General features: G+C 46.7%; 36 protein-coding genes and 7 tRNA genes. 1 reads left to right on the forward strand and 42 read right to left on the reverse strand.

The features are described 5' to 3' along the window. Positions 1-274: 274 nt before the first annotated feature. The 7 genes from DXC51_RS27575 to DXC51_RS27605 all read right to left on the reverse strand — a co-directional run bounded on the left by DXC51_RS27575 (position 275) and on the right by DXC51_RS27605 (position 14,883). Positions 275-718, reverse strand: a complete 444-nt coding sequence (locus tag DXC51_RS27575) for a hypothetical protein (RefSeq protein WP_117545861.1) — start codon at positions 716-718, stop codon at positions 275-277. Between the two features lie 69 nt (positions 719-787). Continuing rightward, entirely contained in the window at positions 788-1,213 is a 426-nt protein-coding gene (locus tag DXC51_RS27580) for a prepilin-type N-terminal cleavage/methylation domain-containing protein (protein WP_181970220.1), read from the reverse strand. 293 nt (positions 1,214-1,506) lie between these two features. Next, complete coding sequence (locus tag DXC51_RS27585; RefSeq protein WP_117545863.1) at positions 1,507-2,211, reverse strand: prepilin-type N-terminal cleavage/methylation domain-containing protein; 705 nt, start codon at positions 2,209-2,211, stop codon at positions 1,507-1,509. A 50-nt stretch (positions 2,212-2,261) separates the two neighbouring features. Next, entirely contained in the window at positions 2,262-2,648 is a 387-nt protein-coding gene (locus DXC51_RS27590) for a type IV pilus modification PilV family protein (RefSeq protein WP_117545864.1), read from the reverse strand. A 12-nt stretch (positions 2,649-2,660) separates the two neighbouring features. Continuing rightward, positions 2,661-3,254 carry a hypothetical protein gene (locus DXC51_RS27595; RefSeq protein ID WP_117545865.1) on the reverse strand — a complete coding sequence of 198 codons (594 nt, stop codon included), beginning with the start codon at positions 3,252-3,254 and terminating at the stop codon, positions 2,661-2,663. 66 nt (positions 3,255-3,320) lie between these two features. Next, positions 3,321-13,973, reverse strand: a complete 10,653-nt coding sequence (locus DXC51_RS27600) for a type II secretion system protein (RefSeq protein WP_117545866.1) — start codon at positions 13,971-13,973, stop codon at positions 3,321-3,323. A gap of 28 nt (positions 13,974-14,001) precedes the next feature. Continuing rightward, positions 14,002-14,883 carry a prepilin-type N-terminal cleavage/methylation domain-containing protein gene (locus tag DXC51_RS27605; RefSeq protein WP_117545879.1) on the reverse strand — a complete coding sequence of 294 codons (882 nt, stop codon included), beginning with the start codon at positions 14,881-14,883 and terminating at the stop codon, positions 14,002-14,004. 211 nt (positions 14,884-15,094) lie between these two features. Between DXC51_RS27605 and DXC51_RS27610 the strand changes: the two genes are divergently transcribed. Further along, positions 15,095-16,468: a sodium-dependent transporter gene (locus tag DXC51_RS27610; protein WP_102287078.1), complete on the forward strand. Its 1,374-nt coding sequence runs from the start codon at positions 15,095-15,097 to the stop codon at positions 16,466-16,468. Positions 16,469-16,557: 89 nt separating this feature from the next. Here DXC51_RS27610 and DXC51_RS27615 read toward each other — a convergent pair whose 3' ends face one another. The 35 genes from DXC51_RS27615 to DXC51_RS27785 form a co-directional block, all read right to left on the reverse strand. After that, positions 16,558-17,082 (reverse strand): spore maturation protein, encoded by a 525-nt coding sequence (locus tag DXC51_RS27615; RefSeq protein ID WP_408608877.1) that lies wholly within the window; start codon positions 17,080-17,082, stop codon positions 16,558-16,560. A gap of 488 nt (positions 17,083-17,570) precedes the next feature. Then, complete coding sequence (locus DXC51_RS27620; RefSeq protein WP_021639276.1) at positions 17,571-18,182, reverse strand: spore maturation protein A; 612 nt, start codon at positions 18,180-18,182, stop codon at positions 17,571-17,573. A 248-nt stretch (positions 18,183-18,430) separates the two neighbouring features. Continuing rightward, on the reverse strand, positions 18,431-19,174 hold the full coding sequence (locus DXC51_RS27625) for an amino acid ABC transporter ATP-binding protein (protein ID WP_021639278.1): 744 nt from the start codon (positions 19,172-19,174) through the stop codon (positions 18,431-18,433). After that, a complete protein-coding gene (locus tag DXC51_RS27630) occupies positions 19,164-19,916 on the reverse strand; it encodes an amino acid ABC transporter permease (RefSeq protein WP_021639279.1) in 753 nt (250 codons plus the stop codon). The genes DXC51_RS27625 and DXC51_RS27630 overlap by 11 nt, the downstream gene beginning before the upstream one ends. A 235-nt stretch (positions 19,917-20,151) precedes the next feature. Further along, positions 20,152-21,057, reverse strand: a complete 906-nt coding sequence (locus DXC51_RS27635) for a transporter substrate-binding domain-containing protein (RefSeq protein WP_021639280.1) — start codon at positions 21,055-21,057, stop codon at positions 20,152-20,154. Positions 21,058-21,304: 247 nt separating this feature from the next. After that, entirely contained in the window at positions 21,305-22,267 is a 963-nt protein-coding gene (locus tag DXC51_RS27640; protein WP_117545881.1) for a beta-ketoacyl-ACP synthase III, read from the reverse strand. A 97-nt stretch (positions 22,268-22,364) separates the two neighbouring features. Beyond that, on the reverse strand, positions 22,365-23,450 hold the full coding sequence (locus tag DXC51_RS27645) for an NAD(P)H-dependent flavin oxidoreductase (RefSeq protein ID WP_117545882.1): 1,086 nt from the start codon (positions 23,448-23,450) through the stop codon (positions 22,365-22,367). A gap of 19 nt (positions 23,451-23,469) precedes the next feature. Beyond that, the gene (gene fabZ, locus DXC51_RS27650) at positions 23,470-23,910 is read right to left on the reverse strand and encodes a 3-hydroxyacyl-ACP dehydratase FabZ (RefSeq protein ID WP_117545867.1); all 441 of its coding nucleotides are present in this window, start codon (positions 23,908-23,910) and stop codon (positions 23,470-23,472) included. 12 nt (positions 23,911-23,922) lie between these two features. Beyond that, on the reverse strand, positions 23,923-25,158 hold the full coding sequence (fabF, locus tag DXC51_RS27655) for a beta-ketoacyl-ACP synthase II (protein WP_117545883.1): 1,236 nt from the start codon (positions 25,156-25,158) through the stop codon (positions 23,923-23,925). 41 nt (positions 25,159-25,199) lie between these two features. Further along, positions 25,200-25,940: a 3-oxoacyl-[acyl-carrier-protein] reductase gene (gene fabG / locus DXC51_RS27660; protein ID WP_102287082.1), complete on the reverse strand. Its 741-nt coding sequence runs from the start codon at positions 25,938-25,940 to the stop codon at positions 25,200-25,202. 66 nt (positions 25,941-26,006) lie between these two features. Beyond that, complete coding sequence (gene fabD, locus DXC51_RS27665) at positions 26,007-26,912, reverse strand: ACP S-malonyltransferase (protein ID WP_117545868.1); 906 nt, start codon at positions 26,910-26,912, stop codon at positions 26,007-26,009. Positions 26,913-27,514: 602 nt separating this feature from the next. Continuing rightward, complete coding sequence (gene fabK, locus DXC51_RS27670; protein WP_117545869.1) at positions 27,515-28,438, reverse strand: enoyl-[acyl-carrier-protein] reductase FabK; 924 nt, start codon at positions 28,436-28,438, stop codon at positions 27,515-27,517. Next, positions 28,438-28,671, reverse strand: a complete 234-nt coding sequence (gene acpP / locus DXC51_RS27675) for an acyl carrier protein (RefSeq protein ID WP_025487834.1) — start codon at positions 28,669-28,671, stop codon at positions 28,438-28,440. Before acpP ends, fabK begins: the two co-directional genes overlap by 1 nt. A gap of 71 nt (positions 28,672-28,742) precedes the next feature. Next, positions 28,743-29,603 (reverse strand): 16S rRNA (cytidine(1402)-2'-O)-methyltransferase, encoded by an 861-nt coding sequence (gene rsmI, locus DXC51_RS27680; RefSeq protein ID WP_117545870.1) that lies wholly within the window; start codon positions 29,601-29,603, stop codon positions 28,743-28,745. A gap of 82 nt (positions 29,604-29,685) precedes the next feature. Next, the gene (locus DXC51_RS30195; protein ID WP_117545871.1) at positions 29,686-31,299 is read right to left on the reverse strand and encodes a putative glycoside hydrolase; all 1,614 of its coding nucleotides are present in this window, start codon (positions 31,297-31,299) and stop codon (positions 29,686-29,688) included. A 320-nt stretch (positions 31,300-31,619) separates the two neighbouring features. Then, the gene (locus DXC51_RS27690) at positions 31,620-32,375 is read right to left on the reverse strand and encodes a tRNA1(Val) (adenine(37)-N6)-methyltransferase (protein ID WP_117545872.1); all 756 of its coding nucleotides are present in this window, start codon (positions 32,373-32,375) and stop codon (positions 31,620-31,622) included. After that, entirely contained in the window at positions 32,353-33,258 is a 906-nt protein-coding gene (locus tag DXC51_RS27695; protein WP_021637622.1) for a PSP1 domain-containing protein, read from the reverse strand. The genes DXC51_RS27690 and DXC51_RS27695 overlap by 23 nt, the downstream gene beginning before the upstream one ends. A 118-nt stretch (positions 33,259-33,376) precedes the next feature. Next, a complete protein-coding gene (locus DXC51_RS27700; RefSeq protein ID WP_021637620.1) occupies positions 33,377-34,366 on the reverse strand; it encodes a DNA polymerase III subunit in 990 nt (329 codons plus the stop codon). Positions 34,367-34,399: 33 nt separating this feature from the next. Then, positions 34,400-35,014, reverse strand: a complete 615-nt coding sequence (locus DXC51_RS27705) for a nucleoside/nucleotide kinase family protein (RefSeq protein ID WP_117545873.1) — start codon at positions 35,012-35,014, stop codon at positions 34,400-34,402. Positions 35,015-35,037: 23 nt separating this feature from the next. Then, entirely contained in the window at positions 35,038-36,537 is a 1,500-nt protein-coding gene (glpK, locus tag DXC51_RS27710) for a glycerol kinase GlpK (RefSeq protein ID WP_102287088.1), read from the reverse strand. Between the two features lie 172 nt (positions 36,538-36,709). Continuing rightward, a complete protein-coding gene (gene pyk / locus DXC51_RS27715) occupies positions 36,710-38,122 on the reverse strand; it encodes a pyruvate kinase (protein WP_117545874.1) in 1,413 nt (470 codons plus the stop codon). A 30-nt stretch (positions 38,123-38,152) separates the two neighbouring features. Further along, a complete protein-coding gene (locus tag DXC51_RS27720; RefSeq protein WP_117545875.1) occupies positions 38,153-39,589 on the reverse strand; it encodes an aminotransferase class I/II-fold pyridoxal phosphate-dependent enzyme in 1,437 nt (478 codons plus the stop codon). 23 nt (positions 39,590-39,612) lie between these two features. After that, positions 39,613-40,266, reverse strand: a complete 654-nt coding sequence (locus DXC51_RS27725) for an HD domain-containing protein (RefSeq protein ID WP_021637614.1) — start codon at positions 40,264-40,266, stop codon at positions 39,613-39,615. A 110-nt stretch (positions 40,267-40,376) separates the two neighbouring features. Next, positions 40,377-41,801: a L,D-transpeptidase family protein gene (locus tag DXC51_RS27730; protein WP_117545876.1), complete on the reverse strand. Its 1,425-nt coding sequence runs from the start codon at positions 41,799-41,801 to the stop codon at positions 40,377-40,379. 168 nt (positions 41,802-41,969) lie between these two features. Beyond that, entirely contained in the window at positions 41,970-43,733 is a 1,764-nt protein-coding gene (locus DXC51_RS27735; RefSeq protein WP_117545877.1) for an ABC transporter ATP-binding protein, read from the reverse strand. Further along, positions 43,669-45,618: an ABC transporter ATP-binding protein gene (locus DXC51_RS27740; RefSeq protein ID WP_243003284.1), complete on the reverse strand. Its 1,950-nt coding sequence runs from the start codon at positions 45,616-45,618 to the stop codon at positions 43,669-43,671. Before DXC51_RS27740 ends, DXC51_RS27735 begins: the two co-directional genes overlap by 65 nt. Beyond that, positions 45,615-46,064: an NUDIX hydrolase gene (locus tag DXC51_RS27745; RefSeq protein ID WP_117545878.1), complete on the reverse strand. Its 450-nt coding sequence runs from the start codon at positions 46,062-46,064 to the stop codon at positions 45,615-45,617. The genes DXC51_RS27740 and DXC51_RS27745 overlap by 4 nt, the downstream gene beginning before the upstream one ends. 65 nt (positions 46,065-46,129) lie before the next feature. Then, a complete protein-coding gene (locus tag DXC51_RS27750; protein ID WP_025487846.1) occupies positions 46,130-46,618 on the reverse strand; it encodes a deoxycytidylate deaminase in 489 nt (162 codons plus the stop codon). Between the two features lie 125 nt (positions 46,619-46,743). Further along, positions 46,744-46,816 (reverse strand) — tRNA-Lys (locus DXC51_RS27755). 32 nt (positions 46,817-46,848) lie between these two features. Continuing rightward, positions 46,849-46,921 (reverse strand) — tRNA-Phe (locus tag DXC51_RS27760). Between the two features lie 7 nt (positions 46,922-46,928). Next, a tRNA-Met gene (locus tag DXC51_RS27765) sits at positions 46,929-47,002 on the reverse strand. A 60-nt stretch (positions 47,003-47,062) separates the two neighbouring features. After that, positions 47,063-47,144, reverse strand: a tRNA-Tyr gene (locus DXC51_RS27770). A gap of 16 nt (positions 47,145-47,160) precedes the next feature. Then, positions 47,161-47,233, reverse strand: a tRNA-Thr gene (locus tag DXC51_RS27775). Positions 47,234-47,275: 42 nt separating this feature from the next. Further along, positions 47,276-47,348, reverse strand: a tRNA-Val gene (locus DXC51_RS27780). 31 nt (positions 47,349-47,379) lie between these two features. Next, positions 47,380-47,453, reverse strand: a tRNA-Asp gene (locus DXC51_RS27785). Between the last annotated feature and the right edge of the window lie 177 nt (positions 47,454-47,630).

Raw genomic sequence — 47,630 nt, forward strand, 5'->3', positions numbered from 1 at the left:
AAACCGGGTACATACCAATTTACTACAATACACAGTTATATAGACAGTCTCAGTATACCCAAAATAAAGCCTCTCTCCAATAATAAACTACCTTATTTTAAATGTATTGTGCTAATATTTTCAACTGTATTTATCAATTATGTGACCTATTATTTGAATTAGTCTAACAAGATAAAATATAAAAATGATTATCTTTTATTAGTTACAATTGATATTTTATATAAATTCTGCCCGGCCTACGCCGGGCAGAATACCATATATATTTATTTAATATTTAATGAAATCCTCTTTCTATCACTGGGTGTATTCTACATACCTTCCATTCTAATTCATCATTATTACTGTTATACTCATAAAATACTAAATAAGAATCTGTTTCATATATAAACTTTGCAGGAACTGATTTCTGATAATTCCATGATATCAGTGTAATCTCCCCATCTGCATCAGAAAGCGACTTTATCTCTTTAAGTGTGTCCTCTTCCATACCAAATTCATTATTAGGAGCATATAAATTACGATTTTCACCATAATATTGAATAGAAAGAAGACGCATTGATAATTGAATATTTTTGGCAGTTCTGAACATATGTTCCGCATCTAAGGAATTTTTATAAGACAATAATCCTATTATCCACATGAACAAAAAAAACAGAATTATCATAAATCTTATCAATAATTTTTTTACGACATTTTTCACCACTTCACCATTAATCATAACTTCTTATGTAAATTCTATTTGTAAATATCAATCCGAACTATCTTAAAAATGCAAACTGATTAATTATTATGAGTGGCTAATAGAGTCTTCTGTAAAAACACCATCAGTAGAAACGGACCAAACCTCATTGTCAATATCCAAAGTAGCTACCTTCCCACTTTCACAATATTTAAAACTAGTAATCTTGCCATTGCTATCCTTAAAAACCATTCCAATCTTACCATCAACCTCACTTTGATCTCTAATAGCATCACCTGTTACTGCACTATAGGCTGGAGTTTTTTTACTATATTCATCTGCAATCAATATTTGTGCTGTTATATATGCATTTCTTGCATTTACTTCTATTTGTTTATTCTTTGCTCGTTCAATATATTTAAACATACCTGGTACAAGAATCGCAAGCAAAATACCAATAATTACTATAACAACAATCATCTCAATCAAGGTAAACCCTTTTTTATCTTTTTTCAAATTTTGTAATAATTTCATTTCAAGATCCTTTCTAAACATAATACTATGAAACCATCTCAATAGTATAATTAACAGTTACAACTCCCTACTCCCGCTCCGCTCCTTTACCTGAATTTTTAATTCCTGCTCTTCTCAATTCCCAATACAGAAGAGACATTCCTGCATTTCACAAATATAAAATTAAATATTATATAATCTGCCGAACATAAATTACATAATATAACTTTATATATCTGTTATTACAAGAATATTACCTTTTTACTAAATATAGTCTTTTCATAACTCTTTGTCAACAAATTCCGCTGTTTTTATTACTTTTCGACAATATCACCATTTCGCAGATTATAGCATTCTACCATTTTGAATGTTGTAAATCGGTATCCTGTCTTTTTATTATATAAAGTAACAGTTACCTTTATCGCATTGTCTCCCACCAAATCAAATTGAAGCTGGGAAATTTTCATTCCCATGTAGGTAGGGCTTCCATAATACCAGTCCACAATATCTTCTTCGTCAACAGCGTTATAATGGAAAACTAACATTTCATTATCCAGATTCCCGGCTGCTGCCTTTTCTTTTGTTTTGTCCGAGGCCACATCCTCTATCAGTCCGCATTGAACCACAATTCCATCTTTATTTATATATTTTATGCGGTCCTTTCTTCCTTCATCTCCGTTTTCCGGGCCATGTTCAATTAAAACACTATAATTGATATTCTCTGTTTCAGTATCAGGCAGGTATTCCCTCTGCGCCTGTGAAATCTCCCCATTTATCTTTTCCAGAATTGTATCCGCCACCGTCTGTCCCTTTGAAGCGCTAGTCACTTTCAAATGCACTCTCATAAAAGCACTTGTAACCGCAGTGGCCGACAGCATAAAAATTCCTATTAAAACAAAGGTTACGATTAATTCAATTAATGTATATCCTTTTTCATTCTTCACTTTTATATTCCACTCCTGCATATCACAGCTTGTCTGCGGTACTGCATCAATCAGCAATTTGAAAGTCTCTACCAAACTCGCTCCCAGGCCACTGTCTCGATCTGTCACAAATAGCCTTTATTCTGCTACGGCTTGTATTCCGCAAAATAATAAAAGGAGTATTTATTTTCCCTGAGCTTGCTATAAGTAAAATCAAACTGATATCCCACCGGTCCTTTTATCTCAAACTGCTTTCCATCAATCCCTGAAACAATATCGCCGTCCTGATCCACGCTTTTCTGCGGAACAAGAGTAAAATGCTGCATAATTGGTTTAGAACCATCCGCCGGGTTACTATAGTATGCTTCAAGCGCTGATTCTGTGACTGTCCGGTTTTCAATTGCCTGTTCCGATACTTTCAGAGCCGCCGTTACAGAAGTTGAAACCATCAGTATACCCAGCATCAAAATCATAAAAGAAACCATTACGGATATGATCGAGGATCCCCTGTTTTCATGCAATATCTTCTTCATGCCAAACACCCCTTATTGAAATAACCATTCATTATCAGCATTCACTATAATCTGATACTGCTGTTTCACTTTCCAGCTTTCTTTTCCTCTACTGCAAGTAACCTCCGTATAAAGAAACAGGTCACTGAATTTATCACTGTCTGTTTCTCCATTCATAATCGCGGTCTGGATATCTTCCAGTTTCTTATTCATATTTCCCCAGTAAAATCTGACTTCTATATCATAACCGTTGAGTACCTCACCTACCGGCTTTCCAGAGGTCATTGGAGTATATACCCAGGATACTCTTTTTTCCTGCACATCGGCACAATACTGAAACGTGCCCGCATTTTCACAATCCTCTTTTATCATGCCTGCCATCATATAGGCTAAGCTGTCTTCAGTCCACTTTTCTTTTCTTATTTCTTCTCCCAATATCTGGCTAAAGGTCGATGCTGCCATCCTGCATCTGGTACTTATGGCATTTTGTCTTGTGGAGCCCATCATAGCAGATGCCGAAAGCAGTATGGTAAGAGAAAGAGCCATGAATAAAAACATAATTCCGATTACGAGTATCATCGTCTGTCCCTGTCTCTTTTCTAGTATATAGCTTATCTTTTTTCTCATGGCTCCCTCCTTCCTTTATTACAAATACATGTGTTAATATGTACACGGGAGAAGTCTCCCTGTGTTTTATGGTGTTTCATAAGGTTCAGCCGACGTATGCATTGAAACAGTTTCCTCCAACTTGTGGCTTTGAGTTTCACTGCCAGTTGTGCTTTCATTCTTTTCTTCTGTTTCTATATCTGTTTTCGTGCTGTTATCCTCTGTCCCTGTTTCATCCGGGCTCCCAGTTGTTTCACTTTCCGTCTCTCCGGTACCGCTCTCGGTTGTTTCACTCTCCGGCTCACCAGTACCGCTCTCGTCTTTCTTCCCATCTTCAGAAGGCTTTTCCGTTTTACTCTCCTCTGCAGCTTCTTTTTCATCAATTGTATTTCCGGATATGCTGTTACCGGATACAGAATTTCCTGAAACAGAGTTTACCGCAGACTTCGTGGAGTCACCGGACTTTCCGATAATCCATGGGATATTTTCTGTTTTGATAATCTGGTATCCGGGTCTGCGTGCAGATACAAGTTCACTCAGGCTTAAATTATCAGGATTATCAAATATATCCATATCTATCGTTGTTTCATCATCATCCTTTATAATTCTTCCCCATATTCTGTCAAATGACGATGTAAACTGTTTCTCCGAGGATGCTGCTTTCGCACGAATTACAATATCTGCAGTATATAAATATCGGCTATTCTCTGTCTTATACTGAAGAGCACTGATATCCGGCAGCACTAAATTATATGTATAAGTGTAAGCTGCACCATCATTCACCGGCTTTGCAACAATTTCCAATTCAGGCTCCATATTCCGTTTTACCGCTGAATCCCAGGGCGCATAAAATACATATTTGTACTTATTATCCGACCAGTCAGACAGTTTACAGGTATAGACAATATTTCCATCGTTCTCTGTACCGGATACTGTAACTTTCTTCTCCTTTTCCTTATTTTTCATAATAACCTGAACTGCAGGCGGCTGCTCAGGCTCTGTGGTTACTTCAACATCAAGATATACCCCATCCTCTTCCGGAGATATCAAGTCTCTTAAAAAGATATCGAATCCCGATATGTGCGTATCCTCACTGCAGTTCCATTTCAGTACCTGACGCTCCAGTGAATAGACCCCGATCGTTTCTTCCTTTGTTACCACCTCAATTTGAGGCATTTCAAGACGTAACTGAGGAAGTTTTTGTACATAGTACTCTGACCATACGGAACTTATACTGCTGCTCTCAACTCCCCTGAAACGGATAATCAGGTACTTTCCGGATAAATCACCCGGTTTTTCCTCCATCCAGTTTTTCATTCTTACAGAGTCAAGCCGCAGGGACGAAGAATTCATTGTACCATTGGGCGTATCTACTAATATATTTTCAGGACAAATCGGAGCAGCAGTAATGCTTCCGTTCTCAAGGAACTCTTCATTAACTGTATATTTTCCATCCTTCTTGATAATCAGTTCTTTCTGCCCGGCATCTGTCTCCACTGTTCCATCATATACAGCAGCTTCAAATTTATAGGAACCTCTTAGGTTTTCCACCTCACTTTTTACGATACCTGTTAAATTCAATTTGCTGAATTCAGCTACGGTTAAGATATCCTGTTCCCCAAGCTTTGCCTCCGTTCCTTCATAGAACAGCTCAAATGAAATATCTTCTGGAAGAACCATACGCTCAGGTACCTGGAAAGACCGATGTACCCCTTCATCCGAATCTGTATAAACTGCATCATCCGAGGCAAGTGCGATAGCTTTAACGTGAATCTCTATCTTCAGCCCATGCAGTTCCTCAAGATTACAGCCTGATAAAACTGTATCACCATCTTCTTTTAATTTTCTGCCGAGCAGTATTCTGATTCCTCTTTTTGATCCATCTTCTTCGGTCAGCTCTGTCAGATTTTCCTCTCCAAACACTTTAAGGGACTCCTGAAGTTCTGTTTTATTTTCCTCCGTCAATCCAGGGTTACTTTCCCATAAAACATCCGCATATATCAGATATTCCTTCAAATCCTTTTGCTGCCCGCTGTCAGTTATGCCTTTCCAGGATATATCATAGTTCAGATTATCCCTGTTATTCTCTGAAAGCGACGGCGTATCAGGCTGTGTTATTTGAGGCAGCTTTAATAACATTTTATAATCTTTCTCACTGTAACTGCAAAGCTTATCCGCTATCTGCATACCATTCCCTGGATTCTTTGTCGTTCCAATCCGCGTTACCTGAAGCTTAAGGTTTTTATAATTCCAGTTGCTGCAATCCAATTCAATTTTATTATCTTGAATAACGGAGGCTTTACCTGCCGGATAAATTTCCTTCAGAGTTCCATCAGGACTTGTCCCTGTCAGGATTACCTTATATTGTGCTTTGGTGTAGTTTTCACCCTTGTCCCAAGTAAAGATACATGTATTGTTATCTATTTCATACGTCTCTTCCAACTTTGGAGAAGGCTGCCACTTATCTTTATCCTTCAATTCTTTTACTGTAATAATCTTTTCGCCATATTGTGCTCCGTATTTCGGCAATGAATTAAGATGATCCTCCAATATGGTACTGTAACGAATATTATAAAGCGAGTCTTCGCCATCGGAATTTACCAGTTCGATGAAGTAACCATTTTTCAGTTTTCCCTGAGCATCAAATACCGTTGGGAAAGAAGCATCGTTAAGTTCCTCTTTGAGTATTGGCTCATTATTTAATGCTTTTGCAGAACCATAGCGAACGCAATAGCCCTGTGTAGCCCAGAGGTAGCTTCTAACAGTTAACTTTGTATTATCATCCATACTATGCAAGAATTTTTCCGATAGTCCCAACGGAAAATCTGTTAATGAAACTACAGTATCCACCGATACACGATTTTCTCCCGACGCTACTACAACGTCCATTCCAACATTCTCATCAAACAAAAGAACTTCTGAACGCCAATAAGTTTCACTTTCATTCTTTTTCAGTATAAGCTTTACGCTATATCCAAAATCATCCTCCTTTGTACCCGTAATATACTGGGATTTTCCAGAAGCATCTTTTTCGTACTCAAAATAAGGTTCTGCCAATGTAGTTGTGTTTATGTAAGCCGCAGTAAATAAAGAAGTCTGTATTGTCATAACATCAGAGTCCAAGAAAGCCGTCTTATCTGCAGTCAATGCCTGAAACCAGACAGTATCAGCTGTTTTAGTGTTACTAATCGCTATCTTTGTCTTAGCTTTTCCGGTATCCCTGTCAAAGTCTGACAAATTCAATATAGTCCCTTCCTGGCCAATGCCCATTTGGGAACTTACTTTTATTTGAGCAGGATAGAACTTTCCATCTTGATCAATATATTCATCAATATTATCCAGACAAAGCGCATAAAATCCTATTCCGTCCGTATCCAGCATAAATTCCAGATGGGCTTCTGGCGTTGGCAAAGGCGCCATTACAAAAACTTTATTACTATAGCCTGGAGAAGAATCATATCCCATTTCCGATGGATAATAACTGATTGCTTTTACAAATACCTGCATATATTTTCCACCCCAATCACTTGAAATTGGGATCTGTACTTTTGGCGATTCTGAGGCAGGAACACTGACCGTATACCCTATATCAGGAATTGCAGTTTCAGATGTTGCCGATTCGAACAATTGTACCTCTACATCGTATCTGCTTGCATTAACTACTTTATCCCAAGCTATCGGGCACGGATTTATAACATTATTTATTTCATGTACATTCGGCTTAGTTAATTTACCAGTTGGAATTCCTCCCTGCTTCAGCTGAGGGTCAATTTTTGTATATAATTCAAACCCAGTACCAGGCCATAAACACGGGTTTTCATTCAGTTTTTCAATATATGTATCATTTCCACGATAGGCATTATATTTTCCATTTTCTTCTTTTACCTGCAAAGCGGTGCCGCTTCCGCCCCTCTGTTTTTGCCGTGTAATACCTTCCACATAAATATCCCATATAGAAAAATAATTACTCCCTCCTGTTAGTTCAATTTTAATTTCTGCTATTTCCCGAGTTGAATTAAAGTTCTCTGCATCTCTAAATTCCACCTTCTCAACCTTATTAAGTTCATTATCATCCAGAAGATTTGGTCCGTTTAGATCTGAAAAATCCTTGAAGGACCCACTCCAGGTATAAGGTAAGATTTTTCCATCCTCTTCTTTTCCCAGCTTTATAAATTCATTCTCTCCCTCATACTTTAAGGATACCTCAAAAGAATATGTCCTTTTACTGGGAATATACCAAGCTATTTGCATATACTTCGTATTTAATGCTACATATTGATTATCCTTCTTAAATTTCAGTGTGATTTCGTTACCTGATTTGCTGTTAAAATCCGTCTTTACTAAGAACCTTGTTCCATTATTAAAGTCCGTTAGGAAAAAAGGCATTAATTCATTATTATCGACTGATTTATTTATTGAAGCCTCCATCATAATCGGCGAAGTTTCTACTAATTCTCCATTATCAGTAAAAAAATAATTATCATAAGAGTTGTTACTGATAGGACTTATCGTGATAGGAATCGGTAGCATTGCTACCCCATAACAGTTTTGCAATATCGCCTTCTCTGCTTTTTCACTTGCTGCAAGAATGCCACTTACCTGAGCTCCATTTTTAGCAGAACCATAATTTCGGCAACCGTTAAGTTCAAAGGTACATTTGGTTTGTCTTGCACAAATACCACCCAGAGTACCGCTTCCACCGATAATACCCGTATTAACACATTGAATAAGGCTAACCTTCACAGGTACCGTATCTCCTCCAATACCAGATAAGATTCCTCCACATACCGAACCACCAATTATGTTTCCATAATTATTGCTATTCATAATCTGAACCGTTTCGCCGCTGTTAATCAGGTAAAGATAGCCTACAATTCCTGCCCCAAGCTGACTCTGAATATTTACTTCTCCATAGTTCACACATTCTTTCAGGGTTCCCCCCTTATATTTCCAGTTACCAATAATCCCCGCAACTCTCTCTTTTCCTGTAATTTTTCCATAATTTGTGCAGCTTGAAATAACCCTTGTGGAAGAGTTCCGATTTTCCAGACGTCCTATAATACCACCGACTGCATTACTATTATTCACTACCTTCGTAACGGCAGCATAATTTGTAAGACCGGAAGCATCATAATCACTTGCACTTAACCCTATGATTCCGCCTGCTGCGTCATCCGTCTGAGAACTGTTTGCTGTGACAGACCAGCCGGAACCATTTTCTACATTACTGACTCTTCCTGAAGCAGTATGATAACCTATGATACCACCAATATGGCCTTTTCCTGTCTGGATCTCCACTTTGTCGGTAGCATCCTTACATTTTATATCGCTGACAGTGCCATCATTTTTACCTGCAATACCTCCAACATACCCACAGGATTCTTTCCCCTTTAGAGCACTGACTACCGTTGTATCCTCACCTGTATTTAAACCGCTCTCCTTACGAGCCCACTCGGGTATCTTTCGGTTTTTTACCCCAACAAGACATTCTTTAATCATTCCTTCCGATGTATTTTTGCCCGCGATCCCCCCGACGCTTACAAAATCATTGGAAGCGCCCTGGGCTCTTATAATACCGTTAAAGGTACATTCCGAGATTTCTGACTCATTCTGCCCCGCAATTCCTCCGAAGCCTCCTGAAGAACCATTATAGCCTTCTATATAACCGACACACTGAACACCTTTCAAAATACTTGCGGATATATTGATTCCGACAGCTCCGCCGAACCATCCGGTTACACTGTCACTTCCACAATGTGTCCGAATATATATAATTCTGTCTGTTTTCTGATCGTTACTCTTTCCATATCCATATATTTTTCCACTGTTTTCCCCTGCAATTCCGCCTACACGGCAGTTGGAAGTATATGCATACAAATCAACCGGGGAGGAATTATCTCCTACCCAGCAGCCATATTGATCCGTATCGCCAATAATTCCCGTTTTTCCATTCTTCCCTGTAATGCCGCCCAAATAAGCCTCCCCGGACACGGAAGAAAGGTTTTGAATCCTTATTGCCGGCTTTACAATGCATGATGATATTCTGCCATTATTTTCACCTGCAATTCCGCCTGCGCTTTCGGTTCCTGTTACTATAGTTGTTTTGTCGTTCTCATGTTCTGTCACACATCCATATATGCCCGCTTTTTCGCCATTTACAGCTGTAATGCCTCCGCTGATCCCTCTGTTGCTTTCCACAGTTCCGGACATATTGCACATTTGGATAACAGAATCATTATAAGCCGTTATTCCGCCTGCATTTCCAAGTATAGCCGTAACTTTGTTTGTAACCTTACAGTACTGTATTTCTATCCCCTTATCATCTTCCCGATTGTCAATATATCCAATCAAACCTCCCGCATTACCTACATAATCATTTCTTGTTTGTTCTCCTGTTACAGTTACCTCTGCAAGTCCCAGAAGCGGTTCATTCTCTGTTCCCCCGAACACCACCGGGTTGGAAGTGAGGTTTCTCATATAGCCTATGTACCCGCCTGCATAACTTTTACCGGATACAGAGATTCCCTTTCCTTCCATTCCCACATTTCTAACCGTCCCATAATTAATTCCCGTAATACCTCCGATATAGGACGCTGTACCTGTAACAGATTCCGTCAGAAGAAATCCATCGATTATCCCCGTATTAAAGCCGGCCACACCACCTGCACAGATCTCCTCGGCATTTATGCGGGCCGCAATTTTATGCTTCCCACCATTATTATTCTCATCTGTAAGCCCTATTCTCCCATAATTTTCCGCAGCAATTCCTCCAACTGCCGCTTTACCTGAAATTATTCCAGCAGTTGAACAATTATATATTTTCCCTGTTTCTGCATTGCGTCCTGTAATTCCTCCAATATATACAGACGAATTATCCCCAAAGCTCTGCGCTTCACAGTTGAGAATCGTCCCTTCGTTAATTTCCGCCAGGGCACCTTTATAAGTAGCATCCCCAAGAAGGTTGATATCTCCTGAATTATAACAGCTATCCAGAACAACACCCTCATTTACAAGGCCGATAATTCCTCCTGTATAGGAATACCTGACCGTTTCTCCCTTTATTATATAATTTTTATCTTTGTCCAAATTTATTGAAGCAGGGATATACTTATTTTCCCCAACGGACAGACAAGTCCTGTCCTCACTCCCAATACTGTTATTTGAACTTATTCTGGCCATATTAACTGCATATCTAATCGTTAATTTTGTCTGGGAATCGTTCCCTCCGACAATACCGCCAACCATAACGCCGCCAGTTACTTCAGACAGATTATTAATCCGGGAACCTTTTCCCTGATTTATACCAGATTTACTATAAGCGCTGTTTGTACTGTCAACGATATATAAAGCCGGATCGTCTTTATATATCCCTGCCGATGCTATATCCGACTTCTCAAATTCTTCAAAATATTTTTTAAGTCTTTCCTCATCTCCAGGCCCTTGATTGGCCTCTTCGCTTTCCGGAGGCGGCGAATCAGGGGTCATCTGATTATTTGCCCCTAACATATAAACAGTTTCAACCGCCAGTTCGCATAATCTGTCGGCTTCCGTTATTATCTGGCTGGAATACTCTTTTTTAACCAGCCTGTTATATCCCACAAATCCACCAGCATAACCACAATTATTATTAAGTCCACAGGAAGCACTTACCGTTCCGAAAATATTATCCACATTACATTGCAGATAAATATTTCCTGAAGGCGCAACGATATTACCTCCAATTGCACCGCCCACATACCACATTCCCTGAACCTTATTGGGAGATAAATTGAATGTCATTGCCTCAGCTTCCGTACTTCCAAAAATACTTTCAGATGCATTACACCCAATTGCACCACCTACAAACGCATCTCCTTCTATATATCCTCCCTGAAGTGAGTAGTGATCAATATCTAACTCAGCCCCCACATCATTATAGCCAACCAACCCCCCTACATAATAGCAACCTGCTAATAATGCGTAAACTTCTTCCATCTGTTCCGCACTGATGTTTCCGCAGTTATATCCTGCCAGGCCTCCGGTAAACTTATATTTGCTGCGGTTTGTATCATAAATTTGAAATTCTTTCATTTTCTCCAGTATCTGTTCACCATTCACTGAAGATATGTCAAGAAAAACGCTGCAATTTATCAAACTGCCTGCATTTGCTCCTGTAATTCCACCGCCATAGCCAGTTGTTGCCAGAACAATTCCTTTATTCTGCCAATTCTTTATAATAAGACCGTCTGACTTTTTATGTACCACCTCATTATTTTCAATTACTCCGTTACTGCCGGCGATGCCTCCCACATATTTGCTTCCTATTACGATTGCCCCATTACTACAGTTTTTCGAAAACAATCCACCGGAATTACCATCCAAAATGTTTTCAGGTTTTTCAGCTGATATCTCCTGCGCACCTACTATTCCACCAACAAAATTCTTTCCTGTAATAATTCCGCTTAACGTATTGCAGTTAATGATTTTGCTTCCTCCGGTACAATATCCAACAATGCCCCCTGCATAGTCACCAATATATTCCGTCTCTGCAAAGTCATTTTGCAATTCCAGAAAATCGGCAATGGTTTCCGTACCCATAGAAGAATTGCATTCCTGTATAACCCCACCTTCTTTGTATCCTACAATACCTCCAATGTAACAGCTGTCCTCGATCTTAACTCCCTGTATTTTACGTGCATAAACCTTACCATTGTTCGTGCATTTCTTAATTCCGTATTTAACACTTTCACTGTCCTCAGTATCTGTATTACTTGCTCCTACAATCCCTCCAAGATATACAGCGCCTGATACATCAGCCTCATTATCCAGACTCTGATAGTCTGTTTTAAGTGCCCGCAGTTCAGCAGTTGTACCATCATCTTTATCCCGTATGAGCATATCACTTCCCGCAATGCCGCCTACACACTTTACCCCCTGCACATAGTTTCTTGAGGAAACATCTGTCGAGGTATATACATCCGCTTCAACAGAAATGTCAGATAACATTCCTCTGTTCAGACCGCATACAGCCCCGACAAAGTTTTTTCCATCAGCCCTTATATCCGTAAAAATCATATCACAAATAGTCCCTTCATTTATCTTGAAGAGACCTAATGCATAGTTTTCTATCTGCGTTATATCATTTAATGCGGCTGCCTTAGTTTCCCTCAGTGTGAGCATTTTGACATGATAGCTCCCGCCAAGCATAGCTTTCGCCGAAAGGGTACTATTATCACCAAGCTTGGGGATTGCCGGAAAATGGGCATATTCTGTATTCGGTCCAGGGGATTGGGAAGTTGTGCCTGCACCTGGTATATAATAGGGAGCATCCGGTTCAAGAACTGCTGATGTCTTACTGCCGCTTATTACTGAATCAGTATCAAAAAGGAAGCCATCGGCTACCAAACCATCATTTCCGCCCCATATAACATTCTGCTTCTGGGTATATTTAACCGCTGATGCCGGTTGCGCGGAATCATAATTCAGCGCCTCCATAAAACGAATATTATATAGATGCCTTGCATTCCTGATAACATATTCAGGCGACGAGGATGTCCCTTTCACTTCATCCATAAAAGGATTTTCTTTATTGGATGCCGTTTGTCTTCCTACGTAGCTTTTAGTAGATGCCGAAACCTTCGCATACACCTTTTTAGTATCAACAGGAATTCCTCCTTCGGTATCTTTTTCTGTAGTAAAGCGCATGAAACTATAGGTATTCTTATACTGCTTTCCATCGACGGTATTCCCGCCTTCCAGCATCAGTATTGAGTCAAATGCCTCAACTGCCCCATAATCCACGCCATCCAGAACGATATTGAATTCCCCTGCACTGTTCATCATCAGCTCAATTGGACAATCAGGTATTTTCTCACCGGTCTTATCCGCAGTATTTTTATATTTATAAATGTCAACGTGACTCTGATGCATAATTCCAGCACTTAAATCACTGTCTGCAAAATCATCGGCTTTTAAAGTAAATGCAATCCTTCTTTGATCATTATCATCATATAATTCTATTAAATAGGTATATTTGCTCCAAAATGGCTGATTCTGTGCTGCCAGGGAAAATTTTAATATCAATGCTTCTTCGTTCAAAAGTTCAGCTTTTCGAATTGTAGGCTTTCCATAGGTTCCCGGAGGCGCCTCCTCTGATAGTTCTGTATCATAATAGCCTAAAAACTGTTTTTTTCTTCTTCCCTCATCACTACGAACGTCCTTGTTGATTCCCATCGTCCTTCCATCGGAACCATCCGCCTGTGAATATTCAAACTTGTTAACACGGTCCGTATAGCTGACGGCATAAACAGTTCCGTCTGATGGTGCAAATTCCAGACGAATAGCCGCATTGTATATTTCCTTATCATATATGTAATTCTTGATTAGCTGATATAGTTCATTTTGTTTTAATAACTCTTCATCAGAAGCTTCATCCATTGTAATATCAAGATAATAAAGATCCCTCGGATAGGAAATACTGTAATCCTGAGCCTGGCCGCTGCCGTCCCTTCCGCCCTTTACATACTTTTCCAGTTCCTCCAGATTGCCTCCTGCCTCCCTGTGGGAAAGTGCTGACTGGGCGGCATTAAATATTATCTGGGCATACTCATTGTTTTTCTTATACATGGCGCGGTGCTGCCAGGTTATGAGGCCGGTTATGGTCGTTCCCAATAATATGCCGAGAATGACAATGGTGACTATTACCTCTGTTAGGGTGAAGCCATGGGTATTTAATCTTCTCTTATCTTTTGTAAATATCATAGATATATTCCTTCTTTAATTTTACAAATTATTCGCTACATAAAGACAATGGACGCCAGTTATTTGTGTTTTGTAAATTTTTAGCAGTATTGGGTTCCTGTTTATTAATATTTTGTATTGCTATGTAATAGTTATTATTATCAATTACTACTTGCCCTTTATGTATTGTCTCATATAAAGTGTTATGTTCTTTATCAAAATTATTGGCTAATATCATTAGATTATCACAATTTACTTTGGTCATTCCTCCAAATACAGTTGTATATTTACCATTATTATGATAATTTATATAACCATCATTATTTGCCTGAAAATAAAAAGTTTTTCCATCTTCAGTAACAACAGTATTATTTTCGAAATGATAATTATTTTTACCTTGATTTTTTTCTGCTAAAGAACTTACCAGTAAACTTGAGAACCAAACATCACCAACTTTAAAACACAACTCTCCTTCTTTTCCAGTCTCTTTCGTATCATCATCCCCTGATTCTTCGGATTCCTCCACAGAATCCGTCGATGGTATTTCCGGAACTATAACCTCAACATCCCCCATAGCATGCTCACTCTCATCAGTTAACACCCCATTCTCTCCATGCTCCGGAATAGTACACCTGACAGTATTATTATCCACCGCCTCATATTTTCCACCGGACGGGCACGTAATTTCGCCGCTTGCTTCATTTTCATTCACAATATCATACATCGTCTTTCCGGGATCCTGTGCTCTTGCACCTTCCAGCTGCAAAACCAACGCCTTCCGGTTTACTTCACATTCATCCGCCTTACTGCGATCTATATAATGTAATAAAGACGGAACCATAATAGCCGCTAAAATTCCAATAATAATCATCACGACTATCATCTCAATAAGAGTAAAACCATATGAATCTTTTATTATTTTATCTTTCATGTTATCGCCTGCGATATTCCTTATTACTTTAACGTATTGTGACATATCATATTCTGTAATCATAGCATATGCCGTCATTTTCCACAAGATAATTGGCTGTTTATTCCCATTTCTTTATGTTTAATTTTACTTCCGTTTTCCCTATTGACTTCCCCCACCTTCTCTTATATGCTGTTTAAAGTACACACAATTTTCTAGGGGGAATTAACTTATGGAAAAAAGAGAAAAGTTCTCATCCCGGCTGGGCTTTATCCTCATTTCAGCCGGTTGTGCCGTTGGTCTGGGAAACGTATGGCGTTTTCCCTACATTACCGGAAAATACGGCGGAGCCGCCTTCGTGCTCATCTATCTTGTCTTTCTTGTAATACTCGGCCTTCCCATCATGGTAATGGAATTTTCGGTGGGCCGTGCCAGCCAGAAATCCGCTGCCCGCAGCTTCCACGTATTGGAGCCAAAGGGAAGCAAATGGCATTTCATGGCCATTCTTGCCATTGCAGGCAATTATCTCCTCATGATGTTCTATACCACCGTAGGCGGCTGGATGCTCGCTTATGTCATTAAAATGATACGCGGGGAGTTCACCGGCCTCACACCGGATGAAGTGGGCGGCGTTTTTAACGGTATGCTCGGACAGCCCGGTTCCATGACCTTCTGGATGATCGTCACGGTAATCATCGGCTTCCTCGTATGCAGCCTCGGCCTGCAGAAGGGTGTGGAACGCGTAACCAAATTCATGATGGCCTCCCTGTTTGTTATCCTGATCATCCTTTGTATCAGAAGCGTTACCCTGCCCGGTGCAGCCGAAGGTGTGCGCTTTTACCTGATACCTGACTTTCATAAAATAACTGAATATGGCCTGTTTGAGGTTGTCTTCGCTGCCATGGGACAGGCATTTTTTACCCTGAGCTTAGGCATCGGCGCCATGGCTATTTTCGGAAGCTATATTGCCAAGGAGCACACCCTTACCGGCGAGTCCATCCGTATCTGTACGCTGGACACCATCGTGGCCCTGCTGGCCGGGCTGATCATTTTCCCCGCCTGCTTCGCTTTCCAGGTAAATCCCGGAGAAGGCCCCGGACTGGTGTTCGTAACCCTGCCCAATATTTTTAACCAGATGGCCGGCGGACGCATTTTCGGCACCCTGTTCTTTATCTTCATGAGCTTCGCTGCCCTGTCCACCATCATAGCCGTATTTGAAAATATTTTAAGCTTCTCCATCGATTTGTTCGGATGGACCAGGAAAAAAGCTGTTGCGGTCAACTTCGTTGCGATCCTGCTGCTCTCCCTGCCCTGTGTTTTCGGCTTCAATATCTGGAGCGCAATTGCTCCGCTGGGCGCAGGCTCCACGATTCAGGATCTGGAGGATTTCATCGTCTCCAATAACCTGCTTCCCCTGGGAAGCCTGGGATACCTGCTGTTCTGTACCAGCCGCTATGGCTGGGGCTGGAAGAGCTTCATTAAGGAAGCCGATTCCGGCAAGGGTGTGAAGTTCCCTCAGTGGTCGCGTATTTATGTAAGCTTCATCCTGCCCGCCATCGTATTGTTCATTTTTATCATGGGCTATGTACAGAAGTTTGTTAAATAGCATTTGCTTAAAACATCATTTTGTTTATTATATTTGAGATCACAAAAGGAACAGGGCAGCCTGTTCCTTTTGTAATGAAAAACTTATTTTTAAATTATCCCTGCCAATACAATACTGGCAATGATTCCCGCCGCCGTAGCCGTCAGCGCACCAGCCAGCGTATATCTGGTCTTCGTAACCTTTGCTGCCATAAAATACACACTCATAGTGTAAAAACAGGTTTCCGTGCAGCTCATCAGAATAGATGTCATCATACCTATGTAAGAATCCGTACCATAATTTTTAAAAATATCCAGCACCAGTCCCGTTGCAGCCGAAGAGGAAAATAGTTTGATAAAAATCAGCGGCACAACAGGAGCAGGCAGCCCCATCGGCTCCGTAAGCTTCCCGAGCAGCCCGCCGAAAAATTCCAGGAACCCGGATGCCCGCAGGATCCCCACCGCCATCATCAGCCCGATAAGTGTGGGCATGATCTGGATTACCGTCTTAAAGCCATCCTCCGCTCCTTTGATGAAATCTTCATATACATTTGTATGGTGAATCACTCCATACGCCACAATATAAAATATCAACGCCGGAATAATAATATTTGACAGATTCGCCAGTGCATTCATCATAGACGGCATACCTCAGCAGTCATTCTCTAAACAATATATGCAACCTCCGGCCTGTTCATGATTCGATGTTTTATGCCTGCTGCCCCTATAACAGTTTTCAGTCTGCTCTTTCCAGCCAGTCCTTGGTTATATGTCAGAAACCCCTGCTTATATCGTAAATAAACATCATATTATTATAGACTAATGAAAGACCTGTCATCTGCATTTACCGTAATATTTCTTTTGAAGAATTCTCAGTATATTTTAAAATATTATAAATTATATTCAGAATTTACTTTATAATTTTATTAATTTCTAAAATAATCTGTATATTTATAAGCTTTCAGCATGAATTTCTAAAGATTCCGGATTATACTCTCCGGCATATCACTCCACACTGAACTAAGCTATCTGAACCGGATTCCCGCCGGAAATATCAGTTTCCCCCGGAAGAGCAGGACAGAATTCTAAAGGTTCTGAAATCCCTGAAAAATATTTGAGCAGAATCACCCGCTCCCCTTCCTCCCCCGGTCCATCACCTTAATAAAAATCACCCCCACTATCGTAGAAAATAAAGTGGCAATCAGTCCCGGCATGATCACCGCCGTAGGGTTCACGCTCCCGTACTGGCTCCTGTATGCTATAATCGACACCGGAATCAGCTGCAGGGATGAAATATTCAGAATAAGAAAGGAACACATTTCATTGCTCGCCGTATGCGGCGACTTCCCTGTTTTCCTGCACTCCTCCTCATTCAGCTTCTGCAGCTCCTCCATGGCCTTCAGGCCCGCAGGCGTGCAGGCCCAGCCCAGTCCCAGGATATTGGCAATAATGTTGGTGGAAATATACTCCCTTGCCGCATGGTTCTTAGGGAGCCTGGGAAACAAAAAACTGACAAACGGCTGAATCCCCCTTGTCATGGAAGCAATCAGCCCTGAATTCTTGGCAATCTCCATTAGCCCCACCCAAAGCGCCATAATGCCCACCATGGTAATACACAGCTGCACCGCCTCACCCGCGGACTCCAGCGCCCCGTTTGCCACCGCCTCAATATTGCCCGTCAGGGCCCCGTAAATAACCCCTATGGCAATCATAACCGCCCAAATATAATTCAGCATATAAACCCTTTTTTCGCAGCTGTCCGCCGTCCGGGCAGCCGCCTTTTTTCTACCATTATATTTCCCCGAAGCATAAAAAATGCCTGCATAAGGCCCCGGCCTCCCGCCGGCATTTCCTTATACAGGCATCCCTATTTTCAAAAACAGACATTTTTATAATCAGACATTTTTTTAACCAGATATTTTCATAACCAGGCTTTTTCCATAACCAGACAGCTTCCTGTCCCGCCAAAGAGCCCTGCTGCCGCCTACAACACCTTGGAAAGGAACTCCCGCAGCCTTGGATTCTTCGGATTGTCAAAAAACTCCTTCGGCGCGCTCTCTTCCTTAATAATACCGTCATCCATAAACAGGACGCGGCTTCCCACTTCCTTGGCAAAGCCCATTTCATGCGTCACGATGACCATGGTCATACCGTCCCTTGCCAGATCCGACATAACTCCCAGAACCTCTCCGACCATTTCCGGATCAAGCGCGCTGGTAGGCTCGTCAAACAGCATCACATCCGGATGCATGCACAGGGAACGCACGATGGCGATACGCTGCTTCTGCCCGCCGGACAACTGCGAAGGATATGCATTGGCCTTTTCCGTCAGACCGACCCGATCCAGAAGCTGCATGGCCTCCTGCTCGGCTTCCTTTTTCGGACGTTTCAGCAGCTGGATGGGCGCAAGCGTCATGTTCTGCAGAATCGTCTTGTGGGGAAACAGGTTAAAATGCTGGAATACCATACCGATATGCTGCCGGTACAGGTTAATATTGGCCTTGGGATCGGTGATATCCTTTCCCTCAAAAAGAATCTGCCCTGCCGTAGGCTCCTCCAGCAGGTTCAGGGAGCGAAGAAAGGTGGATTTGCCGGAACCGGAGGGTCCCACAATCACCACTACCTCGCCCTGGGATATGGTGGTGCTGATATTTTTAAGGACCGAGATATCCCCGAAGGATTTGCAAAGGTCCCGGATCTCAAATAAAATCTGTCCGTCAGCGTTCATTTGTACGCAGCCTCCTTTCCAGTTTGGAAACACCTGCCGCCAGCAGGGATACGATTGCCAGGTAAATCACTGCAACGGCAATCAGGGGCATGAATGCGGAATAGGTCTGGCTCCGGATAACATTGCCGCCGTGGGTCAGATCCGTCAGGGCGATGTAACCACTGATGGAGGTTTCCTTCAGGAGCACGATAATTTCATTTCCCAGCGCGGGAAGCACATTTTTCAGCGCCTGGGGAAGAATGATATGCCACATGGTTGCCGGATAGCCAAAGCCCAGGCTTCTGCCGGCTTCAAACTGCCCGATATCAATGGCCATAATGCCGGAACGCACGATTTCTGCCACATATGCGCCGGAGTTGATGCCGAAGGCCAGAATCGCCACCACCCTTTTATCTATGGTAACGCTTCCGAAAATTACATAATACATAATCAACAGCTGAATCATCGTAGGTGTACCGCGGATTACCGTCAGGTAAAGCTGGCAGATAAAATCCACAAGCTTAAACAGATAATAGCCCAGCAGCTTCCTAAAATAAACACCCTTCTCCTTGATTTTCGCAGGCTTCTTTATCCCGCTCTTCACTGCGCTGGAACGGACAATCGCCACCAGAAAGCCCAGAACCAGACCCAGAATCACTGCAAAAAAAGTAATCAGCAGCGTAGTCTTCAGTCCGTCCGTCAGATACTTCCAACGGTCGTCCTTAATGAAATTCAGATAAAACTGATCCAAAAAATTTTGCATCTAAATACCCTCCGCCATTTCTCCTTAGTATATTTTTACTACCCATCAAAAAACTGCACTAACTTGTACACCAGCCACGCGTTGTCAGACACGCTGATAAGGTCTGGCTGATGCGCAACAAACGGGCCCATGGTATTTCATGGGTCCGCCTGTATCATACACACTCTGCCCGGGAGAAAAATCCTCTCCCAAATCATTTTCATTAACTCAACGCATTTACCGCGCCATGCCATTATCACTCTTTCACAATAATAACCTGCTTGGAGCTTGCATAGGAATCGGTAAAGTCAACGCTCTGCAGACGATCCTCTGTAACCGTGATGCCTGCAACCCCGATGTCAGCCTTGCCGGACTGGATTGCATTGATAATGGAGTCAAACTCCATGTCTTCAATCTTCAGCTCATAGCCCAGTACGTCGCATACTGCCTGTGCCATATCAGCATCAATTCCAACCACCTTGTCTCCCTGATAGAATTCATAAGGCTCAAAATAAGCGTTGGTTGCCATTACCAGAGTACCGTTGGAACGATCCACGTCAGCAGGAGATTCATAAGGGAACTGTCCCTTGGTGTCATCCCCAATATAGTTCTTTACAATATTATCCAGCGTTCCGTCGGCCTTCAGCTTTGCAAGCGCCTCGTTAATGCTGGCGGTCAGCTCTGCGTTGTCCTTGGAAACACAGATTGCATAATCCTCTTCTGCAAAGGGCTCTTCCAGAATCTTCAGTCCTGTAGTATTGGCAACGAATGCCTTTGCGGGCTGCTCATCGATCATCACGCAGTCAATCTTTCCCTGCAGAAGCGCCTGGATAGCGTCGTTTCCTTTGTTGAAGCGCTCTATTGTGGAACCCTGTTCCTCGTAATCGGATGCAAAAATATCGCCTGTCGTTCCCAGCTGGACACCGATGGACTTTCCGGGAAGATCATCAACGCTTGCCACTGCGCCCTCTGCTGCTGCCGTCGTCTCCGCTGCTGCGGTGGATTCCGGCGCCGCATCACTTGCCGCCTCTGTGGCCGTTGCTGCGCTGGAAGCCTCAGGTGCTGCTTCGCTTGTAGTTGTAGTTCCCTGTGCGCTGCTTCCGCATGCGGCAAGGGATACCGTCATGCATACAGCCAGTGCTGTTGCTAAAAATTTTTTCATAATTACTCTCTCCTCCTCGCGCTTTTACGCGCCTTACAAAAATAAAACTGTATAAATATACATTAATTATAATTTATATTAACATATTTATCTTGAAACACAAGCGGTATTTTTCACAAAATAAAGGCAGGAAACGGAAAAGGTTTCTTTCAACTTTTCCATTTCCCGCCGCATCAACTGAATAGTTATAAATTTTATAACCGTTTTGCACCTTCATCGTTATATTTTTTTACCACTCTGTCACTGCTTACCACTCCATCACTGCTGTCCCCCAGGAAAGCCCGGCGCCGAAGCCGCAGAGCACGATTTTATCCCCGCGGGAAAGGCATCCCTTCCTGTTGATCTCATCCAGCAGGATCGGCACGCTGGCCGCGGAGATATTTCCACAATGATCCAGGCTTACCGGGAACTTATCCACAGAAATATGAAGTCTTTTCGCTACGGACTGGATAATCCGCAGATTCGCCTGGTGCAGGAAAAAATATTTGATATCCTCCGCCTGCAGTCCCGCCTGTTCCAGAGCCTTATGTATGGATACCGGAACCGTGGTCACCGCAAATTTATAGACCTCCTGACCGTCCATATGCACATAATCCGGTTCGTTTCCGGTTGCCACCAGTGGGTTGTTATTCCCTCTGCCACGGCAGACCAGTGCGCTTCCCCTGACACCGTCGCAGCCCTGATCGAAGCTTAAAATCCCTGTTTCCTCCCGGGCAAGCACCGCAGCGCCCGCGCCGTCTCCGAACAGGACGCAGGTGCTCCTGTCCGTCCAGTCCATAATTCTTGACAGAGTTTCCGCCCCCAGGACCAAAGCGTTCTGAAAACGCCCTGTTCCAAGAAACGCATCCGCAGTTTCCAGTGAAAACAAAAATCCGGAACACGCTGCGTTAATGTCAAAAGCCATCGCTTTTTTTGCCCCCAGACGCGCCTGCAGCTCACAGGCCGCGGAAGGAGTCACATGATCCGCCGTAATCGTGCCTACCACAATCAAATCCAGATCCTCCGGTGCGATTCCCGCCTGCTCCAGGGCCAGCCTGGAAGCCTGCTCCGCCATTTCCGCAGTGGTTTCTTCCCTGACAAGCCGTCTCTCCCGTATCCCCGTCCGGCTGGTAATCCACTCATCCGAGGTGTCCATTCTTTCGGAAAGCCAGTCGTTGGTTATGATGGTTTCCGGAAGGCAGCTTCCCGTTCCTATTATTCTGCTCGTCATATCTGCTCCCATCTGCCCGCCGCGGCGGGCATACGGCCGAAAGGGGCCATATTCCTGTCTGATATACCGTCAGTGTACCTGACAGTGTCAATCCATTTTATTCAAAAGCGGACGCAAGCTCCGCAAAAATATCCGCCGTGCTTTCTATCCTCTGTGCCCTGTAAGCGTTGCTTCCGCAGAAAAGAAGGCCGTTATCCACATCTCCCTTTACCGCATTCACCAGCGCTTCCGTAATACAATAGGGCGTCTCCTGCGGTTTACAGGTTTTAATACAGCCATGGCATCTGCCATGGGGAACCGGCCCTTTTGCTGTTCTTTCCAAAAATGCATTGCGGATGGCGCGTCCCGGCATCCCCACCGGGCTCTTTACCAGCACGATATCTTCCTTTTCCGCGTTGATATAAGCCTGTTTAAAGGCAGGATGGGCGTCACATTCCACCGTCGTCACAAACCGGGTGGCCATCTGGACGCCGTCAAGTCCCATATCCAGCCATTTGCGGGCTTCTGCGCCCGTATAGACGCCTCCGGCCATTACCACCGGGATTTCCCTGTTTCCGGCCCTTCCAAAGGCTTTTATGGCCTCCAGGATACGCATGACCTCTTCTTCATAATGCATCCCTTCGATATCCTCAAGCTGTTTCCTGTCAAAACCCAGATGGCCGCCGGCCAGAGGCCCTTCGATCACCACCAAATCCGGCAGGTAATTGTACTTTTTCATCCAGTATTTCATGATGACATTCGCCGACTTCACGCTGGAGACGATGGGAGAAAGCTTTGCCTGGCGGCTTACCCCGTCCTCCCGCCGTACGCCGGAGGCGGCCTCCGGCAGCGTCACAGGCAGTCCGGCGCCGGAAATAATCAGATCCGCACCGGCTTCCACAGCAGCCTTTACGTAATCCTCATAGCCTTTTGTGGCCACCATAATATTTACGCCCACAATACCGCCGGCCGCCAGCTCCTTAGCTCTGCGGATTTCCTTTTTTACCGCACGCAGATTGGCGGTATGGGGATTTACCTGGTAATCCGGCTCACGATAGCCGATCTGCGCCGTGGAGATTATGCCGATACCGCCCTGCGCGGCCACTGCGCCGGCCAGCCCCGAAAGGCTGACTCCCACGCCCATGCCACCCTGTATCACAGGAAACCGCGCCGTTAAATCCCCGATTTGCAATTGCTTGATCATTTTACTTTTCGGTCCCTTCTCAGGCTTTTTCCGGCGCAGTGACAACAAAGGTCAGCTCCGCCTTTGCCACCAGCTTTCCGTTGACAGTGGCCTTTGCGCTGCCCACGCCCACCGGGCCTTTTACCTTGATAATTTCTGTTTCCAGCATGAGCACGTCACCCGGAACCACCTTGCCTTTGAAACGGGCGCCGTCAATGCCGCCAAACAGCACCAGTTTTCCCTTATTTTCAGGCTGGCTGAGTATCGCCACGGCCCCCGCCTGCGCCAGCGCTTCCATGATAAGCACTCCCGGCATCACCAGCTCCTGGGGAAAATGGCCTGCAAAAAAAGGCTCGTTATAGGTCACGCATTTTTTTCCCACCGCGCGCACGCCCGGTTCCAGCTCCTCTATGGTATCCAGAAGCAGAAAAGGCTGTCTGTGGGGGATGATTTCCATGATTTGTTTTGTTGAAAGCTGCATAAGGCTTTCCTCCTACTCCACGAATTTTTTCACCAGAAGGCTCGCGTTGTGCCCCCCAAAGCCCAGGGAGTTGGTAAGCGCATAGGTAAATTCTTCCTCCACAGGCTCTTTACAGTAATTGAGGTCACATTCCTCATCCGGTATCTGATACCCTACTGTAGCATGAATAAAGCCCTCCTGCAATTCCTTCACGCAGGTAATAAACTCAACCGCCCCTGCCGCGCCAAGCAGATGCCCTACCATGGATTTGGTGGAGTTGATGCGGATGCGGGAAGCCTGCTCCCCGAAGGCCAGCTTAATCGCCCTCGTTTCAAACAGATCGTTCAGGTGGGTGCTTGTGCCGTGGGCATTGATATAGGTAATATCCGTAAGCGCCGCGCCTGCGTCCTGCACCGCGCATTCCATGGCCCTTGCCGCCCCGGAGCCGTCCTCCGCAGGTGAGGTGATATGAAATGCATCGGAGGAACAGCCGTAGCCCACTACCTCCGCATAGATTCTGGCGCCTCTTTTCCTGGCATGCTCCAGCTCCTCCAGGATGACAACGCCCGCGCCCTCTCCCATAACGAAGCCGCTTCTTTCCTTGTCAAAGGGAATGGAACATCTGGAAGGATCCTCACAGGTACTGAGGGCTGTGAGCGCCGTAAAACCGGAAACGCCGATAGGGGAAATGCTGCTTTCCGCGCCTCCCGCCACCATCACGTCCGCATCCCCGTACTGGATGGTACGGAATGCTTCCCCGATGCAGTTGGTTCCCGTCGCACAGGCCGTAACCACATTGATGCTCTTGCCCTTCAGGCCGAACTGGATGGATACGTTTCCAGCCGCCATATTGCTGATCATCATGGGCACCAGAAAGGGATTCACACGGTTAGGTCCTTTCTCCAGCAGCTTGCTGTGCTCGCGCTCCATCGCCTGGAGGGAGCCGATGCCGGAGCCGACAGCCACGCCCACGCGCCAGGGATCCTCCTGCTGCATATCCAGTCCCGCATCCCCAATCGCTTCCTTGGATGCCGCCACCGCAAACTGGCAGAAAGCCTCCATTCTTTTGGCCGCCTTAAAATCCATATAATTCTTGGGGTCAAAATCCTTCACTTCCGCCGCCAGCTTACATTTATATTCCGATGCATCGAATTTCGTAATCGGTGCAAAGCCTGTTTTTCCTGATTTAACCGCTGCCCAGAACTCCTCTACGGACAGTCCGATGGGTGTAATCGCGCCCATTCCTGTTACCACTACTCTTCTGCTCATATCTGCTCCCATCCTCCCGCTCCCGCGGGATTAAAAATAATTCAGATCGCCATTCCCCCGTCAACGGAAATGACCTGGCCGGTAATATAAGCGCCGCCCTCTCCCGCCAGAAAAGCTACCAAAGCCGCCACATCCTCCGGCCTTCCCACTCTTTTCAGAGGGATCTGTGATATTACCGCTTTTTTTGCATCCTCGCTCATTGCCGCAGTCATATCCGTTTCAATATATCCCGGAGCCACCGCATTTACCGTCACATTCCGGCTGGCCAGCTCCTTGGCAACGCTCTTGGTCAGGCCGATCACACCGGCCTTGCTGGCGGCATAGTTTGCCTGCCCCGCATTTCCCAGCACGCCGGAAACCGAGGAGAGATTAATAATCCTGCCGCTCTTCTGCTTCATAAAGTTACGGTACAAATGACGGATAGTATTGAAGGTTCCCTTCAAATTGGTATCAATTACCGCATCGAAATCCTCTTCCTTCATGCCTATCACCAGATTGTCCCTGGTAATGCCCGCATTGTTCACCAGGATATCAATATGCCCGAAAAGCTCCAGCGCTTTCTTCACCATATCCCCGCAGGCCTGGAAATCAGCCACGGAAGCCTGAAGCACCTCCGCCCTTCTTCCCAGTTTTCTGATTTCTTCTGCTGTTTTCTCCGCCTGTTCACAGCTTGCGTTACAGTTTACAATAACATCTGCGCCCTCTGCCGCAAGCGTCAGGGCAATCTGTCTTCCGATTCCCCGTCCCGCTCCGGTCACCAGCGCTGTTTTTCCTTCCAGCATTCTACTTTTCCCCGTCTTTCTTAGTTAACTGCAATAGCTTATCAGGATAGGAACTGTCCAGTTTCCTTACAGCTTCTCCAGATCTTCTTTTTTCTCTATATTAATAACGGTTACATCCCTGTTGATTTTACGCATAAAACCCGACAGGGATTTTCCCGGCCCGATTTCCACAAAGGTATCCACGCCGTCTGCAATCATGCGTTCCACGCACTGCTGCCATCTGACGGAATTTGATACCTGCTTTACCAAAAGTTCTTTTATCTGTGCCGTATCCGTAACATAATCCGCCGTCACGTTGGAAAGATAGGGCACCGCAATCTTCTTCAGCGTAATTTTTTCCAGAACCTCCCCCAGCTTCTCTCCCGCGCCGGAAAGCATTGGGGAATGGAACGGCCCGCTTACCTTCAGGGGCACGCAGCGCTTTGCTCCCATGGCTTTCAGCTTCTCAGCCGCCGCATTCACAGCCGCCTCTTCTCCGGTAATCACGGTCTGGCCGGGGCAGTTATAATTGGCAACGCTTACCATGCCATCAATTTCCCCGCAGGCCTGTGCTATGGTTTCACTGTCCAGCCCCAGAACCGCTGTCATGGCTCCGCCCACAGGAACCGCCTCCTGCATGAAAATCCCTCTTTGGCGCACGCAGTAAAACAAATCCTTTAAGTCCATCACATCCGCTGATGCCAGGGCCGCGTACTCTCCCAGGCTCAGGCCTGCCGCCACATCCGGCCTGTGGCCCATCTCCTCCAGTACCTTCAGAATCGCCGTCTCCACGGTTAGCATGGCGATCTGTGTATATTCCGTAATGTTAATCTGTTCATTTTCTTCAAAACAAAGAGCCGCCACATCCAGCCCTGAAGTCTCTGAAGCCGCCTGAAATACATCTCTGGCTGCGGGGAATTGCTCATAAAAGTCTTTTCCCATGCCTATATACTGGGAACCCTGCCCCGGAAAAATAAATGCTGTTTTGCCCATATTCCCATCCTCTCTTAGAAGGCCTGAATTTCTTGGGATCTTGGGGGGGGTGGCCTCTCGGAAGTTTGTTGAACCGTCCCCTTGCCGGGCAGGGTTTGCTGTCTGGGCACGCTTGCGCTCGGTTAAAAACGCAGCGGTACTAACGCCGCAAAATACGCGGCGTAAGGACCGGCGTTTTTAAACGACCCTGACAGCAAACCCTGCCCGGCAAGGGGACGGTGCTCTACATACGGAGAAGCATACGCCCCAAGATCTCTGTAAACCACATGATTCCATGAAAGATTCAGGCTGATATGTTATGTTTTTTGTCTATGTTTATGGCTAAAGTTATGGTAGTAAATTTAATATAATTAGAAGTTGGTGTTGTTGGAAAATATTTGCGGTATTATTTTGATAGTCTTTTTATTTGATATTCAAAATATTCAGTTGTAAAAAAAGACTGCCGGTGTCAGTTGTTTAAAAGCAGGGCTTTTGCAGTTATGTTTGCCGGATAGCCTTTTTTGTATCTTTATTATTGCAGCTGTATGGCCGCTTTATTTTTAGGGTAGCTTTGTCGGAAAATCTCAAAATCATAAGGGGACTGTAATAAGTCTGTTTTTAACTTATTTATTCAGGAGGGCGCTGGCTTCCTGGATGATTTCCTGGATGATCTGGCGGCAGGTTTGTTCTTTGTTGACCATTCCTGCGCATTGGCCGGCCATGAGGGTTCCGTTTACTACGTCGCCTTCCATGACGGCTTTCCTGAGGGAACCAAGGGTCAGGTATTCCAGTTCTTCAAAGGTAGCGCCTTCTTTTTCCAGCTTCAGGTATTCCCTTGTCATTTTGTTGCGGATCTGGCGGACCGGGTGTCCGGTGCTCATTCCGGTTACTTCTGAATCAATGTCCCTGGCTTTGATAACCTTCTGTTTATAGTTGTCGTGGACAATGGATTCTTTGGCCACCACGAAGCGGGTGCCCATCTGCACGCCCTGCGCCCCCAGCATAAATGCCGCTGCAAAGCCTCTGCCGTCTGCGATGCCGCCGGCTGCAATTACCGGAATGTCCACCGCATCCACGACCTGGGGAACCAGCGTCATGGTAGTGGCTGATCCGATATGTCCGCCGCTTTCCATGCCTTCGGCAACCACCGCGTCCGCTCCTGCGCGTTCCATCAGCTTCGCCATCGCAACGCTGGCGACTACAGGGATTACCTTCACGCCTGCGGCTTTCCACATTTCCATGAACTTGGCAGGGCTTCCGGCGCCGGTGGTAACCACCTCCACGCCTTCCTCCACGATCACCTTTGCCACTTCGTCTGCATTGGGATTGAGCAGCATGACATTGACCCCGATAGGCTTTGAGGTGAGCTCCCGCGCTTTGCGGATCTGCTCTCTCACAATGTCTGCCGGCGCGCTGGCGGCGCCGATGATGCCCAGTCCGCCTGCTTCAGAGACGGCGGCGGCCAGATGGTATTCTCCTACCCAGGCCATGCCGCCCTGAATGATCGGATACTCGATTCCGAGAAGTTCCGTGACTGCTGTCTTCATTAAGCTTCGATTCCCTGTGCTTTCAGATATTCTACAACTGAACCTACCGTTGTCAGTTTTTCCAGTTCCTCTGCAGGAATTTCAACACCATATTCTTCTTCTACTGCCATAACCAGTTCGAAAAGGTCCAGAGAGTCAGCTCCCAGATCATCCTTGAAAGAGGAATCCTCTGTAATCGCAACGCCCTCCAGATTTAACTGCTCCTGAATAATCTCAATTACTTTTTCTAACATTTTGTTATCTCCTTTTTTTGTTTTTATAAAAAAGTTTGACATTCAAAGTATATTCTCTGTTCCTTTGTTTGTCAACTACTTCTTTCCTCATTTTTGATAAAATACTGATAAACATCCCTTTTGCTTATTCCTCTGTCCTTAGCTACCAGTTTCATGGCTTCTTTACGGTCCATTCCCTGGTCTTCATAGAACTTCATATGCTCTTCCATAGACATCTGCGCAAAGGAGGCCTCCTTTTCCCTGGCCTTTTCCTCATGGCTCTTGCCCTCCAGTACCAGGACGTATTCTCCGCGGGGATCGTTGGTTTCGTAAAAATGCAGGGCGTCCTCCAGCGTGGTGGGCATTATTGTTTCGAATTTTTTGGTGAGCTCCCTGCACAGGGTAACTTTTCTGTTTCCCAGTTCTTCGTAGAGGCAGGACAGTGTGCGTACCAGGTGGTGGGGCGCTTCATAAAGGATTATGGTCCTGGATTCTTCTTTCAATTCCTCCAGGATGGCTTTTTTCTCTTTTTTATCATCAAAGGGCAGGAAGCCTTCGAAACAGAATCTTCTCGTAGGAAGGCCCGAAAGCGTCAGAGCTGTTATACAGGCCGCCGGTCCGGGAAGTGAGGTCACCGTAATGCCCGCCTCCTGGCACAGCTTCACCAAAACCTCACCCGGATCGGATATGGCCGGCGTCCCTGCATCGGTTATGAGCGCAATATTTTTTCCCGCATTCAGCTGGTTTATCAAATCATATGCTTTTTCAACTTTATTGTATTCGTGATAGCTGGTCATCGGCGTCCGGATTTCAAAATGATTCAGCAGGCGGATACTGTTCCTTGTATCCTCCGCGGCTATCAAATCCACATCCCGCAGCGTTTCCAGCACACGGGGCGTCATGTCCTTCAGATTTCCGATGGGTGTCGCACATAAATATAAAGTGCCTGCCATATCTTTCCTTTCCTGTGAGCTTTGCCTGGGCAAAACACATTCCCGTCCGGCTCCGCCAAACGCCGCTTATTTCCCGACGCCTTTAATCCGCCGGATTTTCCGCCGCCGGCCCCGCTGCCGTCTCCGCATTTCCAGGTGCCTGCGCAGTCTCTGTCGTCCCTGCAGTCTCCGCTTCCTCCGCGGGAAGCAGCCCTCCCTCCGTATACCGGTTGGAGGCATTCCAGAGTATCCATTCCTCATAGCCCGCGTCATACACGGCCTGAATCTGCGCCCGGATTTCCTCCGGGCCATATTTGATATGTCCGGGAACCCAGGATGCGGTAAAATCCTGCAGCCAGGGCCTGACATCCGCCCGGATCTCCTCCGCCGGTTCCATGTCCCGTGGGCTTAAAATCTCATTTCCGGAAATCTCATTCCCGGAAGTCCCGTCACCAGGCTTCTCATCTGCGGGTATCTCATTTGCAGAAACCGCATTCCCGGCGTTACCGTTTGCAGGCACCTCATTTCCGTCAATACCGTTTCCTGAGGCATCTCCCGCCTCGCCATCAGCAGATACTCCGCCTGCCGCTTCCCCGCCTGCAGAAGCATCGTTTCCCGACACCTGCTGCCCGTTTGCATCCTTACGCATTCCCGCCAGGACCTCTCTGGAAGCGCCCATACTCCTGTATATCGTCTCATATGGCTGTGCATCCGGAACCGCCAGCCCCAGATTCCCCGGCCCGTAATGGGACGGATAGACCATCGGGCTGATATAATCCAGATACTTTGCCATCTCGTAATAATCCTGCCCTACAATGGACGCATCCAGCTCACTGTCAATGATGATGCCGTACACATCCGCCGATACCGGTACTCCCAACTGATGCAGCGACTGCGCCGCATACGCCGTAAATTCGGTAATCGTCCCTTCCTTGTCACGGCCTGCTGCCTCCGGGCCGAAATCCACCTTTGACATACCTCTGTCCGTGGAGAAGCGGATATAGTCAAATTGTATTTCATCAAATCCCACCGCCACCGCCTGTGCGGCAATTTCCATCAGGTATTCCCATACCTCACGGCTGTAGGGATTCACCCAGGCAAGTCCTGACTTATCGCGGAAAACACTGCCGTCCTGATTATGAAGCGCAAGCTCCGGGCGGTTCTCCGCCAGGAAGGGGTCTTTAAACGCCACAATCCGGCCAATCAGATAAATCCCGTGCTCTCTGCACTTCTTCACCAGGGCCGGCATATCCGCCACCAGCTTCTGTGCGGAGCCAAGCTCTGAAACCATAGGTGAATCCATCTGATAAACAACACGGCCTTCATCGTTTTTAATATCTATCACCATGGTGTTCAGCTCTGTCCTGTCCACCAGGGATATCAGGTTGTCCATATTGGAGGTTCCCGCCATATTTCCGGTGACATAGATCCCTTTGACCTTTACCCTGTCACCGATTGGCAGCTCTCCGCCGTATTCCTCTGTCTGCTCCGTTTCCGCAGCTTCCTGCGCCGATGTTTCAGGGGCATTAATGTCGCCCTCCCCTTCGGCGCCGCCCTCAGTCTCCGCAAAGTCCTCAGAATTCCCGGAAACATCCGTTCCCTCCTGTATGGCCGCCGCTTCCTGCGCATCCCGGCTTCTGCCTGCCAAATAAGCGCTCGTTGCCGCTATTACAAGAAGACAAAGCAATATGGCTGCGAATATTTTACTTATCTTCATTTTCCGTTCTTTCCGGATCTCCGGCGCAAAATACTGCGTAAAACCCGGATATCACATATGTTTAAACCAAAAACCTCAGTTTTTCCATCTATCTAAACTAAGATAATAACCGATACCGTAATAATTTTCAATAGCTTTTACAGCACATATCCCTTACAGCGTAACAATTCAGCCTTCGGCCGGACTGTTACTGCATCCGCCATTAAAAACCGCCTGCGACGAGGAGGCGGATGCCTGCTGCCACTACGTTTTCTCACAGTCTGCGCAGTAAATGCGCAGACCTGCCTGAACTGTTGCCTTACAGCTGCCATTCTCCTGCATCAATACCCGTAAATATCATAAATTTCATCCGTATATATCCCCGGCTCCCGGTATACAATCAAAGGCTTCTCCACCTTCAGCCGGCTTCTTCCGCCCCGGTTTGCCTCAAGCAAAACCATATTCGGCTCCTTGTCCACAAACGGATATACCAGCTGCATACGTTTTGGCTCCAGTCTGTACCTTGCCAGGGTCACGATGATTTCCGCCAGCCGGAAGGGCCTGTGCACCAGGAAAAAATTGCCGCCCGGCTTCAGCAGCTTCGCAGCCTGCGCGGCCACATCCTCAAAGGTGCATTTCACCTCATGCCTGGCAATTGCCTTTGGTGCCTCCGGATTGGTCAGCCCATGCCCTCCCACCATATAAGGCGGATTGCAGGTAACAACGTCAAAAGAAGCAGCCGGAAACAAACCCGCTGCCTCTTTAATATCCCCTTCCACAATGGAGATTTTCTCCTCCAGGCCGTTCAGCGCCACACTGCGCCTGGCCATGTCCGCACTGTCCGGCTGAATTTCCAGCCCGGTCAGATGGGAGGCATTCGTCTTGGCCTCCAGAAGAATCGGGATAATTCCTGTCCCTGTCCCCATATCCAGAACGCTTCCCCCGTCCTTTACGCGGGCAAAGCCGGAAAGAAGCACCGCATCCATACCAAAACAGAACCGTTCCTGGTCCTGGATAATCACATAGCCGTTCCTCTGCAGCTCATCCAGCCTTTCCCCCGGCTTTAATGAGATGCTATTCCAGTTTGGATTTTTCATCCTGCTTCTCCAGTTTTTCCAATTCCTTCAGCTCTTTTTCGCTGACCTCGTTTTTCTTATTCCGTCCGTGCCTTCTCTTGAAGCGGAGCTGATCCAGACGGTATTCCCTGATTTCCTTCTCATCCTCCACATTGACGATAACCTTTACCAGCTGGCGCAGCACGTTGACGCTGGACACCTCGCCCTTCAGTCCGTCATCCGTGGTCACATAATCGCCCAGGTTGGGAAGCCTGCGGTTCAGATCCTCATAGGTCTCCTCCTCATGCTTCAGACAGCACATCAGCCTGCCGCACACCCCGGAAATTTTCGTAGGGTTTAAAGAAAGATTCTGTTCCTTCGCCATTTTAATGGAAACCGGCACGAATTCCGACAGATGGGCATGACAGCACAGCTGCCTTCCGCAGATACCGATGCCGCCGAGAATCTTGGTTTCATCCCTTACGCCAATCTGACGCAGTTCAATCCTGGTCTTGAAAACGCTGGCAAGATCCTTCACCAGCTCCCTGAAATCTATTCTTCCGTCCGCCGTAAAATAAAACAGCACCTTATTGTTGTCAAACGTATACTCCGCATCAATCAGCTTCATGTCCAGCCCATGCTTGGTAATCTTCTCCTGGCAGATGCGGAAGGCATCCTTTTCCTTCACCTTATTCGCCGCTTCCTGCTCATCGTCCCTCTCGTTGGCAATACGCAGCACCGGCTTGAGCGGCTGAACTACCTTGCTGTCCTCCACCTCGCGGATACCGCCCACCACGGTTCCGTACTCTACGCCGCGGGCCGTTTCCACAATCACATGGTCACCCTTTTTTATTTCAAACCTGGACGGGTCAAAATAATATATCTTGCCCGCCGTACGGAATCTTACGCCTATCACTCTAGTCATCTATCAACCTCCTGCCATATTTCATGGCCCGGCAGATCACCTTCCCGATCCGCCCGCCGGCCCGTGCCGGCCATTTCGTATCCGAACCAATGCATCCTGAAACATGATTTCCTCTGCATTAATTCTCTTTCATCGTCAGAAACAGAAGCTCCATGGTCAGATCAAAATTTACGTTGGCTGAAAGCCTGGACTTCGCTTTTTCCAGCGCATCCAAGATTATTTCAATCCCTTCGTAGCTTCTCTGATCCGCTTCCTTTCTAATATACTTTATTTCTTCCTTAAAGATCAAGTTATTTGCGTCATTGGTTGCCTTAAAAAGCAATACATCCCTGTACCAGATGGACAAAATATCCAGATAATCGGTCACATCCAGCTTATATTCGGAAATTTTCTTAATAGCGGCCACAATTTCCGAAATCTCCATATCACGAATATATTTTAAAAGCGTTACCGCCTCTTCCTTCACATTATCAAAATCCTCGCTGGAAGCCAGCATTTTGGCACGTCCGATATTTCCCCTGGCAAAAGCCACACATACATTTGCCTTATAATCCGGAATCTGCAGATCCTCCATCAGAAACTTTCGTACAATATCGTCACGCACCGGCTTCATATTCAGCACAACGCACCGGCTCACAATCGTGGGAAGCAGCGCCTCCACATTCGTTGTCAGAATCAGGATTACACCATATGCCGGAGGCTCCTCCAGCGTCTTTAAAAGCGCGTTCTGCGCCTGTACCGTCATCTTCTCCCCTTCATTGATAATATATATCTTATAGGGGCTGGAATAGGGCTTGATGACAATATCATTATTCACCTGGCTCCGGATATCTTCCACACCAATGCTGTTCGGCTTTTCGTGGGTCACACGGATGATATCCGGCTGGTTGCCGCTCTCCGCCTGTTTGCAGGAATGGCATTCCCCGCACGGCTCAATCCCGCCCCTTTCACACTGAAGAGTCCTGGCAAAAATCCTGGCGATGAACTCCTTGCCGGAGTTTCTTTCTCCATTAATAATATATGCATGGGATACCTTGCCCAGCCTGATTGCGTTCTGCAGGTGCTCCTTCATAGCCTCCTGCCCGTAAATATCCTGAAAACCTGCCATAACTCCCTCGCTTTCCCACGGGGACGCCGTGCCTTACCGCACTCCGTCTCCCGACTGTACCCTGCGCGCCTGCCTGATATAATCCATAACCTCCTTCAGGCACGTCTCCAGCTCACCATTATAGAATCTTCTGTCAATCCCCGCTTCAGCTATTCGTTCTTCACTGAAATCCTCAGAATCCGCAAGAAAACGCCTGCACATTTCCTCATATTTGGGGTTTTCCTGCTTTTTTTCCCGGTCCAGCGCCCTCTGCAGGCGTTCCCCGTCTTCCACCTCAATATAGATGGGCACGATTTTTTCCTTCCCCACAAACCGTTTCACCGCCCTGTAGGACTCCAGCGTCCCAATCAGCAGATAATCTTGTTTTTCCAAATCCAGCTGCCCGTCATCCACCGTAAAATAATACCACGGCCCATAAAAGGTGCTGTACATCCTTTCCTCAATTATCTTTCCTTCTGCGCGCAGCCTTTCAAGCTCCGCCTCATCCGTAAAAAAATATTCCCTTCCGTTCTCCTCACCGTCCCGTATAGGCCGCGTCGTATAGGGAACCAGCGTTTCCAGCCGCAAATCCGTACAGTCCAGAAGCCTCCGGTAAATGGTGTCTTTACCGGAAGAGCTCTTTCCTGCAATATAAAATATTTTTCCCATCTGTTTCTGACTGCAAACGTTTGTCAGTCTTCCTCCTTAGCATAGGCAATCGCACACCGGACGGCGCGTTTCCAGCCTTTCAGCTTCTCCTGCCGCATTTCCTGCGTCATGAACGGAAGGAAGGTTTTTTCCAGGAACCAGTTTTTCCTGATATCCTCCTTATCCTTCCAGAAACCAGTGGCGATTCCCGCCAGATAAGCCGCTCCCAGCGCTGTGGTTTCAATGCACTCAGGCCTGAGCACCTCTTTATTCATAATATCCGCCTGGAACTGCATCAGGAAATCATTGGCGCTTGCGCCGCCGTCCACACGCAGGTTCTTAAGCGTGATGCCTGAATCCTTTTCCATGGCTTCCAGCACATCCTGCGTCTGGTAGGCAAGGGACTCCAGCGTGGCACGGATAAAATGCTCCTTCCTCGCCCCGCGGGTGAGCCCCACAATGGTTCCCCTGGCGTAAGGATTCCAATAAGGCGCTCCCAGCCCGGTAAAGGCCGGCACCACATATACCCCGTTGGTATCCTCCACATCCTGCGCATACTCTTGGGACTGCGGCGCATTTTTGATCATACGCAGTTCATCGCGCAGCCACTGTATGGCCGCTCCCGCCACGAACACGCTTCCTTCCAGCGCATAGCGGATTTCCCCCTCTGTGCTGGCCGCAATCGTGGTCAGCAGCCCATTTTGGGAGGCCACTGCCTTATCCCCCGTATTCATCAGGAGGAAACAGCCCGTACCATATGTATTCTTCGCTTCCCCGGCCTCAAAGCAGCACTGTCCGAACAGCGCCGCCTGCTGATCTCCCGCTGCGCCCGCAATGGGAATCACTCCGCCAATGACCGATTCATCCGTATAGCCGTAAACACAGCTGGACGGCTTCACCTGGGGCAGCATGGATCTGGGGATTCCCAGGCGGTTCAGAATATCCTCATCCCATTCTCTCTTATGAATGTCAAAAAGCATGGTACGGGAAGCATTGGTGTAATCCGTTACAAAAACCTTTCCCTTGGTCAGGTTCCAGATAAGCCAGGTGTCCACCGTGCCGAACAGCAGCTCGCCCGACTCCGCCATTTCCCTGGCGCCCTCCACATTATCCAGGATCCACTTGATCTTGGTACCGGAAAAATAGGCATCCGGCACCAGCCCGGTCCGCTCCCTGATGATGCTGTCAAAGCCATCCTCCTTCAGCTGTTCAATAATATCCGCTGTCCTTCGGCACTGCCAGCAGATGGCATTGTACACCGGTTTTCCCGTTTTTTTACTGAAGCAGACGGTAGTCTCCCTCTGGTTGGTAATACCTATCGCCGCGATATCCTCAATCGCCGCGCCGATTTTTCCCATGGCCTCCACAGCCACACTCAGCTGGGAGGACCAGATTTCCAGAGGGTCATGCTCCACCCAGCCCGGTTTCGGATATATCTGGGTGAACTCCCTCTGCACCACAGAGCGCATATGCCCTGATTTGTCAAACAGAATACAGCGGGAACTGGTCGTTCCCTGATCAAGCGCCATCACATATTTTTTCATTCGTAATACCCCCGTTCTGACCCTAATTTAAAAATACTGAAATTTAAATTATTACTGCCGCTTACCCCTAAGCGCCGCTCTTCCCAGACGGCCGTTTCCTTCTCTCCTGCCGTCTGTATCCAGGCGGCTGTCTCCTACTGTCCGGCTCTTTCCATGATACCGCAGCCGCCTGTTATACCTCAACTACCCGCAGCTGATTGGTCTTTCCGGAAATTCCCAGAGGCATTCCCGCCGTAATGATAACCTTATCCCCTTTTTGAATATAACCAGCCTCCACAGCAGCGTCAATAGCCGCATGGAACAGATCCTCCGCCGTATTCTCCTCCTGGATCAGCAGCGGCATTACACCCCACTGCAGGTTCAGCTGACGCCATACCAGCCTCTTCACCGTGCAGCCGAAAATCGGGCAGCTGGGCTTAAACCGTGAAATCATGCTGGCAGTAAAGCCTGACATGGTTACGCAGATAATTCCCTTAACATCCAAATCCGCCGCCATCGTGCAGGTTGCATGGGAAATCGCCGTAGTAATATTGCCGTCGCCGGGCAGTTCGCGTTTTTTCAGACGGCCGGCGAAGTCGATATCCTCCTCGGTCCTCTCCGCAATGCGCGCCATGGTCTGTACGGCCTCCACAGGATACTGTCCCTGTGCGCTTTCGCCGGAAAGCATGATAGCTGTGGTCCCGTCATAAATAGCATTGGCAATATCCGTGGTCTCCGCTCTGGTGGGACGGGGATTATGAATCATGGACTCCAGCATCTGTGTTGCTGTTATTACCTGTTTTCCTTTGGCAACCGCCTTTTTAATGATCTGCTTCTGAAGCACGGGAACCTCTTCCAACGGAACTTCAACACCCATATCTCCTCTGGCAACCATAATACCATCGGATACATCGATGATTTCGTCCAGATTCTTGATACCCTGCATATTCTCAATTTTAGCAACGATCATCATCTTGGAATTGTGCTCATCCAGAATCCGGCGCACCTCCAGCACATCCTCTTTATTACGTACAAAAGATGCCGCGATAATATCAAATCCCAGTTCAATACCGAACAGGATATCATTCCTGTCGCTTTCACTGATATAAGGCATGGAAAGCTCCGCGCCCGGCACATTCACGCCCTTGTGATTGGAAACAGGTCCGCCGTTTACAACATCACAGATAATATCGGTATCCGTAATTTCTTCCACCGTCATCTCAATCAGGCCGTCGTCGATGAGAATCGTGGTTCCCACACCGATATCATTTATCAGCTCCTTATAGGTAATGGAAGCCATTTTTTCCGTTCCCATCACTTCCCTGGTGGTCAGGGTGAATTTCTGTCCGGCCTCCAGATAAACCTTGCCGCCTTCAAAATCCCTCAGACGGATTTCCGGTCCCTTGGTATCCAGCAGCGCCGCAATGGGAAGATTCAGTTCCTTGCTCACCTTGCGCATTCTGTCATATTTTCCGTGCTGTTCTTCATGATCTCCATGTGAAAAATTAAAACGGGCCACATTCATGCCTGCCAGCATAAGCTCTCTCAGTTTTTCCTCACTTTGGGAAGCCGGTCCGATGGTGCAGATAATTTTGGTTTTTCTCATATTAACTCCTTCCGGTGCTTCAGACACCTGTCAATTAAGTATTGTTATTGTACAGTCTCCGGTCAACCCCGCTCCTGTTTCCGCGGTCTCCACCCCCTGTACGTTCAGCCTCTGCCTCACGTACGTCTCTATTAACTTAATGACCTCCTCCGTTATTACCTCTCCCGGAACTACCAGAGGAATTCCCGGCGGATAAAGGTTCACATAAGTTCCTGCTGTCTTTCCCGCCGCCATGCCAAGCGGACAGGAGTGCTTCTCTGCCGTCAGCGCCCGGTAAAGCGGCACCGACATCTCAAGCTCCGGATACGGCTTCGCCTGCTGCGGGCAGTCCTGCGTCTCCAGGCCTTTATCAATTTCCAACAAAGCATCCGCAAGCCGCCTTAAGCCCTCCTCCCTGTCCCAGGGAGTCACTATGGCGGTTACATAAGTATCGCAAGCCATCTCCATTTGAAGATAATAACGGTTCAGAAGCTCTTTGTAAAGCGTATTTCCCGTAATTTTTGTATTCTTTACAGATATCAGCAGTTTTCCCGCATCAAAAGCTTTCATACAGCCTTTTTCCAGAATATCCCTGTTCATCAGCCTGAGATGCTTTAATTCTTCCGTTTTCCCGTAAAAACGCGCCATCCGCTGTGCAAAACCGCCCCAGCACGCCCCCTCCTCCAGGAGCCTCACACAGGCATCCATACTGCCCATCAGCAGATAGGACGGACTGCTGGTCTGATAAATCCGTTCATACTCCCGCACAACGCTTCTGTCCACACGTGTCCCGTTAACATGCAGAAGTGCTGTCTGGGTCAGCGCAGGAAGCGTCTTATGAAGACTCTGAATAATCAAATCCGCTCCCTGACGCACCGGACTCTCCGGAAAAAACGGATCAAATCCAAAATGCGCCCCATGCGCTCCATCCACAATCAAAATGCCCTCCGCCCGGTGGACAATTTCCGCAATTTTTTCAATATCAGAAACTACCCCGTCATAGGTAGGGGAGGTGAGCACCACCGCCTTTGCCTCCGGATACTCCCTCAGGGCCGCTTCCACCTGCTCCGGCAGGATACAGTCCGCTATCCCGTAATCCGGCACCGTCTCCGGATAAAGAAAAACAGGCTCCAGCTCCCGCAGGAAGCAGGCATGATACACGGATTTATGGCAGTTCCGCGCCATGATAATCCTGCTGCCTCTTGGCGCCGCCGCCGAAACCGCAGTAAGGATCCCCGCCGTAGAACCATTTACCAGAAAAAAAGTTTCCTCCGCGCCGAAAACAACCGCCGCCTTTTCCTGCGCCTCCTTCAGAATCCCATCCGGCGCATGCAGATCATCAAAACCCTCTATTTCCGTAATATCCAGCCCCGCAATTCCCTGAAGCGCCCCAATCTCCTCCGGCATGTTCCTTTTATGCCCGGGCATATGAAAGGGATAATACTGAGAAGCCCCGTATTCAGTTAATCTTGCAAGTAATCCTTCCATTTGCCTCCTGCATGCCGTCGGTTTTATTTTTCTGCCGCCTTTATTTCTTCTGCTGCCAGCTCCCCGTTTTCCTGCGTCTTTGGCTCCTTTTCTTCGCCACCGCTTCTGCGGGGGAGTGTCGTCCAATGCCTGCCCAAATGCTTCACAGCCTTCAGCCGTGGCTCCACCGTTTCCAGAAATGAACAGTACTTATCCGCCGCCGTCACGATCCATGCCTCTCTGCATAAAGGCGGAACAATAGTAAGCGGCCACATATGCTTCTTGATAATATCCTGCTCCCTGGGAGATAGCCGGTACTCCCTTCCGGCATTTTTCAGCGCCGTCCTGGGATGGCTGAAGCCATGCATATTCCACAGCCCCCTGTCATGCTTATGATGATGCCAGTCATAAAGGAAATAATCGTGAAGCAGCGCTCCTCTGATAATATCCTTTTCCTCGCTCTTTATCCCCATTTTCTCCAGTTTTTCGTGGATTGCCAGGCTGCAGCCCGCCACGCTGATGCAATGGCTGTGCACGGAAATAGTCCCGTGCTGGATACTTCTGCGCGTACTTTTAAAATTATCGGACCGCAGAATATCCCCTCCATTTTCAGCAATTCTCTCCATAAATTTCCTGCGCCTTGCGATCCGGCGCTCCTGTTTTTCCCGCTGCCTGGGCGTCAATTCCTTATTTCTCATGATTTGTCCCCCAAACCAATTCCCTGTAATAGTTCAGACAACTGAACCTCTGCGATTCCATCTGACATTTTGCAGTTAATAATGTAACTGTCCAGCACTTTCAAAGTCACTCAATAATAACAGATCACCGGAAAGTTCCGTTCCATATATCCGTAAATTTCCTCCGCCTTATCACGCGGCAGATTGATACACCCATGAGAACCGTTCCTCATATAAATATCTCCGCCGAAGCTTCCTCTCCAGGACGCATCGTGCATACCGATATTCCCGTTAAAAGGCATCCAGTAATCCACATGCGACGCATAATTCTCACCGGTCAGCGTGGCATTCCTCTCCTTGTAGGTCAGCCCGAAAACACCGGCCGGCGTGCCGTATCCCCTGGAAATATTCCCGGACACGAAATCGCTTTCCAGAATCAGCTCCCCGTTCATATAAAGATATAAATGCTGGTTTCCCATATCAATTTCCACATAGGAAGCCCCAATATCTTCTCCCGGCGCCCCGGTGGCATAACCTCTGGCAAAATAAAGAGGCTCCTTCTCCACCTGCTCGCCCTTCCTGACAGACTCAAGAAGCGCGGCCGTCTCTCCCGCCCGGTCCGTCCACCAGCCGTAAGAACCGCTCTTCAGCAGAATAGTATTCCCTATTGTCGTGGTAAAATTACGATCCCTGCCATAAGTATCATGTTTTCTGGCCAGACCGTTCACATACTCCCGGGCCGCCTCTTCATCCAGCATCACATCGTCATCCGTAATCGTAATCCACTGGCTGATCACACTCCCATCAACCACTTCCCTTTCGCCGTTCCAATCATAGGTTATGACAGCGCCCACATACCGGTTTGCCTTCTCAAGCGCTTTCCTCAAAGCCTTATCATCCGACTTCACTGCCGCATTCTGGTAAAAACCGCCCGCATCCAGATCCAATGTTTCCTGAAGCCTTTCAAGCGCCTCCGCCACCGCATCCTTCACCCGGTCAAAATCCGCCACAGTACCCGGATACTCAGGAACAATTTCATATCCCCTGCCCTCAATATAACCGCTTATGTACGCATCCTCCGGAGGGTGGATATTGGCCTTCTTAAAAAAAACCGTCTCACTCAACCGCTCCGCCAATGCATCGTCACTGTACGTCACCGCCTTGGGAAGCTCAAAATCTCTCCCTCCAAAAAACATCATCGGCCACTTCAGCCCTGTAAGCTGCGCATTGATCCGATCCAGCGTATTATCATAAACATAGGTCATCCCCACCTGATCCGGCTTTACAATATCCTGCATATCCTCCCGGCCATAAATCTGCAGCTCATAAGCAACGGAAGGATTCAGAATCTCCTCCCGCACCTGCTCTTTGGAACGAAAGCTGTAATCCGTCCCATCTATCTGTGTCCTCCAGTAATAATGCCCAGCAAAAAAGAAGGCGCCTGCAAGATAAGCAAGAGCAAGCACCGCCGCAGTTATTCCCACGGCAATCATTGCCCTTCCGTATGCAGTCCCCCCTCTTTCAACCTGCGTGTCATTCATTTTTCTTTTATTCATCCGACAAATTCCTTCGTATAATCTCTCTCCCCTATTGTATCACTTATCCGTCAAAAGAAAAATAGATAAATAATGTATCGGTTGAGAAATACAGGTAAAATCGCAACAGCCCGGATAGCCGGACTTCTGCCTGCAATCCGGTTACCATCCGAAGCCAACACAGGTCCCTTACTCAAACTGTGCCAGGTACATCTGTCTGTACAGGCCCTCCTGACATATCAGCTCATCATGAGTACCCTGCTGAACCACGTCTCCGTCATTCACCACAAGAATTATATCGGCATTCCGTATCGTAGATAATCTGTGGGCGATAATAAAACAGGTTTTCCCCTCCATCAGCCTGCGCATCGCCTCCTGGATTTTCATTTCGGTACGGGTATCCACATTGGAAGTCGCCTCATCCAATATAAGCATCCTGGCCGGAAGAAGCATCGCCCGCGCAATCGTCAGCAGCTGCTTCTGCCCTTTGGAAATATTCGTCCCTTCATCGGTCAGTATCGTATCATAGCCCTGAGGAAGCCTGCGTATAAAACCGTCAATTCCCGCAGCAGCAGCAGCTTCCCTGACCTTTTCCTCTATGGCTCCCTGCTCCATGCCGCTAAGGCTCCCATAAGCCAGATTTTCATAAATGCTTCCCTGGAACAGCCAGGTATCCTGTAGAACCATAGCATAAGACTGCCTCAGGCTCGCTCTCGTTATCCCTGAAATATCCGTCCCATCCACACTGATATTCCCACTCCGGATATCATAAAACCGCATCAGTAAATTGATTAACGTTGTCTTTCCTGCGCCCGTCGGCCCCACAACCGCTACCATTTTACCGGGTTTTACATGAAAACTCAAGTCATGGATAATAGTTTTAACACTATTGTAACCAAATTTTACATGGGACAGCTCCACATCCCCTTGTGCATCCTTCAGATCCACACAGCCCGGACTGTCCGCCGGCTCCTCCTCTTCATCCAACAGCCGGAAAATCCGCTCCGCAGCAGCAATGGAGGACTGCAAATCACTGATGATATTCGCCGCCTCATTGATTGGCCCTGAAAACTTCCTGGAATACAGCACAAAGGAGGAAATATTGCCAATACTCATCTGCCCGAACAGATAAAGCACCGCACCAAACACACTAATCAGGGAAAGCGAAAGATTATTCACAAAATTCACCATCGGCCCTACAATACTACCGTAATATTCCGCCCTGTAATATGCCTTCATGGCATTTTCATTTCTTTCCTCAAACCGGTCAATCGTATTTTCCTCCTGACAGTACGCCTTCAGCGTCTTCTGCCCGGATACCATTTCCTCCACAAAACCGTTCAACGCTCCCAGCTTTGCGGATCTCTCCCGGAAAAGAGGCCTGGTTTTCCCCGTCAGATACCTGGTAATACAAACCGACAGCGGCAGCGTAAACGCAAATACCAGCACCAACCTTGGTGAAATCAAAACCATCATAACAAAAGCGCCGCTCACCGTTATCACCGTCGTCAGCAGCTGTACCACATCATCTGATAGCGATACATTTACCGTATCTATATCATAGGAAATCCGGCTGATGATATCCCCGCTCTGATGCACATCGAAATACCCCACCGGGAGTGAAAGCAGCTTCTCAAACACATCCTTCCTCATCCGGTAAACCACCTTCCGGCTTATGGCAATCATCAGCACCTGCAGCATATAGGAAAAAATTGAAGAAACCACATAAAATCCCGCCATCCAGGCCGCAAAATAAAAAACCCTTCCAAAATTTACCTTCCCCGGCCCCGGTTCAATCGCATCCACCGCATACCCGGAAAGCATCGGCCCAATCAAGGCAAAAAGATTGCTTCCCACCGTAAGCACCAATGCCGCAGCCAGATACCATTTATAGTGAAGCAGATAACCCCCCAGACGGATCAGCGTACCTGCCTTCCCCTTTTCTTTTTTCATAACCTCCTCTTTCCCCCTCCTCTCCATGTCCGTATTCCACTCCAAGTCTGTGCTCCGCTCCGGCTCCGTATTCCGTTCCAGGTTTGTAATCCGCTCCGACTCCATATTCCACTCCAGGTTTGTAATCCGCTCCGTACTCCTCTCCAGATTTGTACTCTGCCCCGGTCTGTGAACGACTTATCTCCTGATAGATTTCACAGCTTTCCATCAGTTCCTCATGCGTTCCATATCCTATCATTTCCCCGTCCTCCAGCACCAGAATATGATCTGCATGCATCACCGAACTGATTCTCTGGGCTATCATAATAGTCGTAGTATCCCTGAAATGCTCCTTCAGCTGCCTGCGCAGCCTGCTGTCTGTCCTGTAGTCCAACGCACTGGAGGAATCATCCAGTACCAGAAAATCCGGATGTGCCGCCAGTGCCCTGGCAATCAGGATACGCTGCTTCTGTCCGCCGCTCAGATTGGCCCCCTTAATATCAAGCATAGCGCCCTCACTCTGCTCCTTCTCCCTGGTAAACTCATCCGCCTGCGCATATACAAGTGCCTTCTCAATATCCTCCTCACTCAGCTTCCGCCCCATCCCTACATTTTCAAAAATGGAGTCCTCAAAAATAGTATCATTCTGGAACACTACCCCGAACTTCTCTCTCAGCTCCTTTTTTTCAAAACTTCGCACATCCCGCCCATCAATCAGGATTCTTCCCTCATCCACATCAACCAGCCGCATCAGAAGTGCCGCCAACGTAGTTTTTCCCGAGCCCGTTGCCCCAATAACCCCAAGCATTTCCCCTTTTTTCACCGAAAAGGAGAGGTTCTTCAGGTTTGCTTCCGTTTTATTATAGGAAAAGGTAACCCTGTCAAATACAATTCCTTTATTCCCGGCCTCCGTTTCATTAACAGAAGCTGCCTTCATACCTTCCGTCACAGTAACCATATCATCTTCGCAGTCTAATACCTGCTGTATTCTGGCTCCGGATGCCACCGCTTTATTTATAATGACAAACATTCTGGAGATCGACATCATCGCATTCAAAATAATGGTGAAATAGGTCATAAACGCCAATATTTTTCCAACCTCAGACGTTCCCGCATTTACTCTGTAGGCCCCTGCCAAAATCACTCCGACAAGACCCAGATTCAGAAGCATGTTCATTGCGGGGTTCAACACTGCCATTGTCTGCTCAGCGTTCCGTTCGCAGGTAATAACCATCTGATTGACGCCATCAAACTTATTTTTCTCATAATCCATCTTTGAAAGTGCCTTAATTACACGGATTCCCGCAATATCCTCCCTCACCAGACACACAAACTTATCCGCCGCTTCCTGCAGCTTCCGATATAAAGGCATTCCCTTCCTGGAAACCGCCGTCATAACAAAAGCCAATATCGGCATTACCAGTAAAAGCACCGAAGCCAGCACCGGATCCAACGCCATAGTAAAAATAATACCCCCCACAAGCAGAATCGGCGCCCTTACACCCAGTCTCTGAATTCTGCCTATCATCTGATTCACATTATAGGTATCTGTCGTCAGCCTGGATATCAATGACGGCTTTGTAAAGGAATCCGTCTGCCTGTCAGAAAGGTACATTGTTCTGGCAAATAAATCATGCCTGATAATCTGAGTCGCCTCACTGGCCACCCTGGATGCCATCCTGTTCGCAATAATATTAAAAGCCACCGCCAGCAAGGAACAGAAAACCATAACCCCACCCCATAAATAAATCTGCTTCAGGCTCCCCGCCGGAATTACATTGTCAATTACATATGCCAGCACCCATGGGATGCACAAGTCCATAACTGATCCAATAAACTTAATCGCAAACCCAATTCCCATTCGACCATAATAAGGCTTCAAATATATAGATATAATCTTTTTCATTTTTGTTCTTTTGCAAGCCCTTCCTCAATAAAGCTGTCCAATTTCTCAATTAAATACGGCTGAATATCAGGATACGTCCAAAACTCCCTCTCTTTCGGAAGCTCATCAAAGCACTTCACCTCTGCAATCTCATAATCCGGCAGAATGCCCAGACTCTCGATCTGCGCAAAATACAACATACCGAAGCTCGCTTCTCCTCCATTTCTCATACATGAGTAAGCACACACCGGATGCAGCACATACGTCTCCGCTCCTGTCTCTTCAAACAATTCTCTTTTTGCCGTATCTTCAATCCTTTCCCCAGCTTCTCTATGGCCGCCGGGACATTCCCATGTATTCCGTTTTCCGTGTCTGCATAAAACCCATTTGCCGTCCTTTATCGCCCCTATTACTGCAAATTTATATACCGAATCCTCTGCCCGATCATAAAATGCTACCTGTACCATTTTGCTCCCCCTAGATTACACCAAATATTGCACCACTATTTCTCACATCGTTAATAAACTCAAAATCAGTACCCAAAAGCTCCTGTTAAAGACTCATCATTCTCTATCCATTCGCTCACCATAACCTCTCGAAATTCATCCTTTGTATCCCTTAAGTATACCTTTTCAATACCTGCATTAATCACCAAACGCTTACACATAGAACAACAGCACGAATTTTCAATATAAGAACCGCTGTCCACTTCAATTCCCACCAGATATAAACTACTTCCGATCATTTCATCCCTCGAGGCGCTGATTATGGCATTGGCCTCAGCATGAACACTCCTGCACAGCTCATACCTCTCGCCTCTCGGTATCTTCATCTTAGTCCGTATACATTCTCCTATATCGGAGCAATTCTTCCTTCCTCTGGGTGCCCCCACATACCCGGTTGATATAACCTCATCATTTTTTACGATAACCGCCCCATAATGTCTTCTGATACAGGTACACCTCTGTGATACAACCTCCGCCAAATCCAGATAATAGTTTACCTTATCCCGTCTTCCCATAAATGAATTCCCCCTTTTCATCGCAATTACTTTAAATTATATAACACTTTTCTGCACTTGCAAAGTTCCATCAAAAGTTTCACATATAAAAAAAGACCTCAGTAATCATAACTGAGATCAAAAAATGAAGCACGGGGGATTCGAACCCCCGACAACCTGATTAAAAGTCAGGTGCTCTACCGACTGAGCTAGTGCTCCATACATAATATTTAATTTGTGACAGTAAGAAATGCCCAGAACCGGAATCGAACCAGTGACACGAGGATTTTCAGTCCTCTGCTCTACCAACTGAGCTATCTGGGCATTTGAGTAGCGGGGACAGGATTTGAACCTATGACCTTCGGGTTATGAGCCCGACGAGCTTCCAGACTGCTCCACCCCGCGTTAACATATTATATTGTAACACCAAATTGGTATCACTTGCAACTTTTATTTGATAAAAAATGGATGGAGGTGGATTCGAACCACCGAAGCAATTTGCAGCAGATTTACAGTCTGTCCCCTTTGGCCACTCGGGAATCCATCCAGAATATTTAATATTAAGCCGATGATCGGACTCGAACCGATAACCTGCTGATTACAAATCAGCTGCTCTGCCAATTGAGCCACATCGGCGTATTATAAATCCGAACAATCGGTATTTTTTTACGTAAGAAATGGGACCTATAGGGCTCGAACCTATGACCCTCTGCTTGTAAGGCAGATGCTCTCCCAGCTGAGCTAAGATCCCATACCTTGTATCAGATTCCCTAAGGAATCAACGACCCAGATCGGACTCGAACCGACGACCTCCGCCGTGACAGGGCGGCGCTCTAACCAACTGAGCCACTAGGCCGAATGAAACTTGCGTTTCAATAGGATATATCTTATGAATATACCCTCAAAACCGAACATTGAATCTAATCTCTTCTCTCTCCAAAACCTGCTTCTTTCAGGATAAGCCCTCGACCGATTAGTACTGGTCAGCTACATACATTGCTGCACTTCCACCTCCAGCCTATCTACCTCATAC

Source organism: Eisenbergiella massiliensis (assembly GCF_003435485.1).

What these genes read in the sequence shown, in the direction of transcription:
- DXC51_RS27575 (WP_117545861.1), bottom strand. Translation starts at nt 718, where the DNA reads ATGATTAATGGTGAAGTGGTGAAAAATGTCGTAAAAAAATTATTGATA.
- DXC51_RS27580 (WP_181970220.1), bottom strand. Translation starts at nt 1,213, where the DNA reads ATGAAATTATTACAAAATTTGAAAAAAGATAAAAAAGGGTTTACCTTG.
- DXC51_RS27590 (WP_117545864.1), bottom strand. Translation starts at nt 2,648, where the DNA reads ATGAAGAAGATATTGCATGAAAACAGGGGATCCTCGATCATATCCGTA.
- DXC51_RS27595 (WP_117545865.1), bottom strand. Translation starts at nt 3,254, where the DNA reads ATGAGAAAAAAGATAAGCTATATACTAGAAAAGAGACAGGGACAGACG.
- DXC51_RS27600 (WP_117545866.1), bottom strand. Translation starts at nt 13,973, where the DNA reads ATGATATTTACAAAAGATAAGAGAAGATTAAATACCCATGGCTTCACC.
- DXC51_RS27605 (WP_117545879.1), bottom strand. Translation starts at nt 14,883, where the DNA reads ATGAAAGATAAAATAATAAAAGATTCATATGGTTTTACTCTTATTGAG.
- DXC51_RS27610 (WP_102287078.1), top strand. Translation starts at nt 15,095, where the DNA reads ATGGAAAAAAGAGAAAAGTTCTCATCCCGGCTGGGCTTTATCCTCATT.
- DXC51_RS27615 (WP_408608877.1), bottom strand. Translation starts at nt 17,082, where the DNA reads ATGAATGCACTGGCGAATCTGTCAAATATTATTATTCCGGCGTTGATA.
- DXC51_RS27620 (WP_021639276.1), bottom strand. Translation starts at nt 18,182, where the DNA reads ATGCTGAATTATATTTGGGCGGTTATGATTGCCATAGGGGTTATTTAC.
- DXC51_RS27625 (WP_021639278.1), bottom strand. Translation starts at nt 19,174, where the DNA reads ATGAACGCTGACGGACAGATTTTATTTGAGATCCGGGACCTTTGCAAA.
- DXC51_RS27630 (WP_021639279.1), bottom strand. Translation starts at nt 19,916, where the DNA reads ATGCAAAATTTTTTGGATCAGTTTTATCTGAATTTCATTAAGGACGAC.
- DXC51_RS27635 (WP_021639280.1), bottom strand. Translation starts at nt 21,057, where the DNA reads ATGAAAAAATTTTTAGCAACAGCACTGGCTGTATGCATGACGGTATCC.
- DXC51_RS27640 (WP_117545881.1), bottom strand. Translation starts at nt 22,267, where the DNA reads ATGACGAGCAGAATAATAGGAACGGGAAGCTGCCTTCCGGAAACCATC.
- DXC51_RS27645 (WP_117545882.1), bottom strand. Translation starts at nt 23,450, where the DNA reads ATGATCAAGCAATTGCAAATCGGGGATTTAACGGCGCGGTTTCCTGTG.
- fabZ (WP_117545867.1), bottom strand. Translation starts at nt 23,910, where the DNA reads ATGCAGCTTTCAACAAAACAAATCATGGAAATCATCCCCCACAGACAG.
- fabF (WP_117545883.1), bottom strand. Translation starts at nt 25,158, where the DNA reads ATGAGCAGAAGAGTAGTGGTAACAGGAATGGGCGCGATTACACCCATC.
- fabG (WP_102287082.1), bottom strand. Translation starts at nt 25,940, where the DNA reads ATGCTGGAAGGAAAAACAGCGCTGGTGACCGGAGCGGGACGGGGAATC.
- fabD (WP_117545868.1), bottom strand. Translation starts at nt 26,912, where the DNA reads ATGGGCAAAACAGCATTTATTTTTCCGGGGCAGGGTTCCCAGTATATA.
- fabK (WP_117545869.1), bottom strand. Translation starts at nt 28,438, where the DNA reads ATGAAGACAGCAGTCACGGAACTTCTCGGAATCGAGTATCCGATCATT.
- acpP (WP_025487834.1), bottom strand. Translation starts at nt 28,671, where the DNA reads ATGTTAGAAAAAGTAATTGAGATTATTCAGGAGCAGTTAAATCTGGAG.
- rsmI (WP_117545870.1), bottom strand. Translation starts at nt 29,603, where the DNA reads ATGGCAGGCACTTTATATTTATGTGCGACACCCATCGGAAATCTGAAG.
- DXC51_RS30195 (WP_117545871.1), bottom strand. Translation starts at nt 31,299, where the DNA reads ATGAAGATAAGTAAAATATTCGCAGCCATATTGCTTTGTCTTCTTGTA.
- DXC51_RS27690 (WP_117545872.1), bottom strand. Translation starts at nt 32,375, where the DNA reads ATGAAAAATCCAAACTGGAATAGCATCTCATTAAAGCCGGGGGAAAGG.
- DXC51_RS27695 (WP_021637622.1), bottom strand. Translation starts at nt 33,258, where the DNA reads ATGACTAGAGTGATAGGCGTAAGATTCCGTACGGCGGGCAAGATATAT.
- DXC51_RS27700 (WP_021637620.1), bottom strand. Translation starts at nt 34,366, where the DNA reads ATGGCAGGTTTTCAGGATATTTACGGGCAGGAGGCTATGAAGGAGCAC.
- DXC51_RS27705 (WP_117545873.1), bottom strand. Translation starts at nt 35,014, where the DNA reads ATGGGAAAAATATTTTATATTGCAGGAAAGAGCTCTTCCGGTAAAGAC.
- glpK (WP_102287088.1), bottom strand. Translation starts at nt 36,537, where the DNA reads ATGAAAAAATATGTGATGGCGCTTGATCAGGGAACGACCAGTTCCCGC.
- pyk (WP_117545874.1), bottom strand. Translation starts at nt 38,122, where the DNA reads ATGAGAAAAACCAAAATTATCTGCACCATCGGACCGGCTTCCCAAAGT.
- DXC51_RS27720 (WP_117545875.1), bottom strand. Translation starts at nt 39,589, where the DNA reads ATGGAAGGATTACTTGCAAGATTAACTGAATACGGGGCTTCTCAGTAT.
- DXC51_RS27725 (WP_021637614.1), bottom strand. Translation starts at nt 40,266, where the DNA reads ATGAGAAATAAGGAATTGACGCCCAGGCAGCGGGAAAAACAGGAGCGC.
- DXC51_RS27730 (WP_117545876.1), bottom strand. Translation starts at nt 41,801, where the DNA reads ATGAATAAAAGAAAAATGAATGACACGCAGGTTGAAAGAGGGGGGACT.
- DXC51_RS27735 (WP_117545877.1), bottom strand. Translation starts at nt 43,733, where the DNA reads ATGAAAAAAGAAAAGGGGAAGGCAGGTACGCTGATCCGTCTGGGGGGT.
- DXC51_RS27740 (WP_243003284.1), bottom strand. Translation starts at nt 45,618, where the DNA reads ATGAAAAAGATTATATCTATATATTTGAAGCCTTATTATGGTCGAATG.
- DXC51_RS27745 (WP_117545878.1), bottom strand. Translation starts at nt 46,064, where the DNA reads ATGGTACAGGTAGCATTTTATGATCGGGCAGAGGATTCGGTATATAAA.
- DXC51_RS27750 (WP_025487846.1), bottom strand. Translation starts at nt 46,618, where the DNA reads ATGGGAAGACGGGATAAGGTAAACTATTATCTGGATTTGGCGGAGGTT.